The organism is Paenibacillus aceris, from assembly GCF_017874035.1.
In the GTDB taxonomy this organism is placed as follows: domain Bacteria; phylum Bacillota; class Bacilli; order Paenibacillales; family NBRC-103111; genus Paenibacillus_E; species Paenibacillus_E aceris.
Genome location: NZ_JAGGKV010000003.1, coordinates 459688 through 517358 on the forward strand (window position 1 = coordinate 459688; position 57671 = coordinate 517358).

The window sequence follows — 57671 nt, forward strand, 5'->3', positions numbered from 1 at the left end:
GACTTTGTCGCCTCCGGCTTTTCTCCACTGCTCAATGGCTTGCTTCCAGCCAGCCTCATCGATTTTACCTAAGATGAATTTCGTCCGGGCATCATCAATGATCGGCTTCAGCTCACTACCTTTGGTCGTTTGCGTCTCAGAGACGAGCGGATTCGTCGGGTTATTGACCGCGATCGTCTCGTTCTCCTTGATCATTTTGCCGTATTTCTCCATAAGCGGCGTTTCTTTACCTGTCGTTTTCGCCGTATACTTGGCGACTTGGAGCTGCAGATAGCTGGAGCCGACTTCGGTGTCCTGCAGCTTTTGATCAATAAATACCGGTTTGCCGTCTTCCATCTTGTAGTGTTTGCCCTCAATGCCCCAACCCAGCAAATCCAGCATCTTCTGATCGGATATTTTATCATAGAAGCCAAGAATTTGCTTCAGTTCCGCCTCGGTCTTAACGCTTGATTTCGGGAACATAAACACGCTGTTATAGCCTACTCCGCCAGGCAATCTCTCGCCTTTCGGCCCTTTGAGCCGGGAGACGACATCCACATCCGCGCCTGGGAATGATTTGGAAAGAGATGCCTGGTAGCCCGCTCCGTCAATCATATTCGAGATAACCGCACCAGCCTTGCCTTGGTTGATATCGTCTTTCTTCTGCTGATTATTAAGGACTGGGAAGTCCTGCTTAATGAGCTTCTCATCGTACAGCTTTTTATAAAATTTCATCGCTTCAAAGTACTCCGGCGTTACAAAGTCCGGGCTTAATTTGCCGTCCTTCACTTCCCATGCGTTCGGAGCGCCCATTATAGAAGCTACGACGCCGAAGCCGTCCATCGTTTTCTCCTCAGTCAACCCGACTGTGTCCGCTTTGCCATTTTTATCCGGATCGTTAAGTGTAAACGCTTTTAAAACATTATATAAATCATCTAGTGTTTTCGGTTCGCTTAAACCTACGTTTTTCAACCAATCGCTGCGGAAAATGACCCCATAGGTTGACAAGTCGCGGGCGCGGTACAAGCCGTAAATTTTGCCATCCACTTTAATGTTGTCGAAGACCGATTGATTCATTTTGGACAGGTTCGGATAGTCTTTGAGGTATGGCCCCACTTCCCAAAACACGCCGGCACGCACAGCGCTCAAAATATTGGAATCCTTGTTGTTCTGCACAAGCAGCGCCTTCGGTAGCTCCCCGGAAGCAATCGTGACATTGACCTTTTCCTTGTAGGAAGAGTTGGGAACCCAGGAAATGTCCAATTTCGTGTTTGTGTAAGCTTCGATCTGCTTCTGCACTTCGCTGTCCGCTTTCGGCGGCTCCGCGTACATAAGCGTCATGACGCTCAGCTTCAAGGGCTCCTTGCTGGCAGACGTACTGCTTGTACCCGCGTTGCCCCCTGCAGCCGGATTCGCTTCATTACCGCAACCGGCAAGCAGCGCAGCAGCGCCTACCATCATTCCCATCGCAGCCAAGCCGCTTTTTCTCATTCCCGCATGTTTTCTCATTGTGGCAATGCCTCCCCATAGTCTTATTTTATATGAATGCTTCCCAATCACAATAGTTTTCGGGAGCCTGTTCAACCTTTGACGGAACCGATCATGACCCCTTTGGCAAAATGCTTCTGGAGAAACGGATAGACTAGCAAAATCGGCACCGTTGAGATGACAATGACCGCCATCTTAATAATTTGCGACGGAGGCGCAATGTAATTTTGATCAAACTGGGTCGAATCGCCGATCCCGCCTTGCGATAAAATGACGATTTGCCTCAGCCATACTTGAATCGGCCACATTTTCGAATCGTTGATGTACATGATCGCGTTGAAAAAGGTGTTCCAGTGCCCCACGGCATAGAACAAAGCAAACGTAGCCAGCACCGGCGCCGATAACGGCAAAACGATCCGGAAAAGCAAGCCCACATCGCTGCAGCCGTCAATTTTCGCCGCTTCCTCCAGGCCCTCCGGCAGCTGCCGGAAAAAGCTCACAACGACGATGAGATTAAATGCACTGATCGCATTGGGAATGAGCAGCGACCAGTAGCTGTTCAGCATGCCAAGCGCCTTAACGACAAGGAACGTCGGCAGAATCCCCCCGTGAAACAGCATGGTGAACACGATCATCATCATAAACAGCTTTCTTCCTTCAAAATCCTGCCTCGAGAGCGGATATGCGAGCAGAGACGTAAACAAAAGATTAATAAATGTACCGACCACCGTAATGCCGATCGTGACGAATAAGCTGTTCACAATCGTTTGCGTTGAAAAAATGTAACGGTATCCTTCCAGCGAGAAGGAAGTAGGAAACAAGATGAATCCCCGTCTGAGCACCTCTTCCGGCTCCGCGAATGAAACCGAAATAATGTAGATGAACGGCAGCAGCGTTACCAGGGCAAACAAAACCAGAAACGTATAATTGAAGCCGTCAAAGATGCGGCTGCCTATGCTTTTGTTGATCATTACGCACCATTCCCTCCTTAATACAGGCCGCTTTCGCCGAATTTTTTGGCCAATCGATTGGCGCCAACCACCAGCACCAGCCCGATGATCGACTTAAACAATCCGACAGCCGTACTGTAGCTGAACTGGCCTTGCTGAATCCCGACGTTGTAAACGTACGTATCGAACACTTCGCCTACCTCGCGGTTCATGGCGTTCAGCATTAAGAAGATCTGTTCAAAGCCGGTATCCAGGAATGACCCCAGCCGAAGAATAAACAAAATAACAATAACGCTGCGGATCGCAGGAAGCGTAATATGCCACAATTGACGAAAACGGTTCGCGCCATCGATTCTTGCTGCTTCATACAACTGCGGGTCCACCCCAGCCAGCGCTGCTAGGAAAATAATCGTTCCCCAGCCTGTTTCCTTCCATACCACCTGCGAAACGATCATCGTCCGAAACCACTCGCTTGAGATGAGAAACTCCATTTTCGGCAGGCCCAAAGAAACGAACAGATCGTTAACGATGCCTCCTTCCGTCGTGAAAAAGATGTAGGAGATCCCAACCACAACCACCCAGGATACGAAGTGGGGAATGTAGACAATGGTTTGAATGCTGCGTTTGAAAACTTCTCTGCGCACTTCATTCAGGAGCAAGGCCAGAATGATGGGCAGCGGGAAGAAAAAGACCAGATTATACACAGCGAGAATGATCGTATTCTTGAAGAGCATCGCAAACGATGCATCGAAAAAGAACCTTTCAAAATGCTTGAAGCCCACCCATTTGCTGTGCAGCATACCCAAGGCTGGCTGGTAATCCTGAAACGAAATCAGCAGCCCCCACATGGGAAAATAACGAAAAATAATAAAGTAGAGCATGCCTGGGAGCGCCATTGCATACAGCCATTTGTTTTTAAGCAAACGGCTGATCCTCTTGCTGGCCTTACTCCTCGCAGCGGTATCCGCTTTTACCGGTCTGGAAGTCAGTTCCACGTTTGACTCGTCCTCCTCGTTTGTATTGACAGCGCTAGCATATCGAAGCTGCAAATTGCATTCAATAATCAGCAGCGCTCCATCTGCGTGGGGCAGCCGATTACCCGGCAATACAAGCATTTATAATCATTAGCGGCCCTCCGGGTAATCATTTGAACGCAAAAAAACCACCCAAATGGGTGGTTTTGTACGAAGGGTGAGGCTGTCAGCCTATCGCTTCCCTGCGCTGTTCTCTATACTGGCCTGGCGTCATGCCTTCCAGTTTGCGAAACTGGCGGATGAAATTTTGCGCGTTCGTGTACTGCAATCGTTCCGCAATTTCAGTAATTTTCATTTCCGTTCCGCTCAGCCAGCTTTTCGCCATATCATGGCGGTAACCGGACAAGTATTCGCTAAAATTCATGCCCGCTTCCTTGCGGAACATCCTTCGAATATAGTGAGTACTGTAATTCAACCGAAGCGCGCACTGCTCCAGTGTCAAATCGCTGTCATAATGGGCATGGATGAGCTCCATAACCGAGCGGGATATGCTTTTGCCGGACGATTCGTGCCGCTTGCGGGTCAGCTCCATCATCGGGTGAATCATCTGCGCGTTAAACCACACTTCAATTTCCTGCGGTGTCTTCAGTCGGAACATGTGCTCATACGCATTCCGCTGATCTGGAAAAAAGAGCTCACCGGTATCTCCCATGTCATACAAGATGCGGACGAGATCCGTCAATAGCATGGCAAAGGACATTCGGTAGACGTTGGGATCGCTTTCTACCCGCAGGACGTCCTGAATAAACTGGTGAAGCAGTTCCTCCGCTTTCTCCTTATCGAGAAACGCGATGGCCTGCGTAAGCTCCGACACCAAATGGTGCGGATAATAGTGCTGTGACGTTTGTTTCGGCTTCAGATCGTCGAGATGCAGAATCGCTTTTTCCCCAAGCCGGATCCGGTATTGCAACGCTTCTTTGGCTTCAAGAAATGCCCCGGACGTAGCAAACAGATGATCATAAGGACGGCTTATACCGATGCTGACTTTTAGTCCCAAATATTCATCTACGGCACTTTGTACCGACATGGCCAAAGCGCTCCATTCGGTGAGCAGTTCCATGCGGTTGTCCGTATCGCTGCCGACCAGCATGACCTGATAATTGCCGATGGGCATCGCATGAATGCGCTGCGGCGTCCCAACTAATTCAGAGGCGATATTATTAATTGCAAACAAGAGCAGATCCTGTTCGCCGGAATAGTAGCGCGTTTGGTCGAGCGTATCGATCTGCAGAACCAGAACGGCGTAGCGTTTCCAGGCAGGCAGTTGGAAGCGTTCCGCTTTCTCCTCCATCTCGCTGCGGTACAACTCGCCTTGAAACAGCTTCAGCATAAAGTAATCCACGAGTTGGGCAGCCTGAATCTTCATTTGGCCCTCCAACTGCTCCTTGGACTGATAGAGCGAAGCGACCTGTGTGCCAATCCATTGCAATTCGTCCTTGACCGCTGATCCTCCGCTTTGCGGCTTGCTATGGCGCATGGTGAATTCCATGAGATTCCGTACCGGGAAATACATTCGCTTGGAGGCCCAATAAGAAAGCAGTGCGGCAAAGAGCAGCAGCACGACGCAGGCGGTCAGCGTGGCCCATCCGATCGCAGCGGATTCCTTCTTCGCTTCCTCCAGCGGGATCACCGACACATAGGTCCAGTTATTGTAGCGGGATTGATTATAAATCACGCTGTATGGCTTCCCTGACAAGGTGCTGTTGAAATACCCTTGTGTTTTGCCGGTTTGCTGCAGATCCTTGGCCCAAGGCTCGGCAAGAACACTTTGCCCGATCCTTGCCGGATCGCTGTGAATGATAATCTTCATCTTATCATCCACGACCATGGTTTCCCTTGTGGAAAAGCCCCCCGTCAACAGCTTGGCCAGCTCCGTATTCGACATGCGAACGAATAAATAGCCTTTCGGTTCCGCAGCCATAGGCGGAATTGTTTTTACAAGCTTAATGCCTGCAAAAGAGGCATCTTGGTCAGGCAGCCACCGGGACGTGTACACGTTGGCAAGCGCGTTTGCCGCTTTCGTGACATCCATGCCGAAGTAAAAGCCACCGTCCTTGATATACCAGTTGTTCTGAAGACTGTGCAGCTCCGCCGTTTTCACGCCTAACTCATAGGTTTGAACGCCCAGAAGACCCTTCACCAGAAGCTCGATATCCTGAAAATCCTCAATCTCCATCCGTTTTCCAACAGAATTGACGACAAAAGGCGTCTCTGCGAAGCGGCCCGAGACTTGATCAATAACCTTCAGAATCTGCTCAACCCGGCTTTGAGATTGCTGCAAAATAAACACATTCGCTTCGTTGACCTTAGCCTGAACAGTCGAAGTCGATTGAAAGAAAGCGTATACACCTAGACAAAGCAACGGCACTGCACTGATCAATGAAGTCGTCACCAGCAGTTTAATCAGAAATGATGAGTATCGCGAAGGCATAAGTTCCTCCATCCGGCAAGATTCGTGGTTCCAATTGTAACATACGCCTTGGGCATTTGGGGACATCTTTTTGGCATAAGCTTCCTTGGCAATTCCACGTTTCACGACTTCATTTAAAAAGGGATCAACTGCTTGGGGCCCAAATAGAGCGAAATCTATGTTATTTTATATCTTACACAATGGGCGCTTGACTGACCCAATGGAGTAAGCTTACATGACATGTAAATTTTATTTGCTCAATAGCTAAGGATAATGTAAAACTATTATAATAAACATTTTTACTATAATAGATTGAGAAGGCGGATGAGACTGTGATAGTTCAAGTAGACAATGATACAGTTGCAAGAGAATATGTACACGGCGTATACGAAACTGTAGTCAAGCGAAATCCTTATGAGAATGAGTTCCATCAAGCTGTGAAGGAGATTCTAGAGTCGCTGATTCCCGTTCTTGCCAAACACCCAAAGTACATGAAGCACGGTATTCTTGAGCGGATCGTAGAGCCGGAGCGCTTAATCACTTTCCGCGTGCCTTGGGTTGACGACCAAGGGAATACGCATGTGAACCGTGGTTTTCGTGTGCAATTTAACAGTGCAATTGGACCGTACAAAGGTGGGTTGCGCTTTCACCCCTCCGTTAACTCAAGCATTATTAAATTTCTCGGCTTCGAACAAACTTTCAAAAACTCCCTTACAGGCCAGCCAATCGGCGGCGGTAAAGGCGGCTCCGATTTCGACCCTAAAGGAAAATCCGATAATGAGATCATGCGTTTTACCCAAAGCTTCATGACTGAACTCTATAAATACATTGGTCAAGACACCGACGTTCCTGCAGGAGACATCGGCGTAGGCGCACGTGAAATTGGTTACATGTTTGGACAGTACAAGAGAATTCGCGGCGCTTACAAGGCTGGTGTATTGACAGGTAAGGGCATCATCTATGGCGGCAGCTTGGCACGTACCGAAGCGACTGGCTATGGTTGTGTTTACTTCGTGAATGAAATGCTGCAATCCAAAGGCCTCAGCTTCGACGGCAGCACCGTCATCGTTTCCGGCTCCGGCAACGTCGCCATTTATTCCATGCAAAAGGCGATGCAGCTAGGCGCTACGGTCGTCGCTTGCAGCGACTCCAACGGCTATATTTATGATGAAAAGGGAATTTGTCTCGACACGGTCCGTCGATTGAAAGAAGTTGAAAGAAAGCGTATTAGCGAATATGTAAAAGAGCATCCAACTGCAACTTATCATGAGGGTTGTAACGATATTTGGTCCATTCCATGCGACATTGCGCTTCCTAGCGCAACACAGAATGAGATCAATGAAGAATCGGCAAGACTCCTTGTCAGTAACGGAGTACTAGCAGTAGGGGAAGGCGCAAATATGCCATCTACCTTGGAAGCTATTGATGTATTCCTGCAAGCAGGCGTACTTTTTGGGCCTGCTAAGGCAGCGAATGCAGGCGGAGTAGCTGTATCGGCGCTAGAAATGTCTCAAAACAGCATGAGATATTCATGGCAATTCCATGAAGTGGACGATAAACTCCATGCGATTATGAAAAATATTTACAGAAGCGCCGTCCAAGCGGCAGAGGAATACGGGCATCCGGGCAATCTCGTTGTAGGCGCCAATATTGCTGGCTTTACAAAAGTTGCCGACGCCATGATTGCACAAGGGGTTATTTAGGGAAAACCGCAATAATCGCATACAATTGGATTAAAACAAGCGTCTCTGCTCCGGTTCAGTCCGTCGGATCAAAGACGCTTGTTTCCTTTCCATAAGAGATCGATCTTCATTTAGCTGAGAAAAAATCTTCGTCCAGAATAGCGAACATCAAATGATCTTCGCGCTTCCCGTTTATCTCCAATAATTTCTTCGCAAGTCCTTCTTTCTTAAATCCAGCCTTCTCCAAAACTCTAATCGAACCCTGATTGCTCGGGAGCACCCCCGCTTCTACCCGATGTAAACCAGCTTCCTTAAAAGCAAAATTCAAGATCAGATCAATAGCTTCCGTCATGTACCCCTTGCCATTATGTTTCTGGTCGAGACAATAGCCCAGAATACAATTTTGCAGCGCCCCTCGTCGGACTTCAAAAAATGAAACTTCACCAATTAATTGATTCGTTTCATTCAAAAATATACCGAATGCGTAGCGCTTATCCTCATCTCTGCTCTTTGTCCATTGATCGATTATTTTCTCTTGCTGCTCTAGCGTATAAAACGATTCATTTCGTTTAGGCACCACTTGTTCAAACAGAGCTCGATTGTTCTGCATCAGATCAAGCAAAGCTTCTGCATCATTTGCACGAATAAATCGGATATGCACTCTTTCTCCCATATAACTCATTGAATAACATCACCCTTTATGTGTTATATTCTTACTTCCCGCTCGAAGGTTCTACCAGGCGGTGCTTGTACCACCGATCTCCACGATAGCGCCATAGGAAGATTGCACCGCGCACACCCCACTCCAATTGCATCGCAGCCCATACTCCGAACACCCCGTAGCCTAACGTGATACCAAACACATAGCCTAGCACGACGCGAAACAACCACATGGTCAGCATCGAAGCGATGGAGGTGAACCGAGAATCCCCCGCTGCTCGCAGCGCACCCGGCAGCAGGAAGCTGATCGGCCATAGAGGGATCTGGGCCAACAGATTGACCAGCATGATGAGATACAGATCGTTCATAATTTCGGCCGGTGGACGGAACAGACTAACCATAGGCTTGAAGAACGGGATCAAAATGAGCCCGGTAACCACAAGAGATCCAGATGCCAGCCACAGAAAAGACCGCGTAAATTTCCGGGCATCCTGAATATTGCGTCTCCCTATGCATTGCCCTACTACCGTTACAAGTGCTGTAGACAAGGCTATGGCCGGAATTTGTAAGAACATAGCGAATACGGAACTAATCGCGTTAGTCGCAATCGCATAAGTACCTAGGCTGACGATGTAGATTTGGGTTAACATTTTTCCCCCGTTAAAGAAAAGCTGCTCCGAGGCGAACGGCAGCCCGATGAACATGATTTTCTTGAACATGGAGAAATTCCAGTCCATCAAATCCTTAAGCCGAATTCGTAAGCTAGTGTCCAAACGGAGCAGGTAATACAACGCGCAAGCCGCCGCCAAATAACGGGAAATATTCACGGCTACACTCAACCCCAGAACACCCATGTCCAGGAAATGGACGAAGACGACGTTCAGCAATACGTATGAGAGGTTCATGATCAAGGACAATACCAATGTCACCCTTGTTCTGCCGATCCCCCTCAGCGCTCCGCTGACCGCTTCCTTAAACGCGATACCAACGTAAGATAACCCGCTTCCAACCAAGTAAGTGCCCGCATGGGAGAATACTTCCGGCTCCGCCGTTCCAAAAAGAAACTTCAGGATTGGATGATAAAACAGGAGGACAACAAGGCTGAGGATTAACGCAGTCAAAGTCACCGCAGCCAGCGAGCTTGCCGCAGCCTTGGACACCATCTTGTCGTTCCCGCTTCCTTTATACTGTGCCACCACCACCGTGCCTCCGGTCGCTAAGGCGACGAAGACGTTAACCAAGAAGAGATTGAGAGAATCTACCATACTTACTGCGCTGATCGCTGCCACTCCCGATGAACTGATCATGGCGGTGTTTACCAAGCTTAATCCAACGAGGAAGGCTTGGTCGATGAGAATCGGGAGAAACAATGAAATCACCTGTCGGTAATCAATGGACTCCCCTGAAAGATATTTGTTCAAAATAGCATGACATCGAGCCTTATAACGAACCGGAATCAAAATAAGTCACTTCCCATCCAAAACGTCCGAAGTCGCCGCAACTACGGGAACAAGTCCAACTAAGTACCCCCATCGTGTAGCGATTTCCGTTGTCCCAAGTCCAAAAATAGCATCATGTTTCTTATCTACTTTATCATATAAACATTAGTTAAGAATGAAAATTAATAAAGCGATATAAGATTACATCTTATGTCACATTTATGCCAAGATATTTGAAATAAACACAAAGAAACGGCTCTGCCGCAGAAACTGCGGGCTGAGCCGTTTTTATTTGAAAGGGTGGATAACGTTTAGTTCAGCTTGAATACTTGAGCTTCATAAGGACGCAGCTCCAGATGCTGCAAATCCAAACCTTCATTTATTTCATAGTTGCCTATCAGTTGTTTAATCGATGTACAAGCAACCGTATTTGGAAGCTGTAACGTTACAGGCGTTTCATAGAAATTTAAAACAACCAGCAAGCGCTCCTCTCCCATAGTCCGAGTATACGCATAAATGCGCTCATCCTGTTCCAAGAGTACATCATACTTTCCGTATACGATCACATCATGCTGCTTACGAAGCTCGATTAAGCGGCGGTAGTAATGAAAGATAGAATCCGGATCACTGAGTGCCTCTTCGGCATTGATCTTCGTATAATTCGGATTTACAGTAAGCCAGGGCGTCCCGGTTGTGAAACCGCCGTGCAAAGTAGTGTCCCATTGCATTGGAGTACGGGCGTTATCCCTGCCTTTGCTGTAAATGGAAGCCATTATATTCTCAACGCTATGTCCCGCCTCGCGGTATTCCTTGTACATATTGAGCGTCTCAATATCTTGATATTGATCGATGGATTCGAATTTGACATTCGTCATACCCAGTTCCTCGCCTTGATAGATGTATGGCGTCCCTTGGAGCGTGTGAAGCAGTGTGGCCAGCATTTTGGCAGATTCATTTCGATGCTCGCCATCATTCCCAAAACGTGAAACCATTCGCGGCTGATCATGATTGTTCAAATACAAGCTATTCCAGCCTTTGCCAAACATCTCGGTCTGCCATTTGCTCATAATACGCTTAAACTCAGGAAGACTCCATGGCTGTACATTCCACTTTCCACCAGGACCGGAGTCAATATCCATCAGCTCGAACTGGAACACCATGTTCAGCTCGCCCCGATCCTCGCCTACGTACTTCACTGCTTCTTCCGGCGTCACGCCAATGGTTTCACCTACGGTCATTACATCGTATTTGGACAGGACCTCACGGTTCATTTCCTGTAAAAACTCATGAATTCGCGGTCCGTTCATGAAGTGTTCTCCGCCGAAATTGTATGTTCCATCTCCGGACGCGTCCGGCAAACCTTGCACCTTGCTGATGAGGTTAATGACATCCATCCGGAAGCCGTCAATTCCTTTATCGAGCCACCAGGTCATCATGTCGTACACCTCACGGCGTACTTTTTCATTCTCCCAATTCAGGTCCGGTTGTTTCTTGGAGAATAAATGCAGAAAGTACTGACCCGTCGTTTCATCTAACTCCCAGGCCGATCCACTGAAGAAGGAAGACCAGTTGTTAGGCTCCTGCTCGCATTTGCCATCCCTCCAAATGTAGTAATCCCGATAAGGATTCTCCTTGGACTTGCGAGACTCGGCAAACCATACATGCTCATCCGAACTGTGGTTGACAACAAGGTCCATAATCAGCTTCATGCCACGGCTGTGCAGTCCGTCCAGCAATTGTTCCCAATCGCCAATCGTGCCGAAGTCATCCATAATGCTTTGGTAGTTGCTAATGTCATAGCCGTTATCATCGTTGGGAGATTCATAGACTGGAGACAGCCAAATGATATCTACCCCAAGCTTCTTTAAATAATCCAGCCTGGAAATGATACCGGGAATATCCCCGATCCCGTCGCCGTTGCTGTCCTGGAAGCTGCGGGGATAAATCTGATACACAACACTTTCTTTCCACCAAGTTCTATTCAAGTTGTTCATGTTGGTACTCCTATCACATATCTCTTTTATATATTTTTCTCTGTCATTCCATGTTTTTACTTCACAGCACCTTGCGTAATGCCATTGATAATCCACTTTTGCGCGATCAGATATACGATAACCATCGGGGCAAGCGCGAGCAAATACGAGGCAAAAGCCAAGTTAAAGTCCGTGCTGAATTGACCTTGGAACACATACTGCACAAGAGGAAGTGTATACGATTCCGGTTTACCCAAAATAATGAGCGGCAGCATAAAATCATTCCACGTCGACAAACAGCTTAAAATGGCGATGGTGGCATTAATCGGTGCGAGCAGCGGAAAAATAATTCGCCAGAAGGTTCCATAAGTTGAAGCACCGTCAACCGTAGCGGCTTCTTCCAATTCAAGCGGTATGGTGCGGATATAACCGACATATACAAAAATGTTAAAAGCGAGTCCGTACACAATGTAGAGAATAATTAACCCCGGCATGTTGTTCATATGCAAATCCGTTGTCAGTTTTACAATCGGAAGCATAATAATTTGGAAAGGAATGAACATCGCGCTAATGAAATAAAAATATAAGCCTTTAAAAAACTTCTTGTTCATATTCCGCGCAATCGCATAGGAAACGAGCGAGTTGGTCAGAAGGATGAAACCAACGGAACATACGGTGATAACAAAGCTGTTCCCGAAAGCCGAGAAAAAGTTGGTCGCCTCAATGGCATTCGCAAAGTTCTCAAAGTGCAATCCCGTCGGCAGCGAAAAAACCGATTTCGCCATCTCCTCCGGATTTTTCAGTGCAATAGCAACCGCCATATATAAAGGGAACAAAATCAACAATGATCCCAGTGCGATCAAACTCGTGACGATCCAGTTCGTGGAGTGTTTTGTCATTATGCTTCCATCTCCCGTTTCTGCAAAAATTTAAGCTGTACGACGGAGATGACCACAATCACGATAAAATAAATGACGGCATTCGCAGATTGGTAGGCAAATTCTCCGCCTTGAAAGCCGCCTTGATAAATCAAGAAGGCAATGGACTGTGTAGCGCGACCAGGTCCGCCTCCCGTCAATGCGACGATCTGGTCAAATACCATTAGGGAACCCTTCATAGCCAGTACCATATTAATCGTGAAGAAGGAAGAGATCATCGGAAATGTGATTTTCCAAAACGTCTGCCATTTACCGGCCCCGTCCAAACTGGATGCTTCATAGATATCTTGTGGAATCGTTTGAAGTCCTGAGAGATAAAGAATCGTGTTAAACGCAATTCCTTGCCATACAGCTACGATAACGATCCCGATCCAGGCCCATTGTTCATTGCCTAGAATGTTGGTGGACAGAAACTCGATTCCTAATTTCTCTCCCCACGTCGGAACAACGTTGGCAAATAGATAATTGAAAATATAACTGACAATAAGTACACCAAGCACGTTAGGGAGGAAGTAAACACCCCGGAAGAAATTACGGAATTTAATACGTGAGTTTAAACCTAATGCAATGAGCAAACTTATCACATTAATGAATATGGTAACGACGATAGCGTATTTAAAAGTAAACAAATACGAGTTAATCACATTGTCATCTTGAAAGAGGCTAATAAAATTCTTAAAGCCGACAAATTCATATCCTTCGCTGTACCCGTCCCAATTCGTAAATGCGTAATAAATGCCTTGTAAGGCAGGAAAGGTATGAAATGCGAAAAATAGGAGCAAAGCTGGTATTGCCATGCTGTAAAACGCCGCTTTTTTTGAAACCATGATGATCCTCCTTTAATAAATAGGGAGAGAGCGCCTTACGGCGCTCTTCTTCTATGTGCAGTCGGCGCTTATTTGCGGCTAGCAACTTTATCCCACTCGGTATCAAATTGTTTCACATAAGCATTTACATCTTTTTTCTGCAGGTAGCTTTGGATAATGGTGTCCGCTTTAACAGCACCAGGAATGTAGTGATCGGAGAAGTCTTCAATGGCGCCGCTCGTGAACGAAGCATTCAGATCCTGTACGCTTGCATCGGTTTGATTCACGTTTTTGACGGCAGAGAAAGCTTTTTGCTCATCGATGTACGTTTGAACGTTCTCAGCTTTCAGCATAAATTCAATAAACTTCTTAGCTTCTTCAGGATGCTTGCTATTTTTGGAAATAGTCAGCAATGTATCAACGCCGGAAATAACTTTATTCTTAGACGGGTCGTTAGTAGCAGGGAATGGGAACACACCCAAATCTATGCTTGGATTTGCTTTTTTAATTTCCGGAATGGCCCATACACCTTGCAGGTACATCGCGGATTCGCCTTTAGCGAAAGCAGTGTTACCATCGTTGTAGCCCTTGCCCATCATATCCTTTTGACCAAAATCCAGCAGCTTTAATTGTTTGTCAGCTACTTCACGGAATTCTGGGCTGTCAAACTTAACGGAGCCTTTAGATCTTTTATCATAGAAATCAATGCCCACGATGTCAGTCGATAAGGAGTTAAAAGGCACCATCACCGTCCAAGAGTCTTTAATCGTCAGATAGAACGGAGTTTTACCGGCATCTTTGACCTTTTGCGCGGTAGCCAGCAACTCATCCCAAGTTTTGGGAACGCTTAACCCCAACTCTTTAAACATGGTCTTATTGTAAATAACGCCACTTGCATTAGCTGTAAAAGGAATAGCGTATAGCTGCTCGCTACCTGTTAGCTTCTTCAACATGCTTATATAGGAAGGCTGGATATTCGCTGTAAGGGAATCGTTCGAAAAATCAGTAAATAAACCGCTTTTGGATAGTTGAGCGAACGTATCCGTTGCTCCAAGACCAATGATATCAGGCACGTCCTTTTTGGCGACGCGTGTTTTCAAAACGGTTTCCGCATCTGGCGGGTTCACTTGTGTCACTGTGATGTTCGGATTCGCATCGTTAAACTTTTTTACGAGAGCATCAAAAGAAGCTTTAGCTTCCGTCTTATTCTGGAAAAACTCCAGCTTTACTTTCTCCCCATTCGCAGCAGGAGCTGCCGTGTTGGAAGCAGCTTCACTATTCGTCTTTCCGCCTCCGCAGCCTGCAAGTACTGAAAGTGCAAGGACACTTGTAAAAATAGTTGTAACTGTTTTTTTCATCGAGGAAACCTCCATTTTATAATGAAATATGAGTAAGTCTGAACTTCATCGTGAGTAAACGTTTAACCTATTCAGAAAAAAAATAGTCCCTATAAATTGCTATACATCACCACCCTTAAAAAGTAAATCATGTTTAATTTCCAATATTCCAAGTGCTTAGAAGCACATATTCTAGTTAAACGTTTACTGAAAAATCTGAAAAAGAAGCCCTTTTCAAGGCTTGGATCGCACTGTTTGTCTTTCCACCAGATGATGGCTGACAATGCTGCTCGACACTTGCGTTTCACTTTCTTCAATTAATGCAATTAATTTTTCCGATGCCATGCGTCCCATCATTGTCAATGGTTGATGTATGGTAGTCAGTGGCGGATAGACCATTCTGGCAAACTTTAAATCATCGTAACCTATGATCGAAAGATCCTCCGGAATCTTGAGCCCTTGTTCAAAGGCATAATTCATTGCACCTATGGCCATCTCATCGCTTGCTGCGAACACTGCTGTAAAAGGAGGCGCTTCTGCCAGCAGCTTTTTCATAGCTTTCCTGCTGCTCTCCAGCTCAAATTCACCAAATGCTACTCGCGATTCGGTGTATTCAATTCCATTGTCAGTCAAAGCTTGACGATACCCATCTAAGCGTGGATAACCTGCTATCTGATCCTTAAGCGAACCGCTGATCATAGCGATCTCACGGTGCCCCTTCTGAATGAGATAGGCCGTCGCATGATAGGCTGCTTGCCGATCATCGACCTTGACATATGGTATCATATGTTTCTGAGACATCGTATTAACAAGTATGACGGGGACTCGCATTTCCTTGATCGCTTGAAAGTATTCATCCTTAAGCACTTCACTTGTGAAGACAATTCCATCTACCTGCTTCTCCCTTAGGACTTGCAGATATTTCATCGTGCGCTTGCCTTCTTCAGCCGTATTGCACACAATGACACTGAACCCTCTTGCTTGAGCAATTTCCTCAATGCCGTGAAGAATATCAGATGAGAAGCTGCTGGACACATCCGGGAACAGAACACCAATTGTCTGGGTCCTCTTATTAACGAGCCCTCTTGCAATCGCGTTAGGTTGATACCCCAGCTCTTCCACTGCCCGCATGACCTTATGTTTGGTCTGATCTGAATAGCCGGCGAGGTTATGAAGCACTCGGGAAACCGTAGCGACAGAAACATCAGCTGCCTTGGCCACATCTTTTATTGTCGGGGGATTCATAACGTTAATTACCTACTTTGCATAACATCTTTTAGTTACGTAAACGTTTAAGTAATCTTAGAATAGTCTCCTGTTAAAAGTTTGTCAAATACTTTTTAAATCGCTTACAACTTCCAACTTTCATTTCATCTATCAAAAATAAAAAAGAAGCTGATCATTGATCATGGCTTCTTCATTCTTCACGGCTGAAACATTAAGAATTCAATAACATCTTATACGCGCATTTCGCTATTCACGGCTGTCTTCTGAGGTTCCTGTAACAATCTTTTTGAAAAAAAATCATATTTACAAGGATTATTGGAAAAATATAACGATCAAACTCACGTCTCATTGCCGTCTCAATTCCTTGAACTTCTGAATGAATTGCTTCCCTTTAAGGTGATACCAAACGATAACAGGGGCTAAGAAGTTGATACCCAGCACACTGCCAACGACAATCCACATAAACCACTCCGTGTTCAGGATAGACAGGTAGATGGGGGAATGATAAAAGTCCATTCAAGCTGCTCCTCTCTCATGATTTGAAATTTTGTATTAGTGTAGCCAGCAACGGGGGGTGACATCCGTGCAGGAAATGAAGCAAGAACTCGTAAGGTTAACTTGGCCTGACAAAACCGCGGCCATTGAGGAATTGTTAGGCCATAGTGTCGATTTGCAGCGCCGCGATTTTATGTTTTGCGGCAATCCGGAATTTCCCGGCTGCTGCTTCTACTTGGAGGGACTGGCGGATGCGACGGTCATTGACACGGCGTTGAAGGCGCTCGTCGTCTCGGGCACCGAACTGGTGGAGGAACCGGGACTGCTGGCCACGGCGGAGGAAATCATCAGCAGCCTGATGTTTAATGCGGCTATCCAAGCATGCAATACGCTGGCTGTCGGTGTGGAAGGGATTCTCTCCGGCGATACGCTCATCCTGATTGAAGGCGTGGAACAAACGCTGCTCGTCAGCTCGAAAGGATGGAAGGATCGCAGCGTGGAAGAGCCATCCTCGGAAAATAACGTCCGCGGCCCACGCGACGGCTTTACGGAAAGCATCCGCACGAATACGGCGCTTGTCCGCAGAAGGATTAAAGATCCGATGCTGCGGATGGACGGGATGGTCATCGGGACGAGATCGAAGACGAATATCAATATCGCGTATATCCAGGACTTGGTCAAAGCGGGGCTTGTCGATGAGGTCAAGCGGCGGCTTTCTCACATAAAGATCGACGCGATTCTCGAAAGCGGCTATATCGAGGAAATGATCGAGGACGCACCGTTTTCACCGTTTAATACGATCCAGAGCTCGGAGCGGCCGGACAAGGTAGCCTCCGCCTTGCTGGAGGGCAGAGTAGCGATCTTTACAGACAATACGCCGGTGGTTTTAATTGTGCCCACATTTTTTTGGCAGTTCATTCAAGCGCCGGACGATTATTATAACAGGTACTGGGTAGGTTCATTTTTTCGAATTGTGCGCTACCTGGCCTTCCTAATATCTTTGATGCTGCCCTCCATCTATGTGATGCTTGTTTCCTTCCATCATGAGATGATTCCGACCGCGCTTGCGCTGACGATTGCTTCCGGTCGTGAGGTTGTGCCATTCCCCGTGCTGCTGGAGGCAGTCATGATGGAGCTTGCCTTCGAGCTCATGCGCGAAGCCGGACTTCGCATGCCGAAGCCGATCGGACAAGCCGTGAGCATCGTCGGCTCGCTTATTATCGGACAAGCGGCGGTACAAGCAGGTCTGGTATCGCCCTTCATGGTCATCGTCATCGCCATTACCGGGATTTCCTCCTTTGCGATTCCCAGCTATTCTTCATCGCTGGCGCTGCGCATTTTCCGTTTTCCCTTACTCATCGCTTCGGGCACGCTGGGACTCCTTGGATTCTCCGGCATGTTCTTCATCCTTCTGCTTCACGCGCTCTCGATCCGCTCGTTCGGCGAATCGTATTTGTCGCCAGCCAGTCCTTTCCGCGAAGTGGATCAGCGGGATATGATGCTCCGATTTCCGCTTTGGATGCTCGATCAGCGGCCGGCATTCGCCCAAGATACACAACGGATGAGCGATCAACAGAAGCCGCATGTGCCGGAGGAACAAGAGACATGAGAAGACTACTTTGCTTACTCCTAGCGATCTTGCTCCTGCTGCTCACCACCTCCTGCTACGGCTTACGGCAGATCAACGAATTGGCGATCGTCACAGCAGTCGGCCTGGACGTTGGCAAAGAACCCGGCAGCGTCAAACTGTCCGTGCAAATTATTCGTCCGGCGGATGCACGCGGACAAACAGGCGCCCCTTCGGGCGGCACAGGAGAACCGATTTATTCCGTCAGCGCAGAAGGCAAAAGTATTTTCGAAGCCATCCGCAATCTGGGGCACTTTACTTCGCGGCGCGTCTATTGGGCGCACAATTTCTTGATTGTGATGCATGAAAGCTATGCTCGAAGAGGCATCGCAGATATGATTGATTTTTTCACGAGAAACCATGAACTTCGCATGAATACATGGGTCACAGTAACGCCGGATTCACCGAGTGAGGTAATCTCGACAATTACAGGCCTGGAGGTTGTGCCCGGCGAGGCGGTTGACCGCCTGTTCCGCAATGTGCAAATCGTAGGACTTGCACCCGCCAGTAATATGATGAATTTGGAAGAAGCCTATTTGAGCCGCTCCGTGGAACCGGTCATTGCCCAGGTGCGGCTCGTACCTAGGGGGATTTCCAATAAGAAGCCAGAGCAGCACGGCTCGATCAAGCAGGTGGATTTGGAGGGAGCAGCGGCTTTTATAAATGACAAGATGGTTGGGTGGCTTTCACCGAAGGAGACCAAGGGGTTAATGTTTTTCTTGCAGAAGCTGGAAAGCGGTATTGAGGTGGTTCCATGCCCGAATAATCAAGATAAAATTGTGACAATGGAATTTAAAGATATTGCATTCAAAGTAAAGCCATCCTATACGGACAAGCTTCCTAGCTTCCTTATTCGACTAATGATCAAGGCGGATGTTGTGGAGAACAACTGCGGGGCTCCCATGACGGATTTACGCGAAGAAACCGAGGATGCGCTTGAGGCCAAGTTGTCTTCCGAGATTCAAAGCGTCTTGACCAAAGCGCAGCAGCACTACCATTCCGACTTCCTGAAACTTGGAGACGTTTTTCGCAACAAGTTTCCGATGGAGTGGAAGCTACTCGGCTCAGAATGGGGGACTGCGTTCTCCAAGGCACAAACAACCGTTGAGATCAAGACAACGATTAAGTCTACCGTGCTGAAAGCGGCAGAGCAGGGGGTTAAATGAAAAAGCTACAGATTACAAACGGCATGTTCATTGCGATGGTTGTTAATGTGATCTTCGCCAAGGCGATCGGCGTAACGCAAGGGGTACTGGCACGTGCCGTCGGCCATGACATGTGGGTGGCGACGTTGCTGGGAACACTGCAAGGTGCGGCCATGATGTATGTGACGTACATCGTTCTGCGCAGAACTCCGCATCTCAACTATATCGAACTAAGCGCGCTGCTGCTCGGCAAATGGTTCGGCAAAATCATAGCGCTGTTGATCTTCGTCTTCTTCTTGGGGGAATTCGGACCGATCATGATTACTTTCGTGTATCATTTGAAGGACTACTTTCTCCCTGAGGCGCCGGTCTGGCTCTTTACGGTTTCTTCGCTGATCGTTGGCGCGATCGGCTGTTACTACGGCCTGGAAGTGATGGGGCGCATTGCACTGATCGGGCTGCTTTTTATTTTTCTGCTGAACACACTGATTATTCTCGGCTCAACCAATGAATTCGATATTCGAAATTTACTGCCGTTTCTAGAGCATGGCTTTCTCCGTACAGCTGAAGCGAGCCTGCACTTTGATGTAGATTGGGCGCTCGCCGTCATGCTCGGCTCGCTGATCATACCGTACGTGAGCGGTACGGCAGCACGTGGCGGCCAGCTAAGTGTAATCAGCATACTTGCGAGCGGCATGCTTGTCATCATTTGGGCAATTCTGGAGGGCGCGGTCTTATCGGCAGAGGTAACGAGCCAGTACACGATCTCCTGCATGAAATTGGCGAGGAATGCGCATATCGGTAACTTTTTGCAGCGGTATGAAATGATTATGATCGCACTTTATTCCGTTTCGGTTCTGTTCGAAGTCATGTTCTGCATCTATGGTTCGTCGGTTAGCCTATCCAGTATCCTGGGCTTGAAGAGCAATAAAGCCATGATCCTGCCTGTTTGCCTCATTCTCGGTGTGTTCGGGACATGGATTGTAGAGGATCATTTTCGCGCAATTGATTATTTGGAACACGGTTGGCCAAAAATTGCGTTGCCCATCGCATTTGGGTTGCCGCTGCTTCTGTTGGGGCTGAGGCTGCTGCTTCGGAAGAAGCTGGATGGCATCGCTTCATCCTAATTGAGGGGATGCTGTGACTAATTGAAAAACACGACACCTAATACCCCTGATAATAAAATCGCTGCCATCGGATGCATTTTATATTTCATGATTCGCCTTCCAATATATCTAAATTCTTATAGATTTTGCTTTTCTTAATTTTGAGCTACACCTTATCACGACATCGTCAGCTTCCGTGCCTGTGCCGATGGGATCTTGCAAAGACGCATCCTTGCACGTTATCTTCAGCGAGCGCAGATGCATAAGGATCTCATTCTCTATACAACGTGCTGCAAAGTTTCGTTATGATTATTATGACAGAGGTTATTACAGAGCTTTTTAAGTAAAATTTTCATTTAATTTTTCTACTCCATTTTTTAAAAAATCCCGATGTATCAAGGCTTTGAGCCACATCGGGATTGATCTAAGTAGTGACAAAACTACGTTCAAAATCTATGACAAATGACGTTCCAAACGGTGACAAAGTGAAATACAACTCACATTCATTCACCGCAATCCGCCCTTACCTCTGCAACCGCTGTCGAGAAGCCTCGAACAGCAGCACCGTCGCCGCCATCGCAACATTCAGCGACTCCGCCTTACCCTGCATCGGAATGATCACCTGCACATCCGACTGCGCAGCAACCTCCGGCGACACGCCCCGGCCCTCGTTGCCGAGAATCAGCCACGTCGGCTGCCGCAGGTCCGTGTCGTAGCACGAGCGCTGCGCCTGCAGGCTCGTGGTTACGAGCCGCACGCCGCGCTCACGCGCGCGTGGCAACAATTGCCCTAAATCTGCCTCCACAATCGGCAGATGATACATCGATCCCATCGTCGAGCGGATCGTCTTGGGATTGTACAGATCGACCGTGCCCCGGCCGAGCACGACCGCTTTGGCACCTACAGCATCCGCGCTACGGATGATGGTGCCGAGGTTACCCGGGTCCTGGACACCATCCAGGACCACTACAAGATCATGCTCGCCAGCGAGCAGCTCGTCCATGCCGAGCTGCGGCCGAGCTACAATGGCCAGCACGCCCTGCGGCGTTTGCGTATCTGTGCACTTCTCCAGAACGGCTTGGCTGACGCCGACCCATTCCAGCGCGCTTGGCAATACCAGCCCAGCAAGACCATCAGGCAAGCCTTTTTCCAAGCTGTAGATAACCGTTTCGACAGATGCTCCCGCACGTAGCGCTTCCTCCACGAGATGATGGCCCTCAATGATGTATTTCCGCTGCTTGTCTCTACCTTTACGTTCCAAAAGCTGCGCCCACTCTTTTACGCGGGCATTTTGAACAGACATGATTTCTGTATGTGTCATTTCTTATACCTACTCTGCAAAAGTCACTTCAAACGTTTGAAGATTCGAATTTTTACCCACGATGACCAAAATATCATCGGAACGGAGCCTATCTTCCGCGCTTGGCGGTATGATCAGTTTTTCATTTTGCTTAATCGCTATAACATTGCAGCCATATTTGGCCCGAATATCAAGCTCTCTTAGACTTTTGCCCACCATATGACGAGAAGCTTGAATTTCAACAATACTGTAATCCGCGGACAACTCTATATAGTCAACAATGTTAGAAGATATCAGATGATGAGCCACGCGCTGACCCATATCTCTTTCTGGGTAAACGACCTTGTCAGCTCCGATTTTCTTAAGCACCTTGCCGTGCAAATCATTCACAGCTTTCACAACTACCGTAGGTATGCCCATTTCTTTGAGAATTAATGTGGTCAAAATACTCGCTTGAATATCCTCCCCAATGGCGACCACGACTACGTCAAAATTACGAATCCCCAGCGCTCGGAGCGCTTCCTCATCCGTTGAGTCCGCTTGAACGGCGTGCGTAACAATGGCTGATATCTCTTGCACCGTCTCCTCACGAGAATCGATGGCCATAACCTCAAAACCTAATTGTGACAACGTTCTGGCAATGCTGGACCCGAATCTTCCCATTCCTATTATGGCAAATTGTTTTCTCATAGGTTGACGTTTCCTCCATATTCCCAAAGGTATTTAAAAATTATACCATACTTGAGACCTGTAGGCTCGGTATACAAGGAAAGGGGATGAAATGCGAAGGATGAACCGACATCAACTTGTGCATATTAGTATCGATAACGAAATGGAAGCGAGGTCCACGAACAAATGAATATCACATTAAGACAGGCCATCGTCCAGAGAGTCCAAAATAAATCCAATGATGAGCTCCAAGAAATTATTGAAGATTCCATTGGCGGCGAAGAACGGGTATTGCCAGGGTTAGGTGTACTTTTCGAAATCATATGGCAGCATAGCGAAGCAAATATTCAAAATGAACTCGTTGAAACCCTAAAAGGGCATCTCCCTTGATACTATGAACCCCACAATCGGCTAGGGGGCTGCTTTTTGCAATCCCTTAGCCTTGATTTATTACACTTCAGGAAACGCACAAACAGCAGGAAATCTTCCGCTTAAACGGCGGTCCGCTGTGCCATCTTTATAGGATTCCCAGTTTGGACTTAAAATGTTCAAGATATCATGAAAAGTTTCAAATGGGTAAAAAGCCGTCCCTTCCCCCGTTAAATACCCGGCAAGACTTGCCCTGGCAAAAATCCAATCGGCAAAGCCAGAACCATAATAATCGCTACTGCCATCTCCGATATAAATGACCAGCCAGCCTTCCTCTTTTAATTGCTTCACCACACTTGCTTTGCAGCAGCCGCACCATTTGCACGCCTCATTCGAATTTTGTACCCCGAACTGAAACTGTCCGTCTGGCAAATAATGAATCGGATTCGCGATCACTCGGTTAACCTTGATTTGCTCACGGCTTAAAACCTGTTCAATATAGTACTGCATGCCGTCACTCAACACCGTAACCGGCACTTCTTTCTGCTCGCAAAAATCAATAAACCGCTGTGCCCCGTCCCGCAAATGCACACTCTCAAGCAGCCGGTCAACTTGATACTGCCGCCCCTCAAGCAGCGGATATGCCGCGTTAATCCAGGCGAGAGAGCCCGCCTTTTTCTCTCGAAAAAGCCGCGATGCTTCCACCACCTGAGGCTGAGTCAACACATCCATGACGAGCATCAATTCATCCCCAACATCCTGCTCCATCAATGTCCCGTCAAAATCGGTTACGACTGCAATTTTTGGCATATGCCAGCATCCTCCCCATGTATCAGTAAAGCGATTTGATTCATTCCAAACAAAAATCCCCCTCGATACAAAGAGGAGGATGCAATTACTAAAATTATAGCACGGAATCAGGCGACAGCGGGGCTGGTTTTTCACAGCTGCTTTGCATCACATAATGCTTGCCTTCGGCCGACGCGTCATGGAAGCCATGCATCGCTTCAAGCACGTGGTAGGCCAGCTCGCCGTTCGCGCGATGCGCTTCACTCTCGCCGCTGATTAGAGCTTGAGCCATTGCCGCCACACCCAAACCGCGGTGGTTTTCTTTGTAGCCATGTGACAACGGGATCGGTTCCCAGTCGGAACCATTTTTACGGATCATCACCTGACCGCCAAATGTGTTAGGATCCGGGACACGCAAGGAGCCGTGGCTGCCGTAGATTTCGATGTTTGGCAGCTGCGTGCCGCCCATAATGTCGAAGCTCGTAACCAGCGTAGCAATCGCGCCGCTATGGAAATCAAGCACGCCAGCAATATGCGTAGGCGTTTCTACCGTGATCTTCTGTCCGCGTTTTTTCTCACTCTTAATCGTCCGCTCTTGGAAGCTAATCCCCGTTGAACCTGTTACTCGGCGAATAGGTCCCAACAATGCTACTAACGCCGTTAGGTAGTAGGGACCCATATCGAACATCGGGCCGCCACCTTTGGCATAGTAAAATTCAGGATCCGGGTGCCAATGCTCGTGGCCTTTGCCCATCATGAAAGCCGTCGCAGCAATCGGTGTGCCGATCCAGCCGTCGTTGATCAGCTTCACGCAAGTTTGAATGCCTCCGCCTAGGAACGTATCCGGCGCACTGCCGACTAGCAATTCCTTGCGGCGAGCAACTTCCAGAATGCGTATGCCCTCTTCGCGCGTAACGGCAAGCGGCTTCTCCACATACACGTGCTTGCCAGCTTCCAACACCTGAATACAAACTTCGGCATGTGCAGCCGGAATCGTCAAATTAATAACAATGTCAATATTCGCATCGTTCAAAAGCTCCTGTACTGTATACGCATGAGGAATACCGAACTCCTCCGCCCGCGCCTTTGCTCTGTCCACATCAATATCCGCGCAGGCAAGCAGCTCCAAATGCTCAAAGTTAGGAATATTTTTCATATAAGCTGCGCTAATATTTCCACAGCCGATAATGCCAACCTTCTTTTTACTCATCTTCTTCGCTTCCCCTCTTCGTTATCGTGTTGCCCACAGCAAGCCGCGGCGCATGAGCTCAAGTGTTTCCGGCATCCGTACAATGTTGGCTTGATGGCCAAGCGAATTGTAATACACCTTACCTGCTCCATACGTTTTGGTCCAAACGACAGGCATCTCCACATCGCCGAAATCAGTCACTGCATGAACCTGAATAGCAGGATCGACATGCATGTAATACTTTTCCGAAACCACAACGAAATCTGTCATCCCCTCTGTCAGGGCGTGCTGACGATCCTTGATTCGCACTGTGTACGTAACACCGTCATTACCCGGGTGAGCGACCCACTGTCCGCCAACCATGTACTGATATTCAACTTCATTCCGGAAGGAATCTGCCATCCCGCCGTGGCAGCCGGCAATCCCGGTTCCGCCTTCTTTGACCGCTGCAAGTAATGGAGCCAACTGCTCTTTCTCAATTTTCCCCATCGTCCAGACAGGGACAATAAGATCAATACCCTTGAGTCGCTCCTCATCTTTAAAACGATCCAGCGTATCGGATACCTCCACGCCATAGCCTTCCTCACGCAATAGGCCAGCGAAAATGCCTGCCACCTCTTCTGGTTGATGACCGTCCCAGCCACCCCAGACTATCAATGCTTGTTTGCTCATTTCGAAAGAGCTCCTCTCCACATATAAGATAAATCCTTAAACCTCGCTGATTTTCACCCAACGGCGCTGCTCAATGGATTGATCCACGGCTTCCAGCACCTCTTGACACTTCACGCCATCCACGAAATTCGGAACCGGTTGACGATCCTCTGTCAGAGCGTTCATCAGCTCAACAACCTCATGCACGAACGTATGCTCATACCCGATGGTATGTCCAGCCGGCCACCAAGCATCCATGTAAGCATGGGACGCATCTGTTGCGAGAACACGGCGGAAGCCCTGAACATCCTCATCATCGCTTGTAAAATATACCTGCAGCTCGTTCAATCGCTCAAAGTCAAACTTCACACTGCCTTTACTTCCATTAATTTCAAAAGAGTTCGTACACCGGTGACCCGGTGCAAAACGCGTCGCCTCGAAGCTGCCCAGCGCCCCGTTCGCGAAACGTGCCATAAACAGCGTCGCGTCGTCGACGGTTACCGGTCCGTGCGGCGCATCCTTGCTGCCTTTGGCGCTTAGTCCTGTCATTGAACTCGGCAGTGGACGCTCCTTCACGAATGTCTCGCTCATGCCGATGACCTCCGTCATATCGCCGACCAGGAAATGCGCCAGATCGATCAGATGCGCGCCCAAGTCGCCATGCGACCCGGATCCGGCAATCTCCTTCTGCAAACGCCACACTAGCGGGAACGTCGGATCTACGATCCAGTCCTGCAGAAACCAGGCGCGGAAGTGATAAATCTGGCCGAGGCGACCGCTCTCGACCAGCTTCTTCGCAAGCTGCACCGCAGGAGCAAAACGATAGTTGAAGCCCACCATGTGCTTCACTCCAGCGGCTTCAGCCGCCTCCAGCATCTCCCTTGCATCCGCAAGGGTCAGCGCCAGCGGCTTCTCGCAGAACAAGTGCTTGCCGGCCTTTGCAGCAGCAAGCGCGATTTCCTTGTGCGCGTCACTGGGCGCATTGATATCGACGATGTCGATCTCAGGATGCGTGACCAGCTCGCGCCAGTCGGTGATATACCCGTCCCAGCCGAACTGCTCAGCTGCCGTTTTGACACCGTTTTCATCGCGGCCGCAGATGAGCTTCATTTTCGGCACCGCCGTCTGCGGGAAAAACATATGTAAATCTTTATAAGCATGACTGTGCGCTTTACCCATAAATTTATAGCCGACCATGCCAATATTAAATGATTTCATAAATAGGAAGCCTCCTTGACGTGTAATCGATCCATATCCCTTACTCAAACTTACTTATATAGGAGTGATGCTTCTAGATGATTGTCGAATAACCAAACGGGTCTGCAGCTTCACGCTGGAAGGCTTTACGCTCTCCCCTTGAATAACACGTGTTAACACACCTCTTGCCGCTTCTTTGCCCATCTCGTAGAAAGGCACATTAATACTGCTTAGCGGAGGGTCGCTCAGCTTGGCCGCATCGGAATCATCGCAGCCGACAACGGCGAAGTCTCTCCCTGCCACCCAGCCTTTCTCCCGGAGTCCTTGCATGAGGCCAATAGCCATACGATCATTTGCGGCAAATACCGCCTCTACCTGCTCCCTCTGCGCCCAAAGGCGATCTGCCGCTTCATAACCGCTTTTGCGGCTGTAGTTGCCTTCGAGCAGCAGCTCGGAAGGAACCTCCAACCCGGCATCTTGCATCGCTGCCAGATAGCCTTGAAGTCTGTCTCCGGAGTTGGAATACTCCGGCGAGCCGTTCAAGAAGGCAATCTTCCGGTAGCCCTCATCCTGCAAATGCCGAACAGCCTGATAGCTGCCAACTGCATGATCAGCATCCACCTCATGAAAGGCTAACCCCTCAAAGTGCTGATTGACCAAGGAGAAAGGGTGTCCTTGATCCTGCAGCTGCTGGAGCGATTCCCGCTGCTGCGGGGTGTCCCTTGCGCCCAGAATGACACAAGCATCCACTTTCTGCGACCGGTAGAGCCTCGTGTAGTCCAGGCTTTCGTCTGGTTTCAACAGCGATAACAGCATGTCGTACCCCTGTTCCCTTACCTGCTCGCCGATCCCGCTTAAAATTTCCGCGAAATAGTAAGCTGAAAAAAGATGCACTTTCGGCATATAAGGAAGCACCACGCCAAGATTCCCGCTGCGCCTTCGAGCAAAGCTTTGAGCGATCGCGTTTGGATGGTAATTCAGCTGGCTGGCTGCTTCCAACACACGCGCTTTGGTAGCAGGCTTCATGGGTCCGAGCCCATTAAATACACGGGAAACGGTCGCTTCGGAAACTTTAGCTAATTCAGCAACCTCTTTTCTTGTCACCATGTAGAAGCCTCCATTTTCATCATTGAAATCCATTTATGTACACGCGTACATTTTCTCATTCAAAGACCAATTTTGTCAATACGCTGCGGACAAAAAATATGTGCACCACATTTCGACACCGGCGCCAATTTCCGGCAAATAAAACACGCAGAAAATGACTAATTTTTGTAAAATGACCTAATTTATAATATTGTCTATCGCTTGCCTTTCGTTTTATGATTAGGGTTAAATGGACAACTATGATGTGGGAATGAGTGATCGCAATGAAAGTAGCCCAGCGCCTTCTTCACTTGGTCTCACCGAGAACGATCCGTGCTTTGCGGAGTAAGAAAAAAGTGACTAGAAGTCACCTTCAAGTGCTAATCAATAAAGCGGTTCGAAGTCACCGCAGAACTGTGCATGAAGCGCACATTCGAACTGTTCTTATCCTGGATATAGACCGTTTTCGACAAATCAATTTCACGCTCGGCTACGCATCCGGCGATCATCTGCTTGCCGATATAGCCTATCGCTTGCAGTCAGTTCCTAATTGCAACCTTGTCGTTCAATCAGGAGATGATGAATTTGCGCTTGTTTTGCACGCCCTCCATCAGGAACAGTTGTCCCAAATCGTACAGCAGATCGAACAGCGCTTTAATCAACCGTTTATGATTCAGGAGCATGAATGCTACATTAACGTCAGTATGGGCATGAGTGCTGTAGAGCTATCGCCGAATACCGTTGAGCAAGCTTTGAAGCAAGCAGATCAAGCCCTTCAAGCCGCCAAACTTACCGGCAAAAATAAACTTGTCACCTACCATTCCATGCTGGTTTCACGTCCCGTTCGCTTCATGGAGATGGAAACAGAGCTGCGCAAGGCTATATTGGAAAATCAGCTCATCCTGTATTACCAGCCGCGTCTTGAGCTCTCTAGCGGCAAAATCATTTGCCTGGAAGCTTTAGTGCGCTGGAATCATCCGAAGCTCGGCATGATTCCGCCTAACGAGTTCATTCCGCTTGCAGAAGAGAGCGGCTTGATTCTACCCCTTGGCGAGTGGGTGCTCCGCGAGGCTTGCCTCCAGAAGGTGAGATGGCTCGAAGCTGGTATTTTAGACTATCAAGTTGCTGTCAATATCTCGCCCTGCCAGTTCCAGGATGAAAGCTTTTCGGATAAAGCCATTCACATCATTGAACAGACAGGCATCGATCCTGCGTATCTCGAATTTGAAATTACGGAAAGCTCCATCATGCAAAACATGGAAAATACGGTTGCTGTGCTCGAAAAGCTATGCAGCAAAGGCATTTCCATCTCCATCGATGATTTCGGAATCGGCTACTCTTCACTGAATTATTTGAAGCACTTCCCTATCCACTGTCTGAAGATAGACCGCTCCTTCGTGAAAAATATACATAGCAATAAAGATGATTTGGCGATTACTAACGCTATTATTCACCTTGGTCACGCCCTGAACGTACAAGTGGTTGCGGAAGGCGTGGAAGAATTGAGCCAACTTGAAATTCTGAGAGAAACCTCCTGTACGACGATTCAAGGTTATCTCTTAAGTCCCCCCGTTTCCGTTTACGAAATCGAGCAAAGCTTTCATCGATATGACAACAGGCCGGTTATGATTTCATAACCGGCCTGTTGTACGCTCTGGCGTATCTTTGCATTTTTGCAAATGTGTGCTTTTCCCCCAGTCTGCGAAAAATATAAGGATCCGGACTCGTGTTGACCTCAAGAATCCATGGATGCAGCTCATTATCCAAGGCGACGTCGACTCCGATTTCTTTCACTCCCCGATACTTTGCATGAATCGCTTTAGCCACGCGCGTCCCAAGTATACGCAGCTTTTTAAGATACTCCTCCCGCTCTCCGGCAGGCAAATAACTATGCAGCAGTGTATCCACCCGCTTCAAAGTTCCCCCGTTGTGAAAGTTGGTGACGATTTTGCTCGGATGTGCCACTCTGCCGATCATACCGGTTGTTTCCCACTCACGAAGCGGCGTTTGCTGCACCATAATCCGCAGATCGAAGCGGTTCCCTTTATATTTCAGCAAATGAATCCCTTTTTGTACCAGATAGCTTCTCTTCCCTGTCTTCTCACGGATGGAGGCATACATGTCGTCGAATGTTTTGAACCGTTTTAAGTTGACGCCCAGCTGATACGAATACGGCGTAGCTTCTCCCTCGCCCTCTGACATTTCCACACGGATCACTCCGTTTCCGAACATGCCTACATTGGGCTTGATATACACCATCTTATGCTGATTCAGCATTTGCTTCAGCGACTCTGCCGTCATCCATTTCGTGGTCGGCACATACTCCTGTAGAGCAGCTCTAGCCTCTATCGCTCTGGTTTTACCAATCTTGCTCGTAACATATCTGGAATATCTGATATTACTCCGTTTCTTCAAGATCTTTCTCATGTTTTTCCTCCAACTTCAATCTATAGAAATCTGCCAGTGATGACGCCGTGGCCTGCCAGCTGAACTGCTCGACAGCATCGCTCCGCGCTTGCTTCGCTAAGCCGTCCGCCCAGTCTTTGCGCGTGGCAACGGCCGCAATCTCCCGAGCGAATGCTCTAGGGTTTCTGAAGTCTTGAATCAATACCCCGTTTAGCCCATGCTGAACAATTTCTTTAATCCCACCGTTGGCCGAAGCGATGACTGGAAGCCCGGAAGCCATCGCTTCCACGTTGACTAATCCAAAAGCCTCGTGCCTTTGAGAAGGACATACGAAGCAATCGGCAAGGCCATACACCTCGTGGATATTGCGATGGGGGACATTTCCCAGAAACTTCGCCGGCACTGAGAGTCTACGGGCTTTCCTTTGCAGCGCCGCTTTATAGCCCTTGCTTTGCTCCCCTCCGGCAATCAAAAGCTTCAAGCCAGGCACCTTTTTCCTAGCCAAATAAATGGCGTTAATTAACTGCTTAAGTCCTTTCCGTTTAATGAGCCTGCCGGCAAAAAGGACCTGAAAACCATGGCTGACCCGGTATTTCTTCCTCAACCTTTGTTTCACAGAAGCCGATCTAGGCTGGAATCTCTTGATATCCGTCCCTAGGTAAGTGTGATAAAGCTGGGGCCTGCACATGGGATATAACCGAATCAATTCTTGCTCAAGCGAGGTGCTGTTCGCCACGATCCAATCCACTTCACTTAGCTGATCTGAGCATTTTGAAATCGAAGTATAAGGCGGCTTCACGAACGTTAAGGAATGTAGGAACAGAGAAACGGGACTTTGGGGAAAATGGCGTTTGATGGCTGCCGCGAAGTTGGGTCTGTTGTCTACTTGAATCCAGTCGAATTGTTCGTTCTTCATCGCTTCAATAACTGCGTTCAAGTATTGTTTCGAGCTACCGGATCGGACTCTTACAATCTTTAACGAACCCTTTGTCGTTATGCGGTTGTAGGCACGATGCTGTCTCGAAATGATGCTCACATGATGCTCTTTGGCAAGCTGCCTTGCTATGGCATAAATGCATATTTCAACGGAACCGCCCCGTAGCGGCGGTACTGGAATTTGTTCGGGAGCGATGATTAAAAGATGCACGTTTCTCGTTCACATCCTTAAGGCCTGCACGCCCTGTATTCGTAACCCGTACTTATTGTATGAAGCAAACCTTGCTTCGGCAACCAAGGAAACACGACTTCAACACCCTTTTTGGTTGAGCGCATCGGCTGAGGTTGATACAAAGCAAAAGGCCGCCCGCCAGATTTTACTCTGGCGGGCGGCCTCTTCAAGTCCTTACAGCATTATGGAGCACTCGTTAAAAACTTCGCACTCGGATTCTTCTCAATGGAGGATCTCAGAGCATATTCGCTTTCGAACAACCCGACGTAATTCCCTTTTTTATCCTTCACAAGCTGCGAATTAATACGGAATTTACTCGGATCGATCTTCTCATCGATGATCCAACGCGCAAACTGATAATTCTGGCGCTGCAGTTGAATTTCTACGCCATATTCCGATCTCATCCTGTGTTCAAGCACCTCAAATTGCAGTTGGCCAACGACGCCAAGAATCATGTCCTCAAAGCCGATCGTCGTAAATACTTGGATCATGCCTTCTTCCGTCAATTGATCAATTCCTTTGAGGAACTGCTTTTGTTTCAGTGCATTTTTGATTGAAACCTTGCTGAACAACTCCGGCGAGAAGGTTGGCAGTTCGTCAAAAACAATCTCCTCCCCCTCGCTCAGGGAATCTCCGATTCGGAAAATACCTGGGTCGAACAAGCCGATAATATCGCCCGGAAATGCCTGCTCCACGATATCGCGGTCCTGTGCCAGAAATTGCTGTGGCTGAGCCAGCTTGATATCTTTACCCATGCGGACATGCTTAACCGCCATGCCGCGCTCGAATTTACCTGACACGATGCGCAGAAACGCAACGCGGTCGCGGTGAGCCGGGTTCATATTCGCCTGAATTTTGAAAACATAGCCTGAGAATTTCTCCTTGGTAGGCTCGATTACACCTGCCGTGCTGTTGCGTGGCTCCGGCTTAGGAGCAAGCTGCAGGAAGTTCTCCAAGAACGTCTGCACACCGAAATTGTTCACGGCACTTCCGAAGAAGACAGGCGTAAGTTCGCCCTTCAGCACCTTCTCCATATCGAAGGGATCGCCCGCTACGTCCAGGAGCTCAATATCATTGCATAGCTGCTGATGCAGGAATTCGCCGGCGATTTGTCGGACCAGCGGATCTTGCACCCCATCTACCTTGCGCACTTCAATCTCTCTGTGATCCTCGCCGTTATACAGCTCCAGCTGCGATTTGCCGCGGTCATATACACCACAGAACTGTTTGCCTGACCCAATCGGCCAGTTCATCGGATAAGAACGAATCCCGAGCACTTCTTCCAGCTCTTCTAGAAGCTCGAACGGATCGCGGCCCTCGCGGTCCAATTTGTTGATAAACGTGAAGATCGGAATGCCGCGCATCCGGCAAACCTGAAATAACTTCTTCGTTTGTGTCTCGACCCCTTTGGCCACGTCAATCAGCATCACTGCGCTATCCGCAGCAGTAAGCGTTCGGTAGGTGTCCTCGCTGAAGTCTTGGTGACCTGGTGTATCCAGAATGTTAACCCGGTGCCCTTCGTAGTCGAACTGCATCACACTGGACGTTACGGAGATTCCGCGCTGCTTTTCAATTTCCATCCAGTCGGACGTTGCGTGTTTGCTGGCTTTGCGCCCTTTGACGGTTCCCGCTAAGCGAATCGCGCCCCCGAATAACAGCAGTTTCTCGGTCAAGGTCGTTTTCCCCGCATCCGGGTGAGAAATAATCGCGAACGTGCGTCGCTTAGCGACTTCCGTTTCGAGTAGCTTTGTGAGTTGCGTAGTCATCTGTTAGTTTAATTCCCTTCTTCTTTTACATGGGTACTGCTGGGTACTGCTTATTGATTAAGCTTGGGCTTTCTGCAAATCGATACTCCAATTCGCTTCATCAAGGAAAGTGCGGTTGCTGAACTCCCTGCCGCGCACGACAACCTTATCGGCAAATACTTGCACATAGATACCCTGAGCTTTATTCTTAGCTTCTTGCTGGTAAGCACGGTTCAGCGTTCTGCCGACCGATGCATTGTGGAAATAATGGAATGTTTCCTTCACATAATGCGGGGTTCCATTCTGGAAATCTTGATGGCGATGTCCGCAGAAGACGAACACATTCTTATATGGCTTTAGCGTCTCACGGAACTGAATCGCGCGGATTAATTGGTGAGTACCTCCATCTGTGCCATTCGGAGGCAGTGGTTGATGCGTCATGACGAACAGCGGTCTACCCGGTTGATACAGAGCTTTGACCCTTTCTTTGAACCAGGCCAACTGCTCATCGGAATACCATGCTCCCTCACCAACCTCCGGCTTTTCCTGCACGTAGGCTTCCTGTGAAAGCAGCAGAATGGAATGGCCTTTCGTCGTAAAATCATTGTAAAGCGTTTTGTAGCCGAAAAACTTCTTGAACTGCTCCCTGCTGACCTCATCGCTTTTGCCGTTCGGAACGGCTGCTTGATCCCAGGTATTCGCTTTATTGATCCAGATCGTGTAATAGTCGTGATTTCCCATGTTCGCATGAACAGGCGGAAGTTTATACTCATTTACAATGGTACGCAGCTCCTTGTAATCTCGTTCCGTTCCCGTATCCGTCAAATCGCCCGTTAACATAATGGCGTCAACTGGACCGTCGAAATGCGTAATATCATCAAGCGCCTGACGTAATTTCTTACCTGTGAGAGGATCGCCTATAGTGATATGAAGATCGCTTAGTATAAAATAGGACATGAGCGGACCTGTCGGCAGCGGTTCAGCCGAAGGTTGCGCTACAGCTTGAGCGGGCTCAGGTTTAACGGAAGACAGAGCCGGCTGATCATCCGCCATAAACTTTTTCTTTACCATTTGACTAAAAAAAGCACTTAAACCAACTAATGCAGCCCCGATAGCAAGCAACCATCTTATAAAAGCTCTTCGCGACATAAACGCACCTCAAGTATAATAGTCAGGATTTACTCCGTAAGTTTTATTATACCACAAAAAATCCAATAGGCGTCAGTCGCCTATTGGATGTTATGCTCGCGTGCTTAAGTTAAAACCGTTGTCTTTTGAACGGCTTCCCAATCGACTTCGCCTTCATTTTGACCATTGATCGGCCACCACTTGAAGCCGTCTTCAGCGAGCAGCTTAGTCGCCTCTTCAGGTCCCCATGAGCCAGCCGGATACTGCTTCAGATCGTCAGTTCTCTCATTCCATGCTGCAGCGATGCGATCCACGTAAGACCAAGCAAGCGCTACTTCATCCCAACGGGTGAAGTACGTAGAATCTCCGCGCGCTGCATCATACAGCAAACGCTCGTAGGCTTCCGGCGTGTTAATGCCGATTTGGCAGCTTTGGCAGAAATCCATCGCAACCGGCACGATCACACCTTCAGATCCAGGCTGCTTCGCATTCATTTTCAAATAAATGCCTTCCATCGGGTTTACGCGGAATACTAGCAGATTCGGGTCCATTTCATGCTTTTTGGCCAAATAAACATTATTCGGAATATTCTTGAATTCAACAACGACTTCCGTTGTTTTGACCGGCAGCCTTTTTCCTGTCCGAATGTAGAAAGGCACACCAGCCCACCGGAAGTTATCAACGTGAACGCGGGCAGCGAAATACGTTTCTGTCGTCGATTGCGGATTCACGGAATCTTCCTCGCGGTAAGAAGGTAACGCTTTTCCTTTGCTCGAACCGCTTGCATATTGTCCGCGCACGACATTCGCCCGAACGTCATCACCGTCTTCGAATAAACGCAGGGAACGCAGCACCTTCACCTTCTCATCGCGGATATCTTCCGGATGCAGGCGGCTCGGCGGCTCCATCGCCATCATCATCAGCATTTGCAGCATATGGTTCTGCCCCATATCGCGCAAAGCACCGGAATGATCGTAGTACCCGCCACGCTCTTCAACACCAACGGTTTCACTAAGCGTAATTTGAATATTTGCTATGTATTTATTATTCCATAGGGGCTCGAAGAATGCGTTAGCGAAACGCACAAACTCAATATTTTGCACCATTTCTTTACCGAGGTAATGATCGATGCGGTAAATATCTTTCTCCTCAAACACTTGACGGAGTTGACCGTTCAAACGCTCAGCCGACGGCAGATCGTAGCCGAATGGCTTCTCAATGACAAGACGGTGCCAGCCTTTGGTTTGCAACAAGCCGCCTTCGCTTAGGTTGTAGGAGACGTTGCCGAAAAGTTCCGGCGCCAAAGCCAGGTAGAATAAACGGTTTCCACCCGTTTGATATTGTTCATCCAGTCTTGCAGACAATACATTTAGCTCGTGGAAGCCTGCGACATTGTTGATATCAAGTGACATGTATTCGAAACGCTGAGCAAAACGCGTCCATTCTGCATCATCCGTAATTTTGTACCGGGCGAATTCTTGGATCGAGTGCTTCACGTCATCACGAAACTGTTCATTCGTCCGCGGTCTGCGTGCCAGACCGACAACCGCAAAATTTTCTCCTAATTTCCCTTCACGATACAAGCTATAAAAAGCTGGAAACAGCTTTCTTTTCGCCAAATCGCCAGTTGCCCCGAAAATATAAAATACAGCTCCACTCATCTATGCATCATTCTTTCTCTTTTAGGATTAGTTAATATGCTTAGCATACCTAAAATTGTCAAGCTATTCAACTTTTCTGAGAACTTTCACTAATAACAATTTCTTATAAAAAACTAGACATTCGTCTATACAGAAGTGAAGCCCGCCGAATAGGCTACAGTACATACAAATACGGAGGTGCCAAGATCCTCATGCAGTCCATTCATCCTATTACCGAGAAGACCTGTAAAAGCCTGTTCGGAAAGCCTGTTCTTCTTTATCTTAACGATGGCTCACAAGTATTCGGAGTCCTAAGTCGTTTTGAGAAAAATACGCTCATTCTGAATGACGAGGCTCGCCCGAACCTTAATTTAACTACATCCAAGAAGAAAAGCAAAACCAGCACCAAATCGAAAACGGTCAAAATGAAATTGGCGGAAACAGAGCCGTCCAGCCCGGAGCCAGCGCTCGAGCGATTAAACTTCTTCGGAATGCCGCTTTTCGGCGGCCCAGCCCCTGATTCGGGAGCGATCGATATACCGGTCGACCGGGTTGCCGCTATGTTCACCGAATGAAGAAAAGGCTGCGGATGTCTCACCCATCTGCAGCCCTTGTTTTACCTGATAAGCTTCTTTCTCATCTTGTAGCAGCTTAACTCGGGGAGGTACTCCTGAATCTCATATCCTTTGCTTAAGTAAAAGCCGATGGCTTTGGGATTACTGTCATCTACAAACAGCTCTGCAGTGCGACAGCGCTCGCTTTTGCCATAGTCTTCCGCCATTTTCATGAGCTCTTTCCCCAAGCCTTTTCCCTGTTCGCGGGGATCGACGGCCAGCATATCCACGAACAGCACGTTCGATTTGCGAATGACCGAAATGAAGCCGTATGGCTGTTTATATCCTTTAGCTGCCACAAATGTTTTGTTGTGGTTCAGCCGCTTACGAATTTCTGAAAATGTGATCGAAGTACTTGACTGATATAGTCTGGAAAAGGGGACTAACTGTTCAACAACCAAACGATGAATCGCCCGATCGTCATTAGCTGCAAACCGTTTGCGAATCACGCGCATCGCCTCCACAAGAAGCAATAATGCTATCTTATGTTGGTCCGCGCAAAAATGACTCAACTCCTTCCTCGAATTCTTCTTGGCACGTACCAATTTACCCCAAAACCTGCGAATGCTATACTAGACTTAAGCGAAAATGAGGTGATTGATATGATCTATGCCTATCCTCCAATAATGGCAGTAAAGAGTTATCAAACTCATAAGGATTATTACCGTGTTAGCGGAGTCCGCGGCATCGCCGGCGGTAAATCAACTACGATTCGTGTGCCCCTAGATCTTCCTTCAGAGGGCTCCCCTTATCAGAAATTCGCCAAAGCAGCGGCCAAATCAGAAGCCGGATTCGTTCAAACCGCAAATAGCATAACCAATCCATCCGCTCAATCCGTAGTCGGGGCAAAACCGGCTGACAACAATCGCGAAAACATCCTAGAACCTACACGTCAATATATACATACACATAATGAACTTCAGACCTCCTTGCGGAAATCGCCTGCATACATAACTCGAAAGCTCCAAGCCTATTTGCAGGTCCCGGTAAGCGGACAACTGTTTGATACACAGATGTGATTTGCCTTCTTAATCTCAAAAAAGCGACCCTCCTGAATGAGCTCATGCACCTGCATGCTCACCCAGAGGGCCGCTTTTTTTAGAATAGTTTCTTCCCTAAGACATGATCGAGTGGAACGTATCCAATCACTCGGCTGTCCATACTGTTATTTCGATTATCTCCCATCACGAAAACGTGGTCCTCCGGAACCGTCCACTGCTTGTTTCCGTTCGCTCTCATCGCTTCATTCAGGTACGGCTCGTCCAGAAGCTGGCCGTTACGATACAATTTATCGTCTTTCATCTCCAGATGATCCCCTGGCTTGCCAATTACACGTTTGATCCAGACATGCTTGTCATCGCCCTTCGTAAACAAACTGAGCAGCGGGCTGTCTAGCAAGTCATTCTTAAAGGTCCGCTTCAGATCTACTCTGGAATCAATGATCACAATGTCCCCATAATTCGGTTCATAATTAAACGTATGAGAAAGTTTGGATACATACACACGCTGACTGTCATGCAGCGTAGGGTCCATGGAATGTCCCATGACTTTCGTCGATTGGAACACAAAAACGCCAAGAAATACGACTAAAATAAAAGAAATGGCAATGGAGCCGAACCAGCTCCACAATTGCTTGAGAAAATTCATCCTTATCGCTCCCTTGTACCTTGTTGCTACTCAGCCAATCCGTGCTTAAAGGCATAGATCGCTGCTTGCGTCCGATCTTCCACACCAAGCTTGGCTAGTACATTCGTGACGTGAAATTTCACTGTTTTCACACCGATAAATAAGTCATCCGCCAGCTCCTGGTTAGACTTTCCTTTGGCAATCAAGCGCAGAACTTCCATCTCCCGCTCGGTCAACTCTTCATGCGGTTGTGCTGCCGCCTTAGGCTGCCTGAAACGGTTCATAATCTTAGAGGCTACCTGCGACTCCAGTATGGACTGCCCTTTGGCCGCGGCTCTAATCGCTTGAGCGATTTCAGAAGCGCGAGACGTTTTGAGCAAATAACTAAAGGCGCCTGCTTCAATCACTGGATACATTTTCTCATCATCCAGGAAGCTAGTCAACACAATCACTTTGCATTCCGGATACAGCTGCAGCAGCTTCCGTGTCGTTTCGATCCCATCCATGCCTTCCATGACTAGATCCATCAGCACGACATCCGGCCGATATTCCTGAGCTAACCTAATGCCGTCTTGTCCATTGCTGGCTTCTCCGACTACTTCAATGCCATCCTCCGTTCCCAGAACGGCGGCAAGACCGATCCTCACCATTTCATGATCATCGACTAGCAAGACCTTAATTAGCGTATCGTCCATTAGCTTCTCCCCTCGTCAGCAAAACTGTTTGTCCCCTTTAACTGCACAACCCGCAATCCAGAACCAACCGGTTATACACTTTCCGCAGCATCCGTCGCAAGAATTGGAACACGAATCTCGATGCGCGTACCTCGATCAGGCGCTGTAATAATATCAACGGAGCCGCCAATTTCGTTAACCCGCTCCTTCATGGATACGATACCGTAGGACGTGAGCTTCTTCGCATCCAGTTCAAAACCTACACCGTCATCGCGAATCGCCAGACGAACGCCGTCAGGGCGGTGCAGCAGCTTGACCTCCAGCTTGTTCGCTTTGGAATGACGCAGGGCATTCGAGAGCGCCTCCTGCACAATACGGAATAAATGATCCTCGATTCCTTTATTCAAACGAATTTCTTCGTCCATATCCCAAGTTATCGCCATCGGCACCTTAGCCGCTAGCTCCTTAAGCAGTTCTACAAGCCCTTCGGACAAACGCTTCCCTTCCAAATGGATCGGTCTTAAATGCAGCAGCAGCGCCCTCATCTCCGATTGCGCAACAGAGGCCATCTCCTCGATCAGATGTATTTGACGTTTGGCCTTCTCGAAATCCCTGTCTAACGTCCGGCCTACCGCCGTTGCGGTCATGGAAATCGCGAACAGCTGCTGGCTTACCGCATCATGCAGTTCCCGCGCCAACCGCTGCCTTTCTTCAATTACCGCTGAAAGCTTTGCCTTCTCCGCAAGCTCGGCGTTATTATTCGATAAACGCTGCAGCGAAGTAACCTGCTCTTCCCACCGTTTCATAATGCGGCCCAACTGCTCGCCAAGACGTCCGATTTCGTCTTCACCGTTCTGAAAGCCTTCCCGGGTAAACGTCCCTTTTTCCAGCAAAATCATCGTTTCCATGAGCGGTTCAAGCCGGCGTGTAATCCGTGAGCTGTTCCAATAACCGTAGCCTGCGCCAATACCGCCGATGACGACAATCGCCATGAAAACGAATTTCACACCCTCCTGCCAGCTCGTAAACGGGGTGATCAAATTGCGTGAATTCATAAAATAAATAATAGCGCCAAATACAAAAAAACTAAAAATTATCGATTCAGCCATACTGCGCCATATCATATTCGTTAATCTTCGTTTATAGCCGTCCAATATGCGCTGAACCTCCTCTGCAGTGTTACATCACTTTGATTTTAATATCTCCTACGATATAAGAAAGCACTAGTTTCACACGGTGATCGCAGCTCTCATAATTGGACGACTGCCAATGCAATTTGTTCATTACGCCCGACTCGCGTTCACTTGCGACCTGGATTTGGCCGAATGTGACCGAGGCTGCAACCGAAATTCCGATATCATCCGGTACTTTTATATCAACATCTCCTACTACACCTTGCAGGATGACTGTTGTTTCTTTTTGCTCCAAAATCGCGAGCGAGAGGTCGATGTAAGTCTCCCCAATAATGTACCACGTCGAGCTATTCCTCAAGATCCAAGGCTCACGCCCGAGACGGACGCTATCCATTAGCTTCTGCTTCTGAATATAGGTGTCATCTTTATGCACTTGCTTAGAACGTATGAAAAAGAATCCTAGCGAGATCAGCACAATCGAGAAAACGATCGTAATATGGTCGCCAAACAGAATCACAGCCCCCACGCCGATGAGCACAAAGCCTTTACGCTCTTTGCGGGAGCGGACCCGATGAATGCCCAGCAAGACGAGGATGATCGCAAGAATGGGAAAAAAGCCTATCGTATGATCCAGAAGCAAAAAAAGACCGGCGCCAATCAGCACTAGGGCTGTATTCCGGTTGCGGTTGTTTTTGGTTTCTTCTCCCATCGCTGCACCTCCTCTGGCTGCTGATTAAATCGTTCATTTAGATTCCTAGCATACCATAAGAATGGACAGCCTCCAAGATGCAAATCGATGCAAATCCTTGCCCAGCAAGGATTTAGCACAAATGCGGAGGCTTGAACCACCGGCTGCGCCGCAAGCATGCCGGCGCAGCACCGCCCAGCGCGGCAGCTACTTCTTGCCGCGCGTCTCCTTCTCTTCGCTGAAGCGCTGCTCGCGCCAATCTTGCTGGAGCTTGCGCAGCTCCTGCTGGAGATTGCCGCCAGCCTCCTTCAGCGTCTCACGCGACACGCGCCCCGCGACGCGGAGGCCCTGCAGCGCTTCCCGGCCGAGCTCGCGGCCGGCCACTTCCAGCTCGCGCCAAGCGTCGCGAGCTTCTTCCTTCGACGGCCCGCTGCGCGGCTGTCCGTTTCCTGCTGCGCGCCCGGCACGCAGCGCAGCAAGCTCATCTGCGAGCGCCAGGCAGACGTCCTGGCTGCTCGCGTACTGCGCGCGGTACTGCTCGCAAGCGGCCTCCTCGCGCAGCTTCTCCTGCAGCGCTAGGCGTGCCAGCTCTTCGTCGCCGGCGCGCATCGCCAGCTCGGCTTGCTCGGCGCGCAGCTGTGCCATTTCCTCCGCGTTGACGCTTTGCCTGCGCAGTTCGATTGTTCGCTGCAGCGCTTCCTCGTAGCGCTGCTCCAGTTCGGCAATGCCGCGCGTCGCTGCTCCTGAATGGCAGCCTCCCCGCTCATGCAGGTCCAGCTTGTTTGCCGCTTCCTGCCAGGCCATCTCCGCTGCTTTACCAATCCGATTGAATACGCTCATTATGCCACACCCCCTAATTTCCTATCGATTATAGTTTGAATTGCGCCGAGTCGTTTTGGTTCTTCAGCAGGCGATAGCCGTAATACATTAACCACACGGCAAATACAATTGCGAGTAGTCCGGACAACTTTGTCATTAATACCAAAGCGCCGATCCCAAAAATAACCCAACCTATTTTCTTTCCATTTCTTATTCCTACATAACCGAGCCCTACCATAGCCACGGGAATCAACAACCCCATTACGTGCAGATGCATGCCTACTTGATGCACACCGATGAGAAAGCCTACTGTTATTAAAATCAAAGCCCAACTTTTCGATCGATTCATGCTCATTTACCGCAACCGCCCTTCGCATATTCTTCATGCTTCTATCGTAGCCGAAATGGATATCGGCCAAAACGGACTCCCGACTGTTTTTGTACCTAGACCTAAGTCCAGTACCCGCTAAGACCGCTATCCATATTTTGGGCGTTGTTACTCTTATTCTATCAATGATAGAATATTTGAAGCCGAGTCCGGTGCACAGACAAAGTGCCGGTACGGGGGACGATTTAAATGGGGTGAATATTTGCTCTGCATGCAGAGCAGACTAGGGAGAACCTTCTTCCCGAACCCGTCAACTAACCTCGGAGGCTCATTTGAAGGAGGATTACCAATTGCATATGTTAACAAAAGGGTTAGCTTGCCTTGCTGTGTCCGCCACAGTTTTGGCAGGGGGCTTTCTTTCCCCATTTACGGCGCATGCCCATGCCGCCGAGAGTATGGACGTGAAAGTTCAAGTCAATGATGACCTGGTTCAATTTCCCGATGCACAGCCATTTCTGGATGGCAATCATTCTACACAAGTACCGATCCGTTTCGTAACAGAGAAGCTGGGTTACGATGTACAATGGCAAAAGGAAGGCGACCAAATCAAGGTAACACTTAACAATGACAAGCATTCCATTACTTTAGTTTCAGGTGAAAAAGAAGCCGAAATCGATAGCACACGTGTCGAGATGGACACACATGCCGAGTACCAAAATGGACGTGTATATGTGCCTCTTCGTTTTCTAAGCAAAGCTTCCGACATTCCCGTTCAGTGGGACGCAAGCAGCAAACTAGCGATTCTAAGTAAAGACGGCAATCACCACGCGCCGGATTATGAGTTATTTGAATCAACAGCCTACTCGGCAGATCCGTCTGAGAACGGTGGTTTTGGAGCTTTGGATTACTTGGGTAATCCATTAACTGTCGGAACCGTCGCTGTAGATCCATCTGTCATTCCACTTGGGTCTAAGCTCTATATCGAAGGATATGATTTCAATGGTCTTCCGCAAGGCGGCATGTATGCTTACGCAACAGATACAGGCAGCTCCATCAAAGGCAAACGCGTTGATATCTTCGTTCCGGGCTCCAAGCAATCCTTAAGCAAGTTTGGCTTCCAAACCGTAAAAGTTTATAAACTAAACCCGTGATGATCACGGGTTTTTTAATTTTCACCGCAGCAGCCCGAATCCCATGCGAAAGACTGTCAAGGAAAATCGCCCTGACAGTCATTTTAGGTTTGAAGTAAATCGGTAAGCATCCTTTAAAAGAAATCCGCCAAATAAGTCGTCCGCTTTGGAATAGCAGCTTCCAACCGCGAAATAGGCTCCTGCGAACCTTGAAGCCGCTCTATGCGAGCCAGAAAGCCAGCCTTTTGATAGCCCATGAACAGCGCTGTAAGCGTTTGAATGCTGCAGTTCACTAGAAGCTCCTCTGCCGGCAGCTCGCCCTCAGCCAGCTTTGTTACTTGTGCTTTTTCCCCGCTGCCCGTGAAGTTTAGACAATAAACGCCGTTGTTCCAATCCGCATGCGGGTCCGAAATGCGCAGATAGACGGGTTCAGCTGCCTTACGCGTTGCAAACACATACTGCGCCAGAAAGGCTTCAACATCTACAATTCGGGCTGAGAAATACGTAATTTTCTCTTGCTTGAACTTAGGGTCGTGCACCAAGAATGGAAGCTGATCATCCAAGGGCGCTTTGACCTCAACTTTGGTAATCATGGAATCATGATCCGCTATGAATTTCCACAAGCCGCGCCTTGCGTCCTCATCCAGAAACACCATTTCATGAATGGTCGCCGTATACTCTTTTATATGATAAAAAACATACCCGGTCCGCTCACCATGTGCATTCTCATAAAGAGCTACCATACCGCTTTTGTGTTTAAAATATTTGTTGTTCCACCAATCAGCATCCCGCTCCAGCATTCCGTTAAACCGCAAAGCATGCTGCACGTAAATCGGATTCAAAAGCTCCCAGTTCCTTGTCACACGAATGATCGAACTGCCCTCAGAAGCTTGAAACTTTGGAAGTTTATCCACAGGTATTTCATATTTCAGATAATCGATGTATGTCTCCCAGCCATATTTCCGATAAAACTCGAATTTAAATGGCGCCAGAAAGGATAGCGTCTGCCCTTGTTCCTTCATCACCTTGAGCGCTTGAAGCAGCAGCTTCGCAACCATCCCGTTGCGCCTGTACTCCGGCCATGTCGCTACTCCCGCAATGCCGCCCATGGCAAAGCGCTGGCCATTCAGCCACGTATGAAACGGTAAAAGATGGAGTTTCGCTGCTAACTTTTCCTGAACGAAGCAGCCCCAAATTTGTTTCGGATCCGTTAAACGGGATCGCTCAGCTTGTTCCTCAGCGCTCAACTCATATTGAAAAGCAAACTGGGATAATGCGAAGCTTTCCGATATCTCCTGTGGCTGCAATGTACGAATTTCATTCATATGTATCACCTCAAGTACAATTATACTTGATAATCAATTGCGCTACCTAGAGCCTATTTAGGCTCTTTCAATAATAAATCAGGGCATACGTCCAATCAACGAATGTCTCTGAATCATATGATGTGATGTATAGTGAATCAACCCACTTAAATCATTCAGAACCGGAGGGGATACTATGTCATATGCAGCTGGTTGCGGAACTGGTTACGGATCCGTTGGTGTTGTTCTTGTCCTTTATGTTTTGCTCGTCATCATCTTGGCAACTTTCGCTATCTAATCCGTGCTAATCTTCCAACCTGACTAATCCAGGTAAAGGGGCCTACCTGCAGCAGCTTCTTCCAAAGAAGCTGAGTGACAGGTAGGCCCCAATTTATTGGATAGGATAAATAAGTACACGTTCGTCTTTAGCAAAACCTTTGCCTCCGGCAGGCAGTTGAATCAAACAGTCCGCATCTTTAATGGAAACCATAATGCTGGATTTATCGATGCCTGCGGGTCTTACCCTCAAACAGCCAGTCTCCGCATGTGTTGTCCCTCTCACATACCGGGGATAAGCCGAGCCTTTATCGTAAGACACATCTAAAAATGCCGTAATGGCTTCTTGGAAGGGTGTTTGACAGCCCGCCATCGCTTTAATCAGCGGCTTCGCAAATAGCTCAAAGCCTACGAACGATGCGCCCGGATTACCGGAGAGCGCCAGCAGCAGCCTATTCTCCCATAGAGCTGCGCTCGTCGGAGTGCCTGGCCGCATCGCCACTTTATTAAAAAGCAGCTTTCCTGTAAAACGTCCAAACAAATCCACCAGAACATCATGGTCACCAACGGAGACACCCCCGGAGGTGAGGATAAGGTCGACTTTGGCTAATGTCTCCAGCAGCGCCGATTCCACCTCTTCCGCATCATCCGACAGCGCCTGCATAATGATCGCTTCTCCACCTGCCGCTTCTACTTGTGCAGCAAGCATATAGCTGTTACTGTTGCGAATTCGTCCAGGCTGCAGAGCGTCCTCAACATTTAATAGCTCTGAGCCTGTTGAGAAAATAGCGACCTTCGGTTTACGGTACACAGAAACAAAGGAGTAGCCGAAGGTGGCTAATATTGCTGCTTCTCCAGGTCCAATCTGTGAACCTTGCTCCAGCAATAATTCCTTCATTCGTATTTCCCCGGCAATAGGAGTAATATTACTCCCGAAGGATACATGTTTCTTAATGTTTACATGAGATGAATTTAGTCCTGTATCATCTAAGGGCAAGGCATCCGTCATCTCCAGCATGACCACACAATCCGCGCCATCCGGAACCGGAGCGCCCGTCATGATACGCGCGGCTAATCCCGAATAAACCTTGAACTTAGGTACAGTACCGCTTGGAATCTGCTCAATGATACGTAATTCAACAGGATTCTCCGGTGTGGCCTGCTCAATATCTGCAGCGCATACCGCATACCCGTCTACACCGGATCTGCGAAAATGAGGAACGGGATGATCGGCATAGATATCCTCAGCCAGACGCCTGCCGAATGCGGCAGATAGCGGCACAGATTCAATTTCGGTATGTTTTACATATTCGGAAAGCAAGCTCCTTGCTTCTTCGACCGAAATGACTTTTCGCCCAAATTTAAGATTTGTATCGCTGTTCACTAACGTCTGTTCCTCCCATGAGCTAACCGCCAATTTGCGACATCCGGCGAAGTGTTGGTGTATGAGACTGTGCTTCATTAAGCAGGGCTTGCGCCATCTCATGATTTTGAGGCTTAATATCCAAGGCACGGAAGAAAAGGTCTTCCATAGCCGCATCATTCCCGATGTATGTTCGAACGTTAAATTCATCTGACCAATATAAGCACGGTTTCACATTGCCGTCAGCTGTAATTCGCAGCCGATTGCATGTCTCGCAGAAATGGTCGCTGATCGGGTGAATAAGGCCGAATGAACCAAGTGCCCCTTCAATCCAGTAGTTTTGAGCAGGTCCATTCCCATAAACCGCGTCCGATGCTACAGCATTCCATCCCTTTTCCTTGCAGCGATCCAGTACGGTGGTCAAAGGCAGATAGCGGCTTTTCCAGGCCTCATCTTGATGGCCGATCGGCATATATTCTATAAATCGAACTTGAATCGGACGGTCCAACGTCATTTGTAAAAAATCTTCAATTTCGTCATCATTCATACCCTTCATGAGAACGACGTTCAACTTAATCGGGGTGATGCCTACACGGTAAGCTTCTTCAATACTAGCCAGAACACGATTGATATCGCCGCCTCTGGTGATTAGTGAGAACCTGTCGGCCTTTAAAGAGTCCAAGCTAATATTTACACGGGTTAATCCTGCTGCACGAAGCTTCTCGGCTCTTGAAGCAAAATAAATCCCATTTGTAGTCAACGCGATGTCTTCAATCCCGGGTATTCGGGATAGCATTCCAATCAACACTTCCAGGTTTTTACGCACAAGTGGCTCTCCACCGGTTAATCTCAGCTTACGAACACCTAATCCAGCGAGCACACGAACAACTTCGGTGATCTCCTCGAACGTGAGAAGTTTGTCATCCGGTTCAAATTCCATTCCTTCTTCGGGCATACAATAGACGCAGCGGAGATTACATCGATCGGTAACCGAAATTCGCAAGTAATCGTGCATCCGTCCAAAACGATCCATCAGCAGCTTCGGCATGAGGTTCACCTTCTCTCTATCCCCATTATGGCATATTTTATAACTAAAACCTAGATTCCTTGACGATCACTATCTGGAAAAATAGTCCCTAAGTAAGATTATCTAACATAGCGTTATACTCTTCCGGCGTATTCACATTTGTAACGAACTGAGTCGGCAGATGATGATTTTCAAAAAAAACATTTTCCGCCGGCAGCCAGTCGATATGATCCAGCAAACCCATCAACCGATATTTCTCCTGCTTCAATAGCACCTCGGCTTCGGAACCGACCAGTCTGGAGTAAATCCCATGAAGAGGATGGACTTTTCCCTCCAATACAGGAATGACGGCGTCAACATTCGCCTCTTGGCACCACTGAGCCATAGCAGCGGCGGCTTCTGACGAAAGAAACGGCATATCACAGCCAACAATCCACAGAAACTCATGGCTAGCGGCCTGTGCGGCTGCATGGATACCGCTTAATGGACCTTTCTGCACATAATAGTCTGACACCAATTGTACATTCATCGTAGAGGGCATTGACTCGATAAGAGGTATAAACGCCTCAGATTCGTTCGCTACAACAATAATCTGATTACAGATCTTGGACATCTCCTTTAGCTGCCTAAGAAGTATAGGCTGACCTTCCACGGGAAGAAGCGCCTTCCGGTTTCCGCCCATACGGCGATTGAGCCCCCCAGCCAAAATAACGCCTGTCATCATGTCGCCAGCTCCGCCAATCGTTTCTCGAAAGATTTCTTCCAGCTCTCAGATAAGGCTTTTGTCTCGGCGAGACGCTGAGCCCCATCCTTACTCTTTTTATCGTGATATTTGATCTGATTGGCATAAGCTAGAGTTACACCCGCCTCATCTTTGGCGACAAGTTTCACGCGGGATTCTTTAGAAATGAACCCTTCTTGTAAGACCCTGAAATAAAAGCCGGTAAAGCCTGTTTCTTGCATTTGCAGCGGTGTTTGGACCCACTCCAGGCGCTTCGCCACCTTAAAACAAGGTTGACGCGGCTGCGAGACTTGAACGATGACATCGTCAATCGCATAAATGTCACCAATGCAAACCTCCGCCTCCAGAAAGCCGCGGACTGTTAAATTCTCACCAAATGCACCCGCTTCCAGTTTGCGGCCAAGCACTCCTTCCCAATAAGCATAATGCTCTTCGGGATACACGCAAAGCGCCTTATCAACGCCGCCATGCACCGTCAAATCCGCTTGCCCGTCTCCATCCAACTGCGTTTTCGATACATACAAAGAGGAGCTGACCGGGAATTTATATATTCCTGTGACCAGCTCTTTGCCTTGATATTGAATTGTTTGGGGCTTCCCCACGTTAACCGATACGATTTCCATCGCTTTATTCCTCACTTCCAAGCTGGCTTCTTAGCCATAACTATACCAAAATCCGCTCGGAAAGTCAGTTTCGGCTTCTTGCCATTCCTATCGCTTTAAGCGTTATTCGATCTATCCACCCAAGCGTCGTTATCGTAGCCCCTAACTTCCCAGTACCCCATATGCTCCTTCTCGATGAGCTCAATCCCTTGGAGCCATTTAACGGACTTGTATGCATACATCTGCGGCACAATCAGCCTGACAGGCCCCCCCAATTTTTGAGGAATAGGTTTGCCGTCCAGCAGCACAGCCACCATAATATCATCCCCGCCAGCCTGCTCCAACGACAGCGCATCGGTATACACTTTGTCGCCAGAGTAAAATTTCACATACTTAGCCTTGGACTGCACACCTGCTGCCGCTAACAGCTGCTTGAGCGGGATTCCCTCCCACGTACAGTTATAAATAGACCAACCCGTTACACAATGGAAATTACTAACCTGTACGGTTCGTTTCAGCTTCAGGAACTCTTCCCAGTTCCATACACTTGGTTTATCAACAAGACCGGAAATGGCGAATTGCCATGTCTCCGAGGAAAAAGCCGGAATTTCCGTCACCGTATAAATACGGAAATTCCCCTGCGCTCCTCCGCCGACAACAGCAGCGGAGTCTGGCAGCGGTGCAGGCGGCGGCAGCATGCTGTTGCCGTCCCCTGCAACATATTCGGCGGTCGCAGAGCCGCCGTTGTCGAAGGCGCCTTTTATCCAGCGATAAAAGGCGGGACCGACCGCGATCACAATCACGAGTCCTGCGGCAATCCGCAGGAACGAAGCGCGTGTGATCGGTGACTCCTTCAGCGCGGCGATAACCGCCTGCGCAGCGGAGCGCTCAGCCGTGGCATCCGTGGCCGCCACGGGATCTTTCGCCGCCGCCGGCTGCGCGGCCGGCGGTTTCGCAGCGGCAGCCGCAGCGGCTTGCTCCAGCCGCTGCTGGCGCTTCAGCCATCGGCTGCGCGAGATGGCGTGGTACACGGCATACGGCACTCCGACCCAGGTGAGCAGATCATGGAGGAGGAGTGCCGTGTTGTTCCAGGCTGGCGGCAGATGACGGAACTGCCACAGGATGACCCCGGACGCTGCCCAGCCAGCCAGCAGCGCCAGCACGAACACCAGATTCGCGCGTTGATTGCGGCGCGCGCGAATCTGGCGCCAATGCTTGCGAATCATTGGTGCGTAAAGAGCGATGAGCAGAATAGAAGCGACGCCTAAATAAATGTGCAGCTGCTTGAGCGTCACTCGAAAGCTTCCCAAATCTCCGCGAATGGCGCCTATGCTAAGCACGATGCCTGTTATCGTCAGCAGCATGAGAATCCAGGCATTCCAACTATGTATAGCGTTCAGACGCTTGCCAAAAGATTGCTTTAACCAACCTCTTTTCGATTCCATACGTCCACATCCTATTCAATCGAGAGTTATAGCTCTAATCATAACGTACAAATCTTAAATAAAGCTTACAAACTGCTAATATTTCTAGAGGCATGCGCTCCCTTATATTTGTTTCCATTCCTGCTATCCCAACGGCGCCAAGATTACTTCAGCTTCTACACGCTACCATCCTTTCTCTTCGTTACTGAGCCACAGGGATAGTGGACATAGCTCCTTCGTGCAACAGGGACAGTAGGCGTTGTTCTTCCCTGCCACGGGGATTGTGGATTTAGCTCTTCCCGCTTCATTGCCCAAGAAGATTGTACCGGACACCCACCAATCAAGCGTATAATCGCTTACAACGCCTCTATCCAACTTGCCTGTGTTCATGGACAAGCATATCTGAAGATCCATCCGGATTAAGGGAACCTCATTCCTTTATTTAGTGGTAATGCCCCATTTCGATGGTTTAAAGGGCAACTAGCTACAGGATCTTATTTCACCGTAATCGATCAAATTTGTGTCCAGATGGCGAAATAACGTACCATAGTTCCCCTTCCCTCACCAAAAGGGCTGCTTTTGGCAATATAGCGCCCTCTAGTTCCCCTACCCGCCCACGAGGTGTTGAGACTTCATCCTCCTTAAGCAGGTATGTCATTCATAAATAGGAATGGTAAACCAGAATGTGCTGCCACGTCCCTCGACTTGGCCCGCTCGACTCACGACCCCAATCGTTCCTCCATGCAGTTGAACAATCGATTTTGCTATCGCCAATCCGAGCCCGGCGCCTCCGCTTACACGCGTTCTTGATGGGTCTGATCGATAGAAGCGGTCAAATATTTTATCCATATCCTTTTCCTCAATACCGATACCTTGATCCTGAACGTACAGCTTTAGATACGGCCCGGACACTTTCTCCGCCTTAATTGCAATGCTCCCGCCAATAGGAGAGTGTCGAATGGCATTTCCCAAAATGTTAGCAAGCACCCGCTTCATTTCCTGAGGCATGATGTTCACTGGCGGCAAGTACTCGGGCAGGTCTACGTTTACATTTAGCCGCTTCTCCTCCAGCTGAAAAGCTAAGCTTTGCAAACCATCTACTAGCAGTTGATCGACATGATACGGCTCAGGTGCAAAATCCGCTCCGCCCGCGTCCAGCTGAGAGAGCCTAAATAGCTCCTGGATGAGAGCGTCTAGTCTTCCTGTCTCCAAACGGATCGTTCGGAGGTAGCGCTCGAAGGTCGCTTTGTCCTGAATCACATCGTCTTCCAAAGCTTCAACGAAAGCTTGTATAGAAGCCATCGGTGTTCTCAGATCATGAGATACATTAGCCACAAGCTCTTTGCGGGAAGCCTCGGCTGTTCGTAATTTTTCGAAGCTGTCTTTCAGTTTGCCGCTCATGCGATTGAATTGACCGGCAAGTCTTTGGAATTCAGCCGGTCCAAGCAGGGGCACCTGCCCTTCAAAATGGCCCTCTGAAATACGAGTCGTTTCTTGTGTAATGGTATGAATGGCTTTCTCAAGAGGGCGCGTCATGATATAGTGAATCCCCATGGATACGACAGCCGCACCTAAGGTGAAGCTTGTCAGGAGCACGACGTCCTTCCAATGAAGAAGCATATAATGATAGCAAATAAAAAGCGACAGCAAGATAATACCCGTACTCACGCCGCTTGCGATGAACAAATAGTTGCGAAGTTTCAGGATGGCTCCCTCCCTTCGAACTTATAGCCGATGCCCCATACGGTTTTTATATAGCGTGGCTGGGACGGATTCTGCTCAATTTTCTCTCTTAATCGGCGAATATGGACGGTGACAGTCGTTGTATCCCCGTAGTAATCAATATCCCAAATTTTGCTCAGCAATTGGTTTCGCGAGAAGACTTGTTCCGGATGGGCCGCGAACAAATGAAGCAGTTCAAATTCTTTTACGGTCAGCTCGATGTCTTTATCGTTAATGCGGACACTGCGATACAGCACGTTGATCTCAAGGCCCGGGTATCTCAGAATATGCGCCGGCAGGACTGCCTCCGTATTCGCCGCTGTCTCTGACTGGGTACGCTGTAGTCTGCGCAAAATTCCTTTTGCTCGCAGCACGAGCTCCCGTGGGGAGAATGGCTTCGTCAAGTAGTCATCCGCCCCCATGGTAAGTCCCGTCAGCCGGTCCATTTCGTCTCCTAGTGCTGTCAGCATGATGATGGGAACGTCCTGCTCATTGCGGATTTCTTCACATACTTGCCATCCGTTTTTGCCCGGCATCATTAAATCCAGCACAATCAACTGCGGTTGATATTGCCGCCACTTACGAATCGCTTCATCACCATTTGGAGCTGAAATAACTTGATACCCTTCCCTCTGCAAATAAACGGTGCACACATCTATAATATTCGGTTCATCATCTACAACAAGAACGATTGCCCCCATACGTCATACCTCCTCAAGCTAGTATAAGTATACCTTATCCCATTGAAATGAAGCTTACATATGTATTACAAAACAACAAAAGCCCAGCATGTTACATGCCAGGCTTCCATATCATCAACACCAAAGAAAGGAGTGGAAGAATTGTGCCAATCGTTCCATAGATATCCCATTTTCTCGAGACATGTTGATACGCTTCTGTCTGCTTTCCAATCCGCACCGATTCTTCACTGTAGCGAATCATTTTTCTTTGCAGCGGCAGGAGAATGAAGAGCCATAACAGACCCGATATTGAAAATAATAATAAAGCAGCCGTCAACCAGTTCCATTCCATGAAGGAGTACCCTCGTTTGGCCGTCATTAAAAATCCCGGAACGAGCAGCAGCACAATACCAGGTAGGGTAAACACATAATCGGCGAGCATAATGTTTTTGACGGTAAGATGTATCGTCGTCAGATCCTGCTTTCCGTAATGGGCCCTTACTTTCCAAAACGCTCCTGTCACAATATTACCCAGAAACAATACAGCGCCTAACACATGCAAAAACAATAGCATTCCTAATCACTCCCTCTAATAGATCTTCTCTTGTATTCATTGTAGACTTTCCCCGTCACCCTGTAAGGTGAGCAAGGTCATCGCACATTGGTGACCTAAGTCATTTTGTTGAAAAACAGTCGTAAAAACACAAAAACCGCAAAAAGGCAGATGCCTTAAAGCGGTTCTGTTCCACGTTTGATAACTAATTGAAATCTAAGCCTGCAAAGCACCCTCAATGGCGAGCTCTTCCTGCTTGCGATTTAAACTTCGGATATATCTCGTCTGGGCGATGCCGGCAACCACAAGGATGACCCCGAGAATGGCGAACATCATCTTTCCGCCATAGTGGCTGAACACCAATCCTCCCAATATAGGGCCAATAGCGCGTGACAGCTGCCAATTCATTCCGAAAACGGAGAAATACAAGCCTCTGTGCTCCTCCGGGGCAATCACCGAAATGACTTTTTGAATATGCGGGCCGTTCAACATTTCACCAATGGTAAATAAAAATTCAACGAAAAGCAGGACAGCAAGGAAAGGAACGAATCCATAGCCGATGGATACCACCGCAAACAGTGTGTACGAAACTGCCACGACTATATAAGCAGGAACGTGCTCTGTTCGTTTTGCGATCCACAGCTGTAAGGCTATAACTACACATCCGTTAAAAGTAATGATGGTCGCGAATACCGACTTATAATTTTCAAAATTTTGCTGTAAATGCAGCGGGAATGTTGACTCCACTTGCGCATATAACAGGGATACCGGCATGGCGAGGAAAGTGATCCATAGCAGCGATTTATGCTCCGACCATTTAATTTTGACTTTGCTCTTCGCAAAAATCTGTTCCTCATTCCTTTTTATAGGCATCGTCTCCGGAACCTTCCATACAACCAGCCCTGCATAAGCAAACAGTGTAATCGAACAAGCCAGAAAAATAATCGTCGGATTCAGAGTAAACAACAGCAACCCAAGAAGCGGTCCGAACGCCGATCCCATATTTAAAGCAGTATGCAGCAAAGCGAACACTTCAGCCCGCTTCTGCTCCGGCACAACATCCGATATCTGAGCATTGGCGGCAGGTCCGAACATCGCATGACCAATTCCGTTAACAATGGAAATAAGGGCAAACTCCCAAACATGGCTGGCAAAGATGTACCCACCAATAGCAAAAGCCTGAATAATGAGCGCTGCAAGCATCATCGGCTTCCTTCCGTACTTATCGCTCAGGCTGCCGGCATACAAGTTTACGAATATTCCGCATAAGGGCTGCAAGCCTACTATTAACATCGATAAGAAGACTGAGCCATCCAACTTGTCGTACAAGTAGAAGACCAGATAAGGTCTCATCATAAATCCGGCCAATGAAGTCAGAATCGTTCCTACGACTCGAACCCAAATCGCAGTGTCATACTTGCTAATCAGTGAAAAGAAAGGAATTCTATGCATATGACCTCCTATATGGCTTTGCTCCTCTCATTTTAGAAGGATTTGGGCAAAAGAAAAAGGTAAAATCTCGTTATAACGGATTTCACCTTTTATGTACTTCCTGTTTCTTTACCCTCCGATACGAATTTTTCGGTAAGTATCGATAAATGATAGGACATCTACGCGTTTCCCCCTCTTTTTCGCTACTCGGGCCATCTTCACTAGCGTTGTCCAGAATTCGTCGAGTACGGGAGATTCAAACTCATTCTCCTTAGGAGCTTGCGTTAGCTTGTGCTTGTTCGTATAAGAGGAGCCTTCATCTGAAATCAGATACTGAATCTGACTTTTTTTCCACTGCTCGCCGGTTATGTAGCTTACGCCGATTTCACGCATTTTTTTGCGCACGGATGTGACAGGCCGGGATAGTTCTCTGGCAATTACTACCGGAGGACATTCAGATGAAAGACGTTTTAATTTATCTAATTCTTGTGTGGACCAAGGTTTTTTAGTCATAACCATAACCTCACTTCATAAAATGAATGATTCGTAGTCGCTTTTATTGGTTAACAACGGGTATACTGAGAGAATAACAATGAAATGTTAGAGAAGTATGAGTTAACCATAATGAAAGTATGAAGACATAACTTTTTCGCTATTCCTCTCGTTTCTGTGACCTCGATACTACTATTTTGAGGAATTACCGGACTATTTGAGTGGAAAAATCCAATGATGGAGGGTGAAGACCAATGAAACATCATATTAACGGAGCAGAGCTGTACATAACGGAAAAGGGGCAAGGCGCACCAGTCATTTTGCTGCATGGTTTTCCTCTGGATCATCGTATGTGGCAAGCGCAAGTTGATGCTTTGTCGCAACATTATCGCGTGATTACTCCCGATTTACGAGGGATGGGACAATCGGATGTTCCTGCTGCGAACATTTCTATGGAGCAATACGCGGATGACATTTTGACCATGATGGACAAAATGGGCATACAAAAAGCCGCACTCGGCGGCTTCTCCATGGGTGGTTATGTGGCATTTGCGCTACTTCGCAAAGCACCTGAGCGGTTCACAGCGCTTCTCTTCGCGAACACCCGGCCGGAAGCAGACGGGCCGGAGGGGCGCAAGAACCGAATGAATATGTCGGCTGCCCTTTATGACAAAGGAGCTGGCGCGGCTAGAGACGCGATGCTGCCCAAGCTTCTCACCGAGCAGACTGCCAAAGATCAGCCTGGTCTCGTGGAGAACTTGAGCGCAGTTATGGCATCCATGCCTGCCGAAGGTCTTGTCCACGCCAGCCTGGCCATGGCGTTCCGTGCCGACTCCGTCGACCTTCTCGGCGCCATTTCCGTGCCGACGCTTGTCATCGCCGGCGAGCAGGATCCGATTGCACCGCCGGATGTGATGAAAAAGATGGCTGACGCGATCCGCGGAGCCAGCTTTCATGCCATCCCCTCGGCTTCGCATTTGGCGCCGATGGAGAAACCCGAGGCTTTCAACGCCCTGCTCCTTGAATTCCTGAAAGGCGCTACAGCCTAACAAGCTGGTCCATGACCATCACGGCTGCCCCCATGGCAAGGGCCTCTTCACCTAGCTGTCCCTTGCTGAAGACAACCTGATACGCGGGGTAGTAGTACGTTTTCCGAATCGCTACCTGCGTAGCGGTTTGGAAGAACAACTCCCCGCCCGCGATGAGCGGTCCCCCGAGGATCACCTTCTCGGGATGCAAAATATTTAACAAATTGGCAAGTCCGATGCCAAAATAGGTCGCAGCTTCCGCAATGATCTCCACGACAAGGGGATCATTTTTTTTGAGTGCCTCCAGCACCTGCGTGTAGGTCACCTGTTCGGGGTCCTCCACGAAATGCGTCAACATCGTGGAGCGGCCCTGTTTTAAGGCAGAACGTGCCGCCTTTTCAATCGCATACAAGGATGCGTATGACTCCAAGGCGCCGTAGTTTCCCGAAGCGTTACGGTGGGCTACCCCATCCGTCTGAATGATCATTTGCCCGACTGAGCCTTCCATGTCGACGGCACCATAGATCACCTTCCCTTCGGAGACCATGGAAGAGCGCAAACCAACTCCGGCATGAATGTAGAGCAGATGCTTGAAGCTCTGCGTACGCTGATGCCAGGATTCCGCCAAAATAGCTGTGTTGGCTCCGTTATCCAGCATCGCGGGAATGCCAAGCTCCTCAGACAGCAGCCTGCAGATCTCGACATGCTTCCACCCCTTGGCCTGGAAATAGGATGGCTCCAATATGGTGCCTGACAGCCTGTCCACGGGACCAACGGCGCCAATACCAATTCCGAGCAGCATCGACTTCACGATTCCGTGCCGCTCCAGCATACTATGCGCTTCTAGAACGATGAGGCGGATTAGAACTTCCGGTGTCATTTCCGCGGTCATTGTCCAGCTCCGGGAGTCTAGCTTGTTCATGCCCAAATCGACCAATACCAGCTTGGACAAGGTCCTGGAAATTTCTAGGCCAAATATAAACGCATAGGCCGAATTCTTTTCATAAAGAATCGGCCTACGCCCGCCTGTTGAAGCACCGAAGCCGGATTCAAGAATGAATCCTTGGCTCGTCAGCTCCTCCAGAAGCCGCGTCAACGTTGAGACGGTCATCCCGCTTTGCTCTAACAGCTCTGTCTTGGAGATCGTCGTCTGGCGACAAATCAACTCATAAATTTCTTTCGCTTTCCGGTTCGGAATGCGTTCCGCTATAACACCAGCATTCAAAAGAAACAGCCCCCAATGATAATCTTTCTCACCTACTTCGCCATTAGGGTGCCCAATTCCTGCCTTATCTTCATCTATTCCTTCGAGCCAATCATTAGCGTATACCCCATATAATGATGGTATTTATTCACCAATTCATCGTATCTGGCTGTGATCTGCCAAATCCTTGGGTCCATGAACGATTGCTTATCGGATAAGTGCACAGGATCCGGATGCTGAACTTGATCCTCGAACATCGTTAACGGGAAAGGGTGTATGCCTGAGAAGTCTACAGCAAATTTACTTCCTTCCAGCAGCTCCCGCCACTCATCCATACTATAAATTTTACTGACTCCATAGAAGCTGCACAGCGCCCGATGAACGCCAGGGGTCATATTTTTGACGCGTATCACTTCTCGGTCATAGAGCTTCCCTCCCGGCTTCAGCACTCGGTAGTACTCTGAAACCGCCTTTTGCGCATCTGCGAAATTCGTGACGGATTCGACCATTACCACATCAAATGCTCCATCTTCAAAAGGTAATTGACACACATCTCCCTCTTTAAAATCTACCTGAACCCCTTGCTTCTCTGCTCGTATGATAGCTTTCGCGATCATTTCCGGGCGGATATCAACCGCCGTCACTTCGCATCCTTGTTCCGCAAGGAAACAAGCCGTTCTTCCTGTGCCGCATCCGACCTCCAAAACTCGTTTCCCTTTCTCTATCGGGTATTTCTTCAATTGCTCCATGGTCTCTCCGAACCCGCCGGGATGCGCATTGCCTACCCCAAGCTTAGCTAACATATCTAGGTACTCGATAGCTCTTACACCTCCATAGTGGCAAATCATTTTCTTTTTTACCATATGGAGGGCTGCTATCTCTTGTTCAAACTCTGGATCGAATTTTCAAAAAAAGGCTCCTGCCTAAAGCATGTTTTTCAGCTTCGTCTAGGCTGATCACCCAGTCAAATAGAGACATATCACCATAGGATGTATAGTCTCTCATGGGAAGGCTGCCGAGAGCATTACTTACGATTGGGGGTGCCATCCATGGGTGTTGCTGCTGGTGTTGGTGTCGGTTATGGAACTTCCGCCGCTGCTATTCTCGTATTGTTCATCTTGCTCGTAATCGTAACGATGACTTACGCTTGGTAATTAACGATGCCTAATATTATCGGC

The 57671-nt window shown here is 48.4% G+C and carries 56 protein-coding genes and 1 riboswitch (1 of these 57 running past the window's edge); of the genes, 12 read left to right on the plus strand and 44 right to left on the minus strand.

The genetic code is table 11. From position 1 onward, the window contains the following. The 4 genes from J2Z65_RS08935 to J2Z65_RS08950 all read right to left on the minus strand — a co-directional run. A protein-coding gene (locus J2Z65_RS08935; RefSeq protein ID WP_167062489.1) for an extracellular solute-binding protein crosses the window boundary here: on the minus strand, window positions 1-1488 show its 5' portion. Its footprint begins 42 nt before the window's first position; 1488 of the gene's 1530 nt are visible here — the first part of the coding sequence; it begins with the start codon at window positions 1486-1488; its stop codon lies beyond the left edge, outside the window. Window positions 1489-1559: 71 nt separating this feature from the next. Then, the gene (locus tag J2Z65_RS08940; RefSeq protein ID WP_167062493.1) at window positions 1560-2438 is read right to left on the minus strand and encodes a carbohydrate ABC transporter permease; all 879 of its coding nucleotides are present in this window, start codon (window positions 2436-2438) and stop codon (window positions 1560-1562) included. 17 nt (window positions 2439-2455) lie between these two features. Next, window positions 2456-3313, minus strand: coding sequence for an ABC transporter permease (locus tag J2Z65_RS08945; RefSeq protein ID WP_167062842.1), 858 nt, complete (start codon window positions 3311-3313; stop codon window positions 2456-2458). 304 nt (window positions 3314-3617) lie between these two features. Further along, the gene (locus tag J2Z65_RS08950) at window positions 3618-5882 is read right to left on the minus strand and encodes a helix-turn-helix domain-containing protein (protein ID WP_167062496.1); all 2265 of its coding nucleotides are present in this window, start codon (window positions 5880-5882) and stop codon (window positions 3618-3620) included. A gap of 311 nt (window positions 5883-6193) precedes the next feature. Between J2Z65_RS08950 and gdhA the strand changes: the two genes are divergently transcribed. After that, window positions 6194-7564 carry an NADP-specific glutamate dehydrogenase gene (gene gdhA, locus J2Z65_RS08955; RefSeq protein ID WP_167062499.1) on the plus strand — a complete coding sequence of 457 codons (1371 nt, stop codon included), beginning with the start codon at window positions 6194-6196 and terminating at the stop codon, window positions 7562-7564. Window positions 7565-7670: 106 nt separating this feature from the next. On the opposite strand, the gene J2Z65_RS08960 is transcribed toward gdhA, so the two are convergent. From J2Z65_RS08960 to J2Z65_RS08995, 8 genes are all read right to left on the minus strand, one after another. Then, window positions 7671-8225, minus strand: coding sequence for a GNAT family N-acetyltransferase (locus tag J2Z65_RS08960; protein ID WP_167062502.1), 555 nt, complete (start codon window positions 8223-8225; stop codon window positions 7671-7673). 31 nt (window positions 8226-8256) lie between these two features. Further along, the gene (locus J2Z65_RS08965; RefSeq protein WP_193581003.1) at window positions 8257-9663 is read right to left on the minus strand and encodes an MATE family efflux transporter; all 1407 of its coding nucleotides are present in this window, start codon (window positions 9661-9663) and stop codon (window positions 8257-8259) included. A gap of 290 nt (window positions 9664-9953) precedes the next feature. Further along, a complete protein-coding gene (locus J2Z65_RS08970; RefSeq protein WP_167062505.1) occupies window positions 9954-11636 on the minus strand; it encodes a glycoside hydrolase family 13 protein in 1683 nt (560 codons plus the stop codon). 56 nt (window positions 11637-11692) lie between these two features. Continuing rightward, window positions 11693-12514, minus strand: coding sequence for a carbohydrate ABC transporter permease (locus J2Z65_RS08975; protein WP_167062508.1), 822 nt, complete (start codon window positions 12512-12514; stop codon window positions 11693-11695). Continuing rightward, window positions 12514-13380 carry a carbohydrate ABC transporter permease gene (locus J2Z65_RS08980; RefSeq protein ID WP_167062511.1) on the minus strand — a complete coding sequence of 289 codons (867 nt, stop codon included), beginning with the start codon at window positions 13378-13380 and terminating at the stop codon, window positions 12514-12516. Before J2Z65_RS08980 ends, J2Z65_RS08975 begins: the two co-directional genes overlap by 1 nt. A gap of 68 nt (window positions 13381-13448) precedes the next feature. Then, window positions 13449-14717 carry an ABC transporter substrate-binding protein gene (locus tag J2Z65_RS08985; protein ID WP_240159841.1) on the minus strand — a complete coding sequence of 423 codons (1269 nt, stop codon included), beginning with the start codon at window positions 14715-14717 and terminating at the stop codon, window positions 13449-13451. 213 nt (window positions 14718-14930) lie between these two features. After that, window positions 14931-15941 (minus strand): LacI family DNA-binding transcriptional regulator, encoded by a 1011-nt coding sequence (locus J2Z65_RS08990; protein ID WP_167062517.1) that lies wholly within the window; start codon window positions 15939-15941, stop codon window positions 14931-14933. Window positions 15942-16268: 327 nt separating this feature from the next. Next, complete coding sequence (locus tag J2Z65_RS08995; RefSeq protein ID WP_167062520.1) at window positions 16269-16439, minus strand: hypothetical protein; 171 nt, start codon at window positions 16437-16439, stop codon at window positions 16269-16271. Between the two features lie 76 nt (window positions 16440-16515). Here J2Z65_RS08995 and J2Z65_RS09000 point away from each other — a divergent pair, with 76 nt between their 5' ends. Genes J2Z65_RS09000 through J2Z65_RS09010 form a run of 3 tightly spaced genes read left to right on the plus strand, consistent with a single transcriptional unit; the run spans window position 16516 to window position 20317 of the window. Beyond that, window positions 16516-18027, plus strand: coding sequence for a spore germination protein (locus tag J2Z65_RS09000; protein WP_167062848.1), 1512 nt, complete (start codon window positions 16516-16518; stop codon window positions 18025-18027). Beyond that, entirely contained in the window at window positions 18024-19211 is a 1188-nt protein-coding gene (locus J2Z65_RS09005; RefSeq protein ID WP_167062523.1) for a Ger(x)C family spore germination protein, read from the plus strand. The genes J2Z65_RS09000 and J2Z65_RS09005 overlap by 4 nt, the downstream gene beginning before the upstream one ends. Next, complete coding sequence (locus tag J2Z65_RS09010; RefSeq protein WP_167062526.1) at window positions 19208-20317, plus strand: GerAB/ArcD/ProY family transporter; 1110 nt, start codon at window positions 19208-19210, stop codon at window positions 20315-20317. Before J2Z65_RS09005 ends, J2Z65_RS09010 begins: the two co-directional genes overlap by 4 nt. A gap of 502 nt (window positions 20318-20819) precedes the next feature. Here J2Z65_RS09010 and J2Z65_RS09015 read toward each other — a convergent pair. Both J2Z65_RS09015 and J2Z65_RS09020 read right to left on the minus strand, forming a co-directional pair. Next, window positions 20820-21617, minus strand: a complete 798-nt coding sequence (locus J2Z65_RS09015) for a TrmH family RNA methyltransferase (protein WP_167062529.1) — start codon at window positions 21615-21617, stop codon at window positions 20820-20822. Window positions 21618-21626: 9 nt separating this feature from the next. Then, complete coding sequence (locus J2Z65_RS09020) at window positions 21627-22286, minus strand: potassium channel family protein (protein ID WP_167062532.1); 660 nt, start codon at window positions 22284-22286, stop codon at window positions 21627-21629. 165 nt (window positions 22287-22451) lie between these two features. Between J2Z65_RS09020 and sspI the strand changes: the two genes are divergently transcribed. Then, complete coding sequence (gene sspI / locus J2Z65_RS09025; RefSeq protein WP_127453137.1) at window positions 22452-22655, plus strand: small acid-soluble spore protein SspI; 204 nt, start codon at window positions 22452-22454, stop codon at window positions 22653-22655. Between the two features lie 60 nt (window positions 22656-22715). Here sspI and J2Z65_RS09030 read toward each other — a convergent pair whose 3' ends face one another. The 5 genes from J2Z65_RS09030 to J2Z65_RS09050 form a co-directional block, all read right to left on the minus strand. Continuing rightward, complete coding sequence (locus tag J2Z65_RS09030) at window positions 22716-23444, minus strand: MtnX-like HAD-IB family phosphatase (protein WP_167062535.1); 729 nt, start codon at window positions 23442-23444, stop codon at window positions 22716-22718. 94 nt (window positions 23445-23538) lie between these two features. Continuing rightward, the gene (locus J2Z65_RS09035) at window positions 23539-24633 is read right to left on the minus strand and encodes a Gfo/Idh/MocA family protein (protein WP_167062538.1); all 1095 of its coding nucleotides are present in this window, start codon (window positions 24631-24633) and stop codon (window positions 23539-23541) included. Window positions 24634-24654: 21 nt separating this feature from the next. Continuing rightward, the gene (locus tag J2Z65_RS09040; protein WP_167062541.1) at window positions 24655-25284 is read right to left on the minus strand and encodes a ThuA domain-containing protein; all 630 of its coding nucleotides are present in this window, start codon (window positions 25282-25284) and stop codon (window positions 24655-24657) included. A gap of 36 nt (window positions 25285-25320) precedes the next feature. Further along, a complete protein-coding gene (locus J2Z65_RS09045; protein WP_167062544.1) occupies window positions 25321-26481 on the minus strand; it encodes a Gfo/Idh/MocA family protein in 1161 nt (386 codons plus the stop codon). Between the two features lie 54 nt (window positions 26482-26535). Next, window positions 26536-27567, minus strand: coding sequence for a LacI family DNA-binding transcriptional regulator (locus J2Z65_RS09050; protein WP_167062547.1), 1032 nt, complete (start codon window positions 27565-27567; stop codon window positions 26536-26538). A 335-nt stretch (window positions 27568-27902) separates the two neighbouring features. On the opposite strand from J2Z65_RS09050, the gene J2Z65_RS09055 reads away from it, so the two are divergent. Next, on the plus strand, window positions 27903-29183 hold the full coding sequence (locus J2Z65_RS09055; RefSeq protein ID WP_167062550.1) for an EAL domain-containing protein: 1281 nt from the start codon (window positions 27903-27905) through the stop codon (window positions 29181-29183). On the opposite strand, the gene J2Z65_RS09060 is transcribed toward J2Z65_RS09055, so the two are convergent. The 5 genes from J2Z65_RS09060 to zwf form a co-directional block, all read right to left on the minus strand. Further along, entirely contained in the window at window positions 29170-29973 is an 804-nt protein-coding gene (locus J2Z65_RS09060) for a YheC/YheD family protein (protein ID WP_167062552.1), read from the minus strand. The genes J2Z65_RS09055 and J2Z65_RS09060 overlap by 14 nt on opposite strands. Further along, entirely contained in the window at window positions 29945-31099 is a 1155-nt protein-coding gene (locus J2Z65_RS35855) for a glycosyltransferase (protein ID WP_167062555.1), read from the minus strand. Before J2Z65_RS35855 ends, J2Z65_RS09060 begins: the two co-directional genes overlap by 29 nt. A 203-nt stretch (window positions 31100-31302) precedes the next feature. After that, window positions 31303-32886 carry a peptide chain release factor 3 gene (locus J2Z65_RS09070; RefSeq protein ID WP_167062558.1) on the minus strand — a complete coding sequence of 528 codons (1584 nt, stop codon included), beginning with the start codon at window positions 32884-32886 and terminating at the stop codon, window positions 31303-31305. Between the two features lie 57 nt (window positions 32887-32943). Continuing rightward, window positions 32944-34014: a metallophosphoesterase family protein gene (locus J2Z65_RS09075; RefSeq protein WP_167062561.1), complete on the minus strand. Its 1071-nt coding sequence runs from the start codon at window positions 34012-34014 to the stop codon at window positions 32944-32946. A 104-nt stretch (window positions 34015-34118) separates the two neighbouring features. Next, window positions 34119-35654: a glucose-6-phosphate dehydrogenase gene (gene zwf / locus J2Z65_RS09080; RefSeq protein WP_167062564.1), complete on the minus strand. Its 1536-nt coding sequence runs from the start codon at window positions 35652-35654 to the stop codon at window positions 34119-34121. Window positions 35655-35845: 191 nt separating this feature from the next. Between zwf and J2Z65_RS09085 the strand changes: the two genes are divergently transcribed. Continuing rightward, a complete protein-coding gene (locus J2Z65_RS09085; protein ID WP_167062567.1) occupies window positions 35846-36208 on the plus strand; it encodes a hypothetical protein in 363 nt (120 codons plus the stop codon). Window positions 36209-36249: 41 nt separating this feature from the next. Here the strand turns inward: J2Z65_RS09085 and J2Z65_RS09090 are convergent, their stop codons facing one another. Continuing rightward, on the minus strand, window positions 36250-36696 hold the full coding sequence (locus J2Z65_RS09090; RefSeq protein WP_167062570.1) for a GNAT family N-acetyltransferase: 447 nt from the start codon (window positions 36694-36696) through the stop codon (window positions 36250-36252). A 153-nt stretch (window positions 36697-36849) separates the two neighbouring features. Here J2Z65_RS09090 and J2Z65_RS09095 point away from each other — a divergent pair, with 153 nt between their 5' ends. Next, window positions 36850-37266 (plus strand): hypothetical protein, encoded by a 417-nt coding sequence (locus J2Z65_RS09095; RefSeq protein WP_167062573.1) that lies wholly within the window; start codon window positions 36850-36852, stop codon window positions 37264-37266. Window positions 37267-37345: 79 nt separating this feature from the next. On the opposite strand, the gene lepB is transcribed toward J2Z65_RS09095, so the two are convergent. The 6 genes from lepB to J2Z65_RS09125 form a co-directional block, all read right to left on the minus strand. After that, window positions 37346-37894 (minus strand): signal peptidase I, encoded by a 549-nt coding sequence (lepB, locus tag J2Z65_RS09100; protein WP_167062576.1) that lies wholly within the window; start codon window positions 37892-37894, stop codon window positions 37346-37348. A gap of 26 nt (window positions 37895-37920) precedes the next feature. After that, entirely contained in the window at window positions 37921-38568 is a 648-nt protein-coding gene (locus J2Z65_RS09105) for a response regulator (protein WP_167062579.1), read from the minus strand. A 71-nt stretch (window positions 38569-38639) separates the two neighbouring features. After that, a complete protein-coding gene (locus J2Z65_RS09110; protein ID WP_167062582.1) occupies window positions 38640-39701 on the minus strand; it encodes a sensor histidine kinase in 1062 nt (353 codons plus the stop codon). Window positions 39702-39726: 25 nt separating this feature from the next. Beyond that, window positions 39727-40389 (minus strand): cell wall-active antibiotics response protein LiaF, encoded by a 663-nt coding sequence (gene liaF, locus J2Z65_RS09115; protein WP_167062585.1) that lies wholly within the window; start codon window positions 40387-40389, stop codon window positions 39727-39729. Window positions 40390-40575: 186 nt separating this feature from the next. Then, window positions 40576-41208 carry a PspA/IM30 family protein gene (locus J2Z65_RS09120; RefSeq protein WP_167062588.1) on the minus strand — a complete coding sequence of 211 codons (633 nt, stop codon included), beginning with the start codon at window positions 41206-41208 and terminating at the stop codon, window positions 40576-40578. Between the two features lie 28 nt (window positions 41209-41236). After that, complete coding sequence (locus J2Z65_RS09125; protein WP_167062591.1) at window positions 41237-41542, minus strand: LiaF transmembrane domain-containing protein; 306 nt, start codon at window positions 41540-41542, stop codon at window positions 41237-41239. Between the two features lie 164 nt (window positions 41543-41706). Beyond that, window positions 41707-41859, plus strand: a riboswitch (cyclic di-AMP (ydaO/yuaA leader). Window positions 41860-41871: 12 nt separating this feature from the next. Between J2Z65_RS09125 and J2Z65_RS35205 the strand changes: the two genes are divergently transcribed. Then, window positions 41872-42666 carry a stalk domain-containing protein gene (locus tag J2Z65_RS35205; protein WP_338111745.1) on the plus strand — a complete coding sequence of 265 codons (795 nt, stop codon included), beginning with the start codon at window positions 41872-41874 and terminating at the stop codon, window positions 42664-42666. Window positions 42667-42779: 113 nt separating this feature from the next. On the opposite strand, the gene J2Z65_RS09135 is transcribed toward J2Z65_RS35205, so the two are convergent. After that, a complete protein-coding gene (locus J2Z65_RS09135; protein ID WP_167062594.1) occupies window positions 42780-43970 on the minus strand; it encodes a GNAT family N-acetyltransferase in 1191 nt (396 codons plus the stop codon). A gap of 175 nt (window positions 43971-44145) precedes the next feature. Between J2Z65_RS09135 and J2Z65_RS09140 the strand changes: the two genes are divergently transcribed. Then, window positions 44146-44247: a sporulation protein YjcZ gene (locus J2Z65_RS09140; RefSeq protein WP_145666491.1), complete on the plus strand. Its 102-nt coding sequence runs from the start codon at window positions 44146-44148 to the stop codon at window positions 44245-44247. Between the two features lie 93 nt (window positions 44248-44340). On the opposite strand, the gene J2Z65_RS09145 is transcribed toward J2Z65_RS09140, so the two are convergent. The 10 genes from J2Z65_RS09145 to J2Z65_RS09190 form a co-directional block, all read right to left on the minus strand. Further along, window positions 44341-45609 carry a molybdopterin molybdotransferase MoeA gene (locus tag J2Z65_RS09145; RefSeq protein WP_338111738.1) on the minus strand — a complete coding sequence of 423 codons (1269 nt, stop codon included), beginning with the start codon at window positions 45607-45609 and terminating at the stop codon, window positions 44341-44343. Between the two features lie 22 nt (window positions 45610-45631). Beyond that, on the minus strand, window positions 45632-46636 hold the full coding sequence (gene moaA / locus J2Z65_RS09150) for a GTP 3',8-cyclase MoaA (protein ID WP_167062600.1): 1005 nt from the start codon (window positions 46634-46636) through the stop codon (window positions 45632-45634). 88 nt (window positions 46637-46724) lie between these two features. Next, complete coding sequence (gene mobA, locus J2Z65_RS09155) at window positions 46725-47339, minus strand: molybdenum cofactor guanylyltransferase (protein WP_167062603.1); 615 nt, start codon at window positions 47337-47339, stop codon at window positions 46725-46727. Further along, window positions 47336-47980: an MOSC domain-containing protein gene (locus J2Z65_RS09160; protein WP_167062606.1), complete on the minus strand. Its 645-nt coding sequence runs from the start codon at window positions 47978-47980 to the stop codon at window positions 47336-47338. Before J2Z65_RS09160 ends, mobA begins: the two co-directional genes overlap by 4 nt. 95 nt (window positions 47981-48075) lie before the next feature. Next, a complete protein-coding gene (locus J2Z65_RS09165; RefSeq protein ID WP_167062609.1) occupies window positions 48076-49404 on the minus strand; it encodes a molybdopterin-dependent oxidoreductase in 1329 nt (442 codons plus the stop codon). A gap of 633 nt (window positions 49405-50037) precedes the next feature. After that, window positions 50038-50979, minus strand: coding sequence for an ATP-binding protein (locus tag J2Z65_RS09170; RefSeq protein WP_167062612.1), 942 nt, complete (start codon window positions 50977-50979; stop codon window positions 50038-50040). Between the two features lie 104 nt (window positions 50980-51083). Then, window positions 51084-51806 carry a response regulator transcription factor gene (locus tag J2Z65_RS09175; protein ID WP_167062615.1) on the minus strand — a complete coding sequence of 241 codons (723 nt, stop codon included), beginning with the start codon at window positions 51804-51806 and terminating at the stop codon, window positions 51084-51086. Between the two features lie 91 nt (window positions 51807-51897). Further along, window positions 51898-52359: a DUF2269 family protein gene (locus J2Z65_RS09180; protein WP_167062618.1), complete on the minus strand. Its 462-nt coding sequence runs from the start codon at window positions 52357-52359 to the stop codon at window positions 51898-51900. Window positions 52360-52554: 195 nt separating this feature from the next. Further along, window positions 52555-53790, minus strand: a complete 1236-nt coding sequence (locus J2Z65_RS09185; RefSeq protein ID WP_167062621.1) for an MDR family MFS transporter — start codon at window positions 53788-53790, stop codon at window positions 52555-52557. A gap of 108 nt (window positions 53791-53898) precedes the next feature. Continuing rightward, complete coding sequence (locus tag J2Z65_RS09190) at window positions 53899-54282, minus strand: hypothetical protein (RefSeq protein ID WP_167062624.1); 384 nt, start codon at window positions 54280-54282, stop codon at window positions 53899-53901. A gap of 233 nt (window positions 54283-54515) precedes the next feature. Between J2Z65_RS09190 and J2Z65_RS09195 the strand changes: the two genes are divergently transcribed. After that, a complete protein-coding gene (locus J2Z65_RS09195) occupies window positions 54516-55310 on the plus strand; it encodes an alpha/beta fold hydrolase (RefSeq protein WP_167062627.1) in 795 nt (264 codons plus the stop codon). On the opposite strand, the gene J2Z65_RS09200 is transcribed toward J2Z65_RS09195, so the two are convergent. Together J2Z65_RS09200 and J2Z65_RS09205 are read right to left on the minus strand one after the other, a co-directional pair. Next, a complete protein-coding gene (locus J2Z65_RS09200) occupies window positions 55300-56514 on the minus strand; it encodes an ROK family protein (RefSeq protein ID WP_240159845.1) in 1215 nt (404 codons plus the stop codon). The two genes, J2Z65_RS09195 and J2Z65_RS09200, sit on opposite strands and share 11 nt — an antisense overlap. Window positions 56515-56588: 74 nt before the next feature. Next, a complete protein-coding gene (locus J2Z65_RS09205) occupies window positions 56589-57356 on the minus strand; it encodes a class I SAM-dependent methyltransferase (RefSeq protein ID WP_240159846.1) in 768 nt (255 codons plus the stop codon). Window positions 57357-57542: 186 nt separating this feature from the next. Between J2Z65_RS09205 and J2Z65_RS09210 the strand changes: the two genes are divergently transcribed. Further along, entirely contained in the window at window positions 57543-57647 is a 105-nt protein-coding gene (locus J2Z65_RS09210; protein ID WP_167062630.1) for a YjcZ family sporulation protein, read from the plus strand. Window positions 57648-57671: the final 24 nt, after the last annotated feature.

What these genes read in the sequence shown, in the direction of transcription:
- liaF (WP_167062585.1), bottom strand. Translation starts at nt 40,389, where the DNA reads ATGGGAGAAGAAACCAAAAACAACCGCAACCGGAATACAGCCCTAGTG.
- J2Z65_RS09175 (WP_167062615.1), bottom strand. Translation starts at nt 51,806, where the DNA reads ATGGGGGCAATCGTTCTTGTTGTAGATGATGAACCGAATATTATAGAT.
- lepB (WP_167062576.1), bottom strand. Translation starts at nt 37,894, where the DNA reads ATGAATTTTCTCAAGCAATTGTGGAGCTGGTTCGGCTCCATTGCCATT.
- J2Z65_RS09160 (WP_167062606.1), bottom strand. Translation starts at nt 47,980, where the DNA reads ATGGAAATCGTATCGGTTAACGTGGGGAAGCCCCAAACAATTCAATAT.
- J2Z65_RS09205 (WP_240159846.1), bottom strand. Translation starts at nt 57,356, where the DNA reads ATGGTAAAAAAGAAAATGATTTGCCACTATGGAGGTGTAAGAGCTATC.
- J2Z65_RS09060 (WP_167062552.1), bottom strand. Translation starts at nt 29,973, where the DNA reads ATGAGAAAGATCTTGAAGAAACGGAGTAATATCAGATATTCCAGATAT.
- moaA (WP_167062600.1), bottom strand. Translation starts at nt 46,636, where the DNA reads ATGCCGAAGCTGCTGATGGATCGTTTTGGACGGATGCACGATTACTTG.
- J2Z65_RS08945 (WP_167062842.1), bottom strand. Translation starts at nt 3,313, where the DNA reads ATGGCGCTCCCAGGCATGCTCTACTTTATTATTTTTCGTTATTTTCCC.
- J2Z65_RS09050 (WP_167062547.1), bottom strand. Translation starts at nt 27,567, where the DNA reads ATGGTGACAAGAAAAGAGGTTGCTGAATTAGCTAAAGTTTCCGAAGCG.
- mobA (WP_167062603.1), bottom strand. Translation starts at nt 47,339, where the DNA reads ATGATGACAGGCGTTATTTTGGCTGGGGGGCTCAATCGCCGTATGGGC.
- J2Z65_RS08960 (WP_167062502.1), bottom strand. Translation starts at nt 8,225, where the DNA reads ATGAGTTATATGGGAGAAAGAGTGCATATCCGATTTATTCGTGCAAAT.
- J2Z65_RS09120 (WP_167062588.1), bottom strand. Translation starts at nt 41,208, where the DNA reads ATGAGCGTATTCAATCGGATTGGTAAAGCAGCGGAGATGGCCTGGCAG.
- J2Z65_RS09000 (WP_167062848.1), top strand. Translation starts at nt 16,516, where the DNA reads ATGAAGCAAGAACTCGTAAGGTTAACTTGGCCTGACAAAACCGCGGCC.
- J2Z65_RS09135 (WP_167062594.1), bottom strand. Translation starts at nt 43,970, where the DNA reads ATGAATGAAATTCGTACATTGCAGCCACAGGAGATATCGGAAAGCTTC.
- J2Z65_RS09020 (WP_167062532.1), bottom strand. Translation starts at nt 22,286, where the DNA reads ATGAGAAAACAATTTGCCATAATAGGAATGGGAAGATTCGGGTCCAGC.
- J2Z65_RS09045 (WP_167062544.1), bottom strand. Translation starts at nt 26,481, where the DNA reads ATGAAATCATTTAATATTGGCATGGTCGGCTATAAATTTATGGGTAAA.
- J2Z65_RS08980 (WP_167062511.1), bottom strand. Translation starts at nt 13,380, where the DNA reads ATGGTTTCAAAAAAAGCGGCGTTTTACAGCATGGCAATACCAGCTTTG.
- J2Z65_RS35205 (WP_338111745.1), top strand. Translation starts at nt 41,872, where the DNA reads ATGTTAACAAAAGGGTTAGCTTGCCTTGCTGTGTCCGCCACAGTTTTG.
- J2Z65_RS09195 (WP_167062627.1), top strand. Translation starts at nt 54,516, where the DNA reads ATGAAACATCATATTAACGGAGCAGAGCTGTACATAACGGAAAAGGGG.
- J2Z65_RS09015 (WP_167062529.1), bottom strand. Translation starts at nt 21,617, where the DNA reads ATGACACATACAGAAATCATGTCTGTTCAAAATGCCCGCGTAAAAGAG.
- J2Z65_RS09075 (WP_167062561.1), bottom strand. Translation starts at nt 34,014, where the DNA reads ATGTCGCGAAGAGCTTTTATAAGATGGTTGCTTGCTATCGGGGCTGCA.
- J2Z65_RS09040 (WP_167062541.1), bottom strand. Translation starts at nt 25,284, where the DNA reads ATGAGCAAACAAGCATTGATAGTCTGGGGTGGCTGGGACGGTCATCAA.
- J2Z65_RS09095 (WP_167062573.1), top strand. Translation starts at nt 36,850, where the DNA reads ATGATCTATGCCTATCCTCCAATAATGGCAGTAAAGAGTTATCAAACT.
- zwf (WP_167062564.1), bottom strand. Translation starts at nt 35,654, where the DNA reads ATGAGTGGAGCTGTATTTTATATTTTCGGGGCAACTGGCGATTTGGCG.
- J2Z65_RS09140 (WP_145666491.1), top strand. Translation starts at nt 44,146, where the DNA reads ATGTCATATGCAGCTGGTTGCGGAACTGGTTACGGATCCGTTGGTGTT.
- sspI (WP_127453137.1), top strand. Translation starts at nt 22,452, where the DNA reads ATGAATATCACATTAAGACAGGCCATCGTCCAGAGAGTCCAAAATAAA.
- J2Z65_RS08950 (WP_167062496.1), bottom strand. Translation starts at nt 5,882, where the DNA reads ATGCCTTCGCGATACTCATCATTTCTGATTAAACTGCTGGTGACGACT.
- J2Z65_RS08970 (WP_167062505.1), bottom strand. Translation starts at nt 11,636, where the DNA reads ATGAACAACTTGAATAGAACTTGGTGGAAAGAAAGTGTTGTGTATCAG.
- J2Z65_RS08985 (WP_240159841.1), bottom strand. Translation starts at nt 14,717, where the DNA reads ATGAAAAAAACAGTTACAACTATTTTTACAAGTGTCCTTGCACTTTCA.
- J2Z65_RS08995 (WP_167062520.1), bottom strand. Translation starts at nt 16,439, where the DNA reads ATGGACTTTTATCATTCCCCCATCTACCTGTCTATCCTGAACACGGAG.
- J2Z65_RS08940 (WP_167062493.1), bottom strand. Translation starts at nt 2,438, where the DNA reads ATGATCAACAAAAGCATAGGCAGCCGCATCTTTGACGGCTTCAATTAT.
- J2Z65_RS09005 (WP_167062523.1), top strand. Translation starts at nt 18,024, where the DNA reads ATGAGAAGACTACTTTGCTTACTCCTAGCGATCTTGCTCCTGCTGCTC.
- J2Z65_RS09190 (WP_167062624.1), bottom strand. Translation starts at nt 54,282, where the DNA reads ATGACTAAAAAACCTTGGTCCACACAAGAATTAGATAAATTAAAACGT.
- J2Z65_RS09125 (WP_167062591.1), bottom strand. Translation starts at nt 41,542, where the DNA reads ATGAGCATGAATCGATCGAAAAGTTGGGCTTTGATTTTAATAACAGTA.
- J2Z65_RS09180 (WP_167062618.1), bottom strand. Translation starts at nt 52,359, where the DNA reads ATGCTATTGTTTTTGCATGTGTTAGGCGCTGTATTGTTTCTGGGTAAT.
- J2Z65_RS09070 (WP_167062558.1), bottom strand. Translation starts at nt 32,886, where the DNA reads ATGACTACGCAACTCACAAAGCTACTCGAAACGGAAGTCGCTAAGCGA.
- J2Z65_RS09030 (WP_167062535.1), bottom strand. Translation starts at nt 23,444, where the DNA reads ATGCCAAAAATTGCAGTCGTAACCGATTTTGACGGGACATTGATGGAG.
- J2Z65_RS08975 (WP_167062508.1), bottom strand. Translation starts at nt 12,514, where the DNA reads ATGACAAAACACTCCACGAACTGGATCGTCACGAGTTTGATCGCACTG.
- J2Z65_RS09010 (WP_167062526.1), top strand. Translation starts at nt 19,208, where the DNA reads ATGAAAAAGCTACAGATTACAAACGGCATGTTCATTGCGATGGTTGTT.
- J2Z65_RS09165 (WP_167062609.1), bottom strand. Translation starts at nt 49,404, where the DNA reads ATGGAATCGAAAAGAGGTTGGTTAAAGCAATCTTTTGGCAAGCGTCTG.
- J2Z65_RS09105 (WP_167062579.1), bottom strand. Translation starts at nt 38,568, where the DNA reads ATGGACGATACGCTAATTAAGGTCTTGCTAGTCGATGATCATGAAATG.
- J2Z65_RS09035 (WP_167062538.1), bottom strand. Translation starts at nt 24,633, where the DNA reads ATGAGTAAAAAGAAGGTTGGCATTATCGGCTGTGGAAATATTAGCGCA.
- J2Z65_RS09210 (WP_167062630.1), top strand. Translation starts at nt 57,543, where the DNA reads ATGGGTGTTGCTGCTGGTGTTGGTGTCGGTTATGGAACTTCCGCCGCT.
- J2Z65_RS08990 (WP_167062517.1), bottom strand. Translation starts at nt 15,941, where the DNA reads ATGAATCCCCCGACAATAAAAGATGTGGCCAAGGCAGCTGATGTTTCT.
- J2Z65_RS09185 (WP_167062621.1), bottom strand. Translation starts at nt 53,790, where the DNA reads ATGCATAGAATTCCTTTCTTTTCACTGATTAGCAAGTATGACACTGCG.
- J2Z65_RS09085 (WP_167062567.1), top strand. Translation starts at nt 35,846, where the DNA reads ATGCAGTCCATTCATCCTATTACCGAGAAGACCTGTAAAAGCCTGTTC.